45 protein-coding genes (1 of these 45 cut by a window edge) are annotated in these 57,671 nt (G+C 45.9%); 20 read left to right on the top strand and 25 right to left on the bottom strand.

Annotated elements, in window-relative coordinates:
• On the top strand, window positions 1-282 hold the final stretch of the coding sequence (locus QUB64_RS02755; RefSeq protein WP_333266257.1) for a BamA/TamA family outer membrane protein. The gene continues 2,199 nt to the left of window position 1, outside the view; 282 of the gene's 2,481 nt are visible here — the last part of the coding sequence; the start codon falls outside the window, past its left edge; the stop codon is at window positions 280-282.
• Between the two features lie 290 nt (window positions 283-572).
• Here QUB64_RS02755 and QUB64_RS02750 read toward each other — a convergent pair whose 3' ends face one another.
• A complete protein-coding gene (locus tag QUB64_RS02750) occupies window positions 573-710 on the bottom strand; it encodes a hypothetical protein (RefSeq protein WP_333266255.1) in 138 nt (45 codons plus the stop codon).
• Window positions 711-715: 5 nt separating this feature from the next.
• Between QUB64_RS02750 and lpxC the strand changes: the two genes are divergently transcribed.
• On the top strand, window positions 716-1,573 hold the full coding sequence (gene lpxC, locus QUB64_RS02745) for a UDP-3-O-acyl-N-acetylglucosamine deacetylase (protein WP_333266253.1): 858 nt from the start codon (window positions 716-718) through the stop codon (window positions 1,571-1,573).
• Window positions 1,574-1,659: 86 nt separating this feature from the next.
• Window positions 1,660-2,181 carry a 3-hydroxyacyl-ACP dehydratase FabZ gene (fabZ, locus tag QUB64_RS02740; RefSeq protein WP_333266402.1) on the top strand — a complete coding sequence of 174 codons (522 nt, stop codon included), beginning with the start codon at window positions 1,660-1,662 and terminating at the stop codon, window positions 2,179-2,181.
• 170 nt (window positions 2,182-2,351) lie between these two features.
• On the opposite strand, the gene QUB64_RS02735 is transcribed toward fabZ, so the two are convergent.
• Entirely contained in the window at window positions 2,352-2,534 is a 183-nt protein-coding gene (locus QUB64_RS02735) for a hypothetical protein (protein ID WP_333266250.1), read from the bottom strand.
• On the opposite strand from QUB64_RS02735, the gene lpxA reads away from it, so the two are divergent.
• From lpxA to QUB64_RS02715, 4 genes are all read left to right on the top strand, one after another.
• Window positions 2,535-3,329 (top strand): acyl-ACP--UDP-N-acetylglucosamine O-acyltransferase, encoded by a 795-nt coding sequence (gene lpxA / locus QUB64_RS02730; protein WP_333266248.1) that lies wholly within the window; start codon window positions 2,535-2,537, stop codon window positions 3,327-3,329. It abuts the gene before it with no gap.
• 299 nt (window positions 3,330-3,628) lie between these two features.
• Window positions 3,629-3,946: a hypothetical protein gene (locus QUB64_RS02725; protein ID WP_333266247.1), complete on the top strand. Its 318-nt coding sequence runs from the start codon at window positions 3,629-3,631 to the stop codon at window positions 3,944-3,946.
• A gap of 295 nt (window positions 3,947-4,241) precedes the next feature.
• Entirely contained in the window at window positions 4,242-5,414 is a 1,173-nt protein-coding gene (lpxB, locus tag QUB64_RS02720; RefSeq protein WP_333266244.1) for a lipid-A-disaccharide synthase, read from the top strand.
• Between the two features lie 23 nt (window positions 5,415-5,437).
• Window positions 5,438-6,724, top strand: a complete 1,287-nt coding sequence (locus QUB64_RS02715; protein ID WP_333266242.1) for a DNA cytosine methyltransferase — start codon at window positions 5,438-5,440, stop codon at window positions 6,722-6,724.
• A gap of 193 nt (window positions 6,725-6,917) precedes the next feature.
• Here QUB64_RS02715 and QUB64_RS02710 read toward each other — a convergent pair whose 3' ends face one another.
• Window positions 6,918-8,249: an adenylate/guanylate cyclase domain-containing protein gene (locus QUB64_RS02710; RefSeq protein WP_333266240.1), complete on the bottom strand. Its 1,332-nt coding sequence runs from the start codon at window positions 8,247-8,249 to the stop codon at window positions 6,918-6,920.
• A 127-nt stretch (window positions 8,250-8,376) separates the two neighbouring features.
• Between QUB64_RS02710 and QUB64_RS02705 the strand changes: the two genes are divergently transcribed.
• Window positions 8,377-8,580, top strand: coding sequence for a hypothetical protein (locus tag QUB64_RS02705; RefSeq protein WP_333266238.1), 204 nt, complete (start codon window positions 8,377-8,379; stop codon window positions 8,578-8,580).
• 88 nt (window positions 8,581-8,668) lie between these two features.
• Here the strand turns inward: QUB64_RS02705 and QUB64_RS02700 are convergent, their stop codons facing one another.
• From QUB64_RS02700 to QUB64_RS02665, 8 genes are all read right to left on the bottom strand, one after another.
• Window positions 8,669-9,688 (bottom strand): chemotaxis response regulator protein-glutamate methylesterase, encoded by a 1,020-nt coding sequence (locus QUB64_RS02700; protein ID WP_333266236.1) that lies wholly within the window; start codon window positions 9,686-9,688, stop codon window positions 8,669-8,671.
• A 460-nt stretch (window positions 9,689-10,148) separates the two neighbouring features.
• Window positions 10,149-13,154: a hybrid sensor histidine kinase/response regulator gene (locus QUB64_RS02695; protein ID WP_333266234.1), complete on the bottom strand. Its 3,006-nt coding sequence runs from the start codon at window positions 13,152-13,154 to the stop codon at window positions 10,149-10,151.
• A 192-nt stretch (window positions 13,155-13,346) separates the two neighbouring features.
• Complete coding sequence (locus tag QUB64_RS02690; protein WP_333266233.1) at window positions 13,347-14,015, bottom strand: chemotaxis protein CheW; 669 nt, start codon at window positions 14,013-14,015, stop codon at window positions 13,347-13,349.
• Window positions 14,016-14,435: 420 nt separating this feature from the next.
• Complete coding sequence (locus QUB64_RS02685) at window positions 14,436-16,028, bottom strand: HAMP domain-containing methyl-accepting chemotaxis protein (protein WP_333266231.1); 1,593 nt, start codon at window positions 16,026-16,028, stop codon at window positions 14,436-14,438.
• Entirely contained in the window at window positions 16,021-17,655 is a 1,635-nt protein-coding gene (locus QUB64_RS02680) for a methyl-accepting chemotaxis protein (protein WP_333266229.1), read from the bottom strand. The genes QUB64_RS02685 and QUB64_RS02680 overlap by 8 nt, the downstream gene beginning before the upstream one ends.
• 94 nt (window positions 17,656-17,749) lie before the next feature.
• Window positions 17,750-19,504 carry a methyl-accepting chemotaxis protein gene (locus QUB64_RS02675; protein ID WP_333266227.1) on the bottom strand — a complete coding sequence of 585 codons (1,755 nt, stop codon included), beginning with the start codon at window positions 19,502-19,504 and terminating at the stop codon, window positions 17,750-17,752.
• Window positions 19,505-19,533: 29 nt separating this feature from the next.
• Window positions 19,534-20,862, bottom strand: coding sequence for a CheR family methyltransferase (locus QUB64_RS02670; protein WP_333266224.1), 1,329 nt, complete (start codon window positions 20,860-20,862; stop codon window positions 19,534-19,536).
• A gap of 287 nt (window positions 20,863-21,149) precedes the next feature.
• The gene (locus QUB64_RS02665; RefSeq protein ID WP_333266223.1) at window positions 21,150-21,635 is read right to left on the bottom strand and encodes a chemotaxis protein CheW; all 486 of its coding nucleotides are present in this window, start codon (window positions 21,633-21,635) and stop codon (window positions 21,150-21,152) included.
• Between the two features lie 144 nt (window positions 21,636-21,779).
• Here QUB64_RS02665 and QUB64_RS02660 point away from each other — a divergent pair, with 144 nt between their 5' ends.
• From QUB64_RS02660 to QUB64_RS02645, 4 genes are all read left to right on the top strand, one after another.
• On the top strand, window positions 21,780-22,124 hold the full coding sequence (locus tag QUB64_RS02660) for a phospholipid-binding protein (protein ID WP_333266221.1): 345 nt from the start codon (window positions 21,780-21,782) through the stop codon (window positions 22,122-22,124).
• 370 nt (window positions 22,125-22,494) lie between these two features.
• Window positions 22,495-22,866, top strand: coding sequence for a DUF4278 domain-containing protein (locus QUB64_RS02655; protein WP_333266219.1), 372 nt, complete (start codon window positions 22,495-22,497; stop codon window positions 22,864-22,866).
• A gap of 250 nt (window positions 22,867-23,116) precedes the next feature.
• Complete coding sequence (locus QUB64_RS02650) at window positions 23,117-23,767, top strand: RNA ligase family protein (protein WP_333266217.1); 651 nt, start codon at window positions 23,117-23,119, stop codon at window positions 23,765-23,767.
• Complete coding sequence (locus QUB64_RS02645; RefSeq protein WP_333266215.1) at window positions 23,742-23,912, top strand: hypothetical protein; 171 nt, start codon at window positions 23,742-23,744, stop codon at window positions 23,910-23,912. Before QUB64_RS02650 ends, QUB64_RS02645 begins: the two co-directional genes overlap by 26 nt.
• On the opposite strand, the gene QUB64_RS02640 is transcribed toward QUB64_RS02645, so the two are convergent.
• Entirely contained in the window at window positions 23,909-25,471 is a 1,563-nt protein-coding gene (locus QUB64_RS02640; RefSeq protein WP_333266212.1) for a B12-binding domain-containing radical SAM protein, read from the bottom strand. The genes QUB64_RS02645 and QUB64_RS02640 overlap by 4 nt on opposite strands.
• A gap of 579 nt (window positions 25,472-26,050) precedes the next feature.
• On the bottom strand, window positions 26,051-26,281 hold the full coding sequence (locus QUB64_RS02635) for a hypothetical protein (RefSeq protein ID WP_333266210.1): 231 nt from the start codon (window positions 26,279-26,281) through the stop codon (window positions 26,051-26,053).
• 288 nt (window positions 26,282-26,569) lie between these two features.
• On the opposite strand from QUB64_RS02635, the gene QUB64_RS02630 reads away from it, so the two are divergent.
• Complete coding sequence (locus tag QUB64_RS02630; protein ID WP_333266208.1) at window positions 26,570-29,911, top strand: NACHT C-terminal alpha/beta 1 domain-containing protein; 3,342 nt, start codon at window positions 26,570-26,572, stop codon at window positions 29,909-29,911.
• A 286-nt stretch (window positions 29,912-30,197) separates the two neighbouring features.
• On the opposite strand, the gene QUB64_RS02625 is transcribed toward QUB64_RS02630, so the two are convergent.
• From QUB64_RS02625 to QUB64_RS02610, 4 genes are all read right to left on the bottom strand, one after another.
• Window positions 30,198-30,461 carry a type II toxin-antitoxin system RelE family toxin gene (locus QUB64_RS02625; protein WP_333266399.1) on the bottom strand — a complete coding sequence of 88 codons (264 nt, stop codon included), beginning with the start codon at window positions 30,459-30,461 and terminating at the stop codon, window positions 30,198-30,200.
• Between the two features lie 11 nt (window positions 30,462-30,472).
• Entirely contained in the window at window positions 30,473-30,688 is a 216-nt protein-coding gene (locus QUB64_RS02620; protein ID WP_333266206.1) for a hypothetical protein, read from the bottom strand.
• A 111-nt stretch (window positions 30,689-30,799) separates the two neighbouring features.
• Complete coding sequence (locus tag QUB64_RS02615; protein WP_333266204.1) at window positions 30,800-31,981, bottom strand: RtcB family protein; 1,182 nt, start codon at window positions 31,979-31,981, stop codon at window positions 30,800-30,802.
• 175 nt (window positions 31,982-32,156) lie between these two features.
• A complete protein-coding gene (locus tag QUB64_RS02610; protein ID WP_333266202.1) occupies window positions 32,157-32,540 on the bottom strand; it encodes a DUF2358 domain-containing protein in 384 nt (127 codons plus the stop codon).
• Window positions 32,541-32,616: 76 nt separating this feature from the next.
• On the opposite strand from QUB64_RS02610, the gene QUB64_RS02605 reads away from it, so the two are divergent.
• The gene (locus QUB64_RS02605) at window positions 32,617-33,231 is read left to right on the top strand and encodes a glutathione S-transferase N-terminal domain-containing protein (RefSeq protein ID WP_333266200.1); all 615 of its coding nucleotides are present in this window, start codon (window positions 32,617-32,619) and stop codon (window positions 33,229-33,231) included.
• A 259-nt stretch (window positions 33,232-33,490) separates the two neighbouring features.
• On the opposite strand, the gene QUB64_RS02600 is transcribed toward QUB64_RS02605, so the two are convergent.
• From QUB64_RS02600 to QUB64_RS02585, 4 genes are all read right to left on the bottom strand, one after another.
• Window positions 33,491-34,915, bottom strand: a complete 1,425-nt coding sequence (locus QUB64_RS02600) for an NADP-dependent isocitrate dehydrogenase (protein WP_333266198.1) — start codon at window positions 34,913-34,915, stop codon at window positions 33,491-33,493.
• Between the two features lie 399 nt (window positions 34,916-35,314).
• Entirely contained in the window at window positions 35,315-35,929 is a 615-nt protein-coding gene (locus QUB64_RS02595; RefSeq protein ID WP_293347810.1) for a DedA family protein, read from the bottom strand.
• Between the two features lie 336 nt (window positions 35,930-36,265).
• A complete protein-coding gene (gene ahcY, locus QUB64_RS02590) occupies window positions 36,266-37,543 on the bottom strand; it encodes an adenosylhomocysteinase (protein WP_333266194.1) in 1,278 nt (425 codons plus the stop codon).
• A 280-nt stretch (window positions 37,544-37,823) separates the two neighbouring features.
• Window positions 37,824-38,435, bottom strand: a complete 612-nt coding sequence (locus tag QUB64_RS02585) for a DedA family protein (protein WP_333266192.1) — start codon at window positions 38,433-38,435, stop codon at window positions 37,824-37,826.
• A gap of 332 nt (window positions 38,436-38,767) precedes the next feature.
• Here QUB64_RS02585 and QUB64_RS02580 point away from each other — a divergent pair, with 332 nt between their 5' ends.
• On the top strand, window positions 38,768-39,649 hold the full coding sequence (locus tag QUB64_RS02580; RefSeq protein WP_333266190.1) for a mechanosensitive ion channel family protein: 882 nt from the start codon (window positions 38,768-38,770) through the stop codon (window positions 39,647-39,649).
• A 375-nt stretch (window positions 39,650-40,024) separates the two neighbouring features.
• Here the strand turns inward: QUB64_RS02580 and QUB64_RS02575 are convergent, their stop codons facing one another.
• Entirely contained in the window at window positions 40,025-40,723 is a 699-nt protein-coding gene (locus QUB64_RS02575; RefSeq protein ID WP_333266188.1) for a PEP-CTERM sorting domain-containing protein, read from the bottom strand.
• Between the two features lie 613 nt (window positions 40,724-41,336).
• On the bottom strand, window positions 41,337-41,936 hold the full coding sequence (locus QUB64_RS02570; protein ID WP_332946878.1) for a sulfite oxidase-like oxidoreductase: 600 nt from the start codon (window positions 41,934-41,936) through the stop codon (window positions 41,337-41,339).
• 316 nt (window positions 41,937-42,252) lie between these two features.
• Between QUB64_RS02570 and QUB64_RS02565 the strand changes: the two genes are divergently transcribed.
• The gene (locus tag QUB64_RS02565) at window positions 42,253-42,486 is read left to right on the top strand and encodes a hypothetical protein (RefSeq protein ID WP_333266185.1); all 234 of its coding nucleotides are present in this window, start codon (window positions 42,253-42,255) and stop codon (window positions 42,484-42,486) included.
• Between the two features lie 265 nt (window positions 42,487-42,751).
• Here the strand turns inward: QUB64_RS02565 and QUB64_RS02560 are convergent, their stop codons facing one another.
• Together QUB64_RS02560 and QUB64_RS02555 are read right to left on the bottom strand one after the other, a co-directional pair.
• Entirely contained in the window at window positions 42,752-43,447 is a 696-nt protein-coding gene (locus tag QUB64_RS02560) for a potassium channel family protein (RefSeq protein WP_333266396.1), read from the bottom strand.
• A gap of 141 nt (window positions 43,448-43,588) precedes the next feature.
• Entirely contained in the window at window positions 43,589-44,923 is a 1,335-nt protein-coding gene (locus tag QUB64_RS02555; RefSeq protein WP_333266183.1) for a TrkH family potassium uptake protein, read from the bottom strand.
• 33 nt (window positions 44,924-44,956) lie between these two features.
• On the opposite strand from QUB64_RS02555, the gene QUB64_RS02550 reads away from it, so the two are divergent.
• The 4 genes from QUB64_RS02550 (at window position 44,957) to QUB64_RS02535 (ending at window position 57,555) form a co-directional block, all read left to right on the top strand.
• Window positions 44,957-45,172 carry a hypothetical protein gene (locus QUB64_RS02550; protein WP_333266181.1) on the top strand — a complete coding sequence of 72 codons (216 nt, stop codon included), beginning with the start codon at window positions 44,957-44,959 and terminating at the stop codon, window positions 45,170-45,172.
• A gap of 17 nt (window positions 45,173-45,189) precedes the next feature.
• Complete coding sequence (locus QUB64_RS02545) at window positions 45,190-46,143, top strand: methyltransferase domain-containing protein (RefSeq protein ID WP_333266179.1); 954 nt, start codon at window positions 45,190-45,192, stop codon at window positions 46,141-46,143.
• A 443-nt stretch (window positions 46,144-46,586) separates the two neighbouring features.
• On the top strand, window positions 46,587-47,582 hold the full coding sequence (locus QUB64_RS02540; protein WP_333266177.1) for a homogentisate phytyltransferase: 996 nt from the start codon (window positions 46,587-46,589) through the stop codon (window positions 47,580-47,582).
• 178 nt (window positions 47,583-47,760) lie between these two features.
• Entirely contained in the window at window positions 47,761-57,555 is a 9,795-nt protein-coding gene (locus tag QUB64_RS02535) for a tetratricopeptide repeat protein (protein WP_333266175.1), read from the top strand.
• Window positions 57,556-57,671 lie beyond the last annotated feature (116 nt).

Genomic DNA, 57,671 nt, shown 5'->3' with positions numbered 1-57,671 from the left:
GACCTCGGAGCCGGCCGCAGCTTCCTAGAAGGCAGCGTGGAGTACCGTTTCCCGATTATTTCGTTTATCGGCGGAGCGCTATTTTTGGATGCAGGCACCGACTTGGGCACGGGCAAAGATGTCCCCGGCGACCCGGCTGGTGTTCGCAGAAAGCCCGGTAGCGGTTACGGTTACGGCCTCGGCGTGCGGATTCAATCTCCTTTAGGCCCGATCCGGATCGATTACGGTATCAACGACAGCGGCGACAATCAAATTCACTTTGGGATTGGCGAGCGATTTTAATTAATGAAGAGTCATTAGTCATTAGTCATTAGTCATTAGTCATTAGTCATTAGTCATTAGTCATTGGTCAGTAGTCATTAATGAAGAGTCATTAGTCATTAGTCATTAGACCTATTGCAAAAATCGGAAAACGCCCTGAAATCATCTGCGTTTATCGTCGGTTGCATCTGTCTGATATCTGCGGTTGAAGGATCGATCTTTCGACTTATGCAAGAGGTCTATTAATGAAGAGTCATTAGTTAGGAGTAATTGGTAATGGGTAATTGGTAATGGGTAATTAGCACGGTTAACTAACCCGCTACTAATGCCCAATGCTCTGTTTGCCCTGTTTGGCCTGTTTGACCAATGCCCTGTTTGGCCTCTTTGGCCGATGCCCTATGCCCCATGCCCCATGCCCCATGCCCCATGCCCCATTCCCCATGCCCCATGCCCCATGCCCCAAAGTACCTTAAAATCTGAATTTGAACTATCAGGAATTGGTTTGCACAGCGGCGAACAAACTCGCGTCCGAGTCTTGCCTGCTGCGGTTGGAGAAGGCCGCTATTTTGTCAGAATTGACTTGCCCGGTGCTCCGATAATTCCGGCAAAAATTGAGGCGGTTTGTCAGACGGCACTTTCTACTGAACTGGTGGGTGCCGCAGGTGCTCAAATTCGCACTGTAGAGCATTTATTAGGCGCTTTGGCGGGGATGGGAGCGGATAATGCTCGAATTGAGGTTGATGGGCCGGAAGTGCCGCTGCTGGACGGTTCAGCTCAAGTTTGGGTAGAGGCGATCGCCCATACTGGCCTAATTCCTCAAGAATCCCAGGAAGATCAAAGTCCCTCATTCGTCCTGACTGAGCCGATTTGGGTGCGTCACGGGGATGCTTTTGCTGCGGCCCTACCGTCGGCTCAAACTCGGTTTAGTTATGGAATTGATTTTGAGGAACACGCGATCGGCAATCAGTGGTACAGTTGGTCGCCAGAGGTAGAAAGTTTTGCTAGCGCGATCGCCCCAGCCCGCACTTTTGGACTTGCTCGCCAAGTTGACCAATTGCGACAAGCAGGTTTGATCAAAGGTGGTACCCTAGAGAACGCCCTAGTTTGCGATCGATCCGGCTGGCTCAACCCGCCCTTGAGATTTGCCAACGAACCAGTGCGGCATAAAATCCTAGACTTAGTAGGCGATCTCAGTCTGCTGGGAACTTTGCCAAAAGCTCATTACTTGGCTTACAAAGCCAGTCACAACCTGCACGTCCAACTTGGCTTAGCCCTGAACTCCCAAGCTGAGGCGGTACTACAGACAAGTTAGAACAGGTGCGAGCCTATTCACAGTTACAATTCACAAACCTAGACGCGATCCGTCGCGTTTTTACCACACTCAAAAGTTTTCAAGCAATGTCCACCCTGACTGAAGTTAACACCCTCAACACTGCTAATGCCGAATCCGCTCCTATAGAAAACGGTCAGGATTCTCCAGCGGTCAAATCTACTTTTACTCTCGAAGAAATCCAGAAAATATTGCCTCACCGCTATCCTTTTGCACTGGTAGACAGAATTGTTGATTACGTGCCGGGAGTGCGGGCTGTAGGAATTAAAAATGTGACTTTCAACGAACCGCATTTTCAAGGGCATTTTCCCGGAAGACCGATTATGCCTGGAGTCTTAATTGTCGAAGCGATGGCTCAAGTTGGCGGTATGGTTCTCGGTCAGTTACCGGACATCGAGCAAGGATTGTGGATGTTTACCGGAATTGATAAAGTCAAGTTTCGCCGTCAAGTTGTACCGGGGGATCAGTTGTTGATGACTCTAGAATTGCTGTGGGTAAAACGCCGCCGTTTCGGAAAAATGCAGGCAATTGCAGAAGTGGACGGACAAAAAGTTTGTGAAGGAGAATTGACATTTTCGATGGTAGATTAAATTTGGGAATGGGGCATGGGGAATGGGGAATGGGGCATAGGGCATGGGGCATGGGGCATGGGGCATGGCTAATAGCTAACAACTAATAACGGTTTGGCGAAGCAAAATTGCAAATTATCAATTATGAATTACCACTTACCTATTACCTATTACCATCTAAGTAAATCCACCTAATTAAACTGTGTAAAATACGGGTTGCTAAAAAGCTTGCTCTGTATATCTTCTTCCCAATTCCCAATTCCCAATTCCCAATTCCCAATTCCCAATTCCCAATTCCCAATTCCCAATTCCCAATTCCCAATTCCCGATTCCTTCTTCCTTCTTCCTTCTTCCTTCTTCTTAAAAACTGACAAATGCTTACTTTGATTCACCCAACTGCTGTGATTCATCCCCGCGCCGAACTGCACCCGACTGTAGAAGTGGGCGCTTATGCTGTAATTGGGGAAAGAGTGAAAATCGGGCCGGAGACTAAGATTGGCGCTCATGCAATTATCGACGGGCTAACAGAAATAGGTGCTCGCAATCAAATTTTCCCTGGTGCGGCAATTGGTTTGGAACCTCAAGATTTGAAATATGAGGGTTCTCTGACTAGGGTAACAATTGGCGACAACAATGTGATTCGGGAATACGTGACAATTAACCGCGCTACTGGAGCGGGGGAAAGCACCACGCTCGGCAATAATAATATGTTGATGGCTTACGTTCATGTGGGTCACAATTGCGATATTGCCGATCGAGTAATCATCGCCAACGCTGTAGCCCTAGCCGGACACGTCAAAATTGAGTCCCAAGCCAGACTCAGCGGGGTTTTGGGCGTGCACCAGTTTGTCCACATCGGCCGCTTGTCGATGATCGGTGGCTTGAGCAGGATCGATCGAGACGTGCCTCCTTATATGCTAGTCGAGGGGAATCCTTCGAGAGTGCGAGCTATCAACAAAATAGGCCTCGAACGCGCAGGTTTGACCCCAGAAGATTTGCTAGTCTTAAAGAAAACTTTTCGGATTTTATACCATTCTGGCTACACTCTCAATCAAGCTTTGGAACAGTTGGATTTATTGCCAGAAAACCCGCACTTGCTGCACTTGCGGAGATTTGTGCAGCAGTCTATAAGCAAAGGGCGCCGCGGTTTGATTCCTGGCAAAAAGTGAATGATTCTAAATTTGGGTTAGATAAAAGTCGGCGGTTGAAACCGCTACTATACAAACTATGTCCGCGACTCGACGGAGCTCGCCGAACACCGGACGCCGACTCAAGAAATCCAAGTCGGCGGTTGAAACCGCTACTATACAAACCATGTCCGCCGGACGCCGACTCAAGAAATCAAAGCGGTTGAAACCGCTACTATACAAACCATGTCCGCCGGACGCCGACTCAAGAATTAAGGGGTATTAAAGCCAAATTGGATATGACGTACAATTAAAGCTATTAACTAAGCGACTGTTGGGCTATGAATGTGTATACTTCAGTCAAATCTACATCCCCTGAAACAGAACAATATGGCTGCATCAGGTTCTCAGATGTTAGCTGGGAGCAATTTGAAGCGATAGAATCAGCGTTTAAAGATATTGGCGGTGTAAAATTTTTCTATCTCGATCGCATCCTGCAACTTATGACTGTCTCGCCGGAACATGAAATCATCAAAAAAACTCTCTGTATGCCGCTAGAGGCCTATATGAGAGCAAGCGGGATTCGATTTTATGGCAAGGGCGGGCCCACTCTGGGTAACAGAGAGTTGGGAGGTAGAAAAGAACCCGATGATTCCTAGGACATAGGAACCCAGAAAACAGTCCCAGATATTGCTATTGAAGTCGTAATTACTAGCGGGGGCACAGACACTCTAGAATTTTACCTTCATATTGGGCGTTCGGGAAGTTTGGTTTTGGCAAAATAACCAGTTATCTATCTACTGCTTGAGAAATGAAAATTACGAGCAAATTTCCCGGAGTACATTTCTCCCTGAACTCGATTGAGAATTACTGCTACGCTATGCTAATATGCCAGATATATATGATGCTGTGACTGAATTACTAGAACAAATCTCGCCTGTTTAAACTCAGAATATGAAAATTTTTATCAGCACTGGTGAGGTTTCGGGCGATTTGCAAGGGGCGTTGTTAGTTGCAGCCTTAAAACGTCACGCTGTCGCCGCTGGTTTGGAGTTAGAAATAACCGCATTGGGTGGCCCTCGCATGGCCCAAGCTGGTGCTACTATTTTAGGCGATACTGTGGGTATTGGTTCTATGGGCATTATAGAATCAGTGCCCTATATTTGGCCAACGATCCAAGTTCAGCAAAAAGCTAAACAATATCTAAAAAAGTTCCGTCCAGATGCGGTTGTATTGATTGATTATTTGACTCCTAATCTCGGTATTGGTAGCTATATCCGCCGCTGTTTGCCGGATTTGCCTGTGGTTTGGTACATCGCACCTCAAGAATGGGTTTGCTCGATTTCTCCTCGCAATACTGAATTGATTGTCAAGATTGCCGATCGCATTTTGGCAATTTTCCCCGAGGAAGCTAGTTATTATCAGAAAAAAGGAGCTCATGTGAGTTGGGTTGGTCATCCTTTGGTGGATAGAATGCAATCTGCGCCCAGTCGGGAAGTTGCCCGCAAAACTTTGGGAATTGAGCCGGAACAGGTGTCAGTCGCCTTAATTCCCGCTTCTAGAAAGCAAGAACTCAAGTACCTGATGCCGGTTATATTTGAGGCGGCTCGAATTATTCAAGCTAAATTGCCGCAAGTTCATTTCTGGATTCCACTTTCTCAAGCAGCTTTCCGCAGCAAAATCGAGGAAGCGATCGAGAATTACGGTTTGCGGGCTACTTTGTTGGAAAATCAAAATCTGGAAATCTTGGCTGCTGCCGACTTTGCGATCGCGAAATCTGGTACTGTTAATTTGGAATTAGCTTTGCTCGACGTTCCGCAAGTTGTTGCCTACCGCGTCAGTCGGATTACGGCGATTATTGCTCGCCACATCCTGAAATTGTCGATTCCTTTTATCTCTCCGCCGAATTTGGTGGAAATGAAGCCGATCGTCCCAGAGTTGCTGCAAGACGACGCCACGGCGGAAAATATCGTGAATCACGCACTGGAATTGCTGCAAAATGCCGCTCGGCGCCAGCAAACTTTGGCGGGCTATCGGGAAATGCGCGAAAGTGTGGGAGATGTGGGCGTGTGCGATCGCGCGGCTGCGGAAATAATGAAAAATGTTAAATTAAATACAGCTTCTTAAAGCAAATTTAGTATTGAAATGTTATGCTAAGCTATCGGAAAAAGCGACCGATCGCTGTTGATTTATTTGCAGGCGCAGGCGGCATGACGCTGGGATTTGAACAAGCAGGTTTTGATGTGCTTGCCTCAGTCGAAATTGACCCAATTCACTGCGCCACACACGAGTTTAATTTCCCGCTGTGTTCTATATTGTGCAAAGATGTCGCAGAACTCACGGGAGCGGAAATTAGGAAAAAATCTGCGATCGGGCGGCGCGAGATCGACGTAGTAATCAGCGGTTCGCCCTGTCAAGGATTCTCGCTGATGGGGAAGCGCGATGTAGACGACCCGCGAAATTCTTTAATATTTCACTTTCAGCGCTTAGTTTTGGAGCTAAAACCCAAGTTTTTTGTCATGGAAAATGTGCCGGGAATTGTGGCCGGCCCACACAAAGAACTGCTGAATCTTTTAATTAGCTCTTTTCTGGAAGCAGGCTATCAAGTAGAAGAAAACTATCAAGTTCTCAACGCCGCTCATTACGGAGTGCCGCAAGCTCGCAAACGATTGTTTCTGATTGGTTGCAAAAAAGGCTACGATCTGCCGAAATACCCTCAGCCAACTACTTTTCTGCCGAAAAAGAAACTTGCCAAACGCTATAAAAAAGTTAATTTACCTGCTGTCCCGACAGTTTGGGATGCGATTGGAGATTTGCCAGAAGTGGAAAACTACAGCGAGTTGATGTACCGAGATTGGGTAATGGCGGAGTACGGAGATTGCAGGAATGATTACGCAAGTATCATGCGCGGGATCGACGATTTTGATGATGATTATTCCTACAATCGCCAGTACGATCGACAAATCCTCTCTTCTAGCCGGCGCACCAAACATTCTGTCGAATGTATGGAAAGATTTGCAGCAGCAGCCTACGGCGAAAAAGAGCCAATCAGCCGTTTTTACAAGCTGCACCCCGAGGGAGTTTGCAACACTCTCAGAGCTGGAACCGACAGGGCGAGGGGCGCTTATACTTCGCCAAGACCAATTCACCCGATCGCCCCTCGGTGCATTACAGTCAGAGAAGCTGCGCGGCTGCATTCCTATCCTGACTGGTTTAGATTTCACGTCACAAAATGGCACGGTTTTCGCCAAGTCGGAAATTCTGTACCGCCGCTATTGGCGAAAGCTGTAGCTGCGCAGATTATTAGCGCTTTGGGCGTGAAACCAATTAAGCCGAGTTTCAAGCTTCCAAGTGGAGATGATTCATTGCTTAAACTGAATGGGTCGGAAGCAGAACAATATTATGCTTTGAATCCACGCTTTGAATCCACGCTTTGAATCCACGCGAGCGAGACGCTCGCACTGCACTGGGAAAATCCTTATTCCGATGCAAATAGAAACGATATCATATCCTGCAAGCGAGCCTTTACCACACGCGAGCCTCGATCGAGTGCGAGCGGGGACGCTCGCGAGCCTTTACCACACGCGAGGCTCGATCGATCAATCAATATTACCTATTCCCAATTTAGAATTAAAAATCAACTTCCAATCTTCTTTTCAACAAATAAGCAGCCATTTGTCCCTTACCTTTGACACTAATTAAACCTCGTTTTTCAAACTCATACTTGTCTTCTATGAGCAAATAAGTTGCTTCCGTAATCTGAATTCCATCTGGGATACCGTGAGATTCCATTCGGGAAGCGGTATTTACCGTATCGCCCCACAAATCGTAAATAAACTTTTTTGTACCGATGATTCCGGCTACGACTGGCCCGGAATGAATGCCGATGCGGATGCTGAGACTGATGCCGAGCTTTTCTCTGTATGTGCTGATGGCTTCTTGCATATCTAGCGCCATTTCGGCGATCGCATCTCCGTGATCTGCTCTCGGATTTGGCAACCCCGCCACTACCATATAAGAGTCGCCAATTGTCTTAATTTTTTCTAAACCGTGCTTTTCGGCGAGATCGTCGAACTTGGAAAATATATCGTTGAGTAAATGTACTAATTTTTTGGGCGATATTGATGCCGACAACTGGGTGAAGCCAACAATATCCGCAAACATGACACTAACTGCTGCAAATTCGTCGGCGATTACACCTTGTTCTTTTTTTAATCTTTCGGCGATCGCCTCTGGCAATATATTTAGTAGTAACTCCTGGGATTTTTTTTGTTCTATCTCTAATTTTTGTAAATAATCCTGCATGGTTTTATAAGCTAGATTCCTTTCCAACAGGTGCATATAAGCTTTGGAGTGGTAGCGGATTCTAGCTATGAGTTCGACGGGATTGGGCAATTTCACCAAATAATCGTTAGCACCCAAGGAAAATGCTTGCGCTTTGAGTTCGGCCTCTTCTTTACTGGAGAGGACAATCATCGGAATGTCTCGCGTCAGCGAATTCGCTCGAAAAAAGCGCAGCAACTGCAATCCATCTATTTCTGGCATTACTAAATCTTGGAGGATTACTGTTGGCTTCACCTCTAATGCTTTATGAATTGCTTGAGCCGGATCGTTACAGTAATAAAATTTAATATCTTTTTCACTAGCAAGCATTCGGCGCACCGCTTCGCCGATCATTTCCTGATCGTCAATCAGTAAAACTGTCACAGTGTATTCGGTCAAGCTAGATAATTTTTGGCTTTCTGAATTTAAGGGTAAATTTAAGTCAATAGAGTGGCGGCTGCTCTCCAAGTTGATGTTACTGACAATGGCTCTATCTTTGGCGGTAACTGGGTTTTTTCCATTGTTTCCCCGCTCCTCAAACTTCAACGTTACCACGTTGCCGTTGAATTCTGGGATTTCTCGTTGATTTACTGCATAAGTGCGATCGAATTCAATAGCCTGAGAGTGAGTTAAGTTCATAACTTGATCGGGCAACGGCCATTGTCTGGAGAGGATAAAAACTTTTACTTGAAAATTTGGTAAATATCAGTCACGACTCCGGTGTTATTTAAGTACGCTTACCAGGTGATAATACCAGGTTGGCAAAATGTTACCGGCTCATTTTTGCAAAATCTTTACACAGCCTAGCACGCTTGATATGAATGGCAAGGGCTACGATCGCCAATTTTTGGGTCAGCAGCTTCTGGGCTGCGTGTATTTGCCCAGTGCCCGCACCGCAGAAATCCGCGAAACTACGGACTTCTGCAAGATACAAGCACGATCGACAAACTCCCAAAACACCACCCCATAGATAGATGATCCTCAACGAGGGTCTCGCACGTCACCGGCCATTGTGCTTAAGAGCTTAAGCTATATGGCCCAAACCTCTCTCCTAATTTCTACACTAAATATTTGATGCAGGCTGGGGCGATCGCCTCCACTGGCAAAACCTGCACAGCCGCATTCAACTCAGCAGCCGCTTTCGGCATCCCGTAAACTACAGAGGTAGCGCGGTCTTGGGCGATCGTGTGCCAGCCTGCCGAGCGCAAAACTTTGAGTCCTTTAGCGCCGTCTTTGCCCATACCGGTTAACAGCACTGCCACCCCTTTGCCCGGCCAGTATTGGGCGACACTCTGAAAAAAAGTGTCTACTGAAGGGCGGTAAGGATAGTCTAAAGGTTCCTTCGTATACTTAAGTGTTAAGTTTGATTGTAATACTAAGTGGTCGTTAGTGGCGGCAATTACCACCTTACCGACTTCCAAAGGTCGATCGGCAACTGCGACACTCACCGACAAATTCGTTTTCTGACTCAGCCATTCTGCCAAACCAGGAGCAAACTCAGCATCTACGTGTTGGACGATCGCCACAGCCGCCGATAAATTTGCCGGTAAAGCCGACAGCAGAGTTGCCAAAGCTTGGGGCCCGCCAGTCGAAGAGCCGATCGCCAACAGCGGCGGAGTCAGGCATTTAGGAGTGGCGCTGTTAAATATCGAAGTCGAGTTACTTTTGCCAATCAATCTAGCGATTTTAGAAATAGTTTTTAATAACTCCACACCGCCGCTTTGGGAATTGCCCATCAACCCCAAAATCGGCGTATTAATAGCATCCAAAGCTCCATATCCCATAGCTTCAAAAACCCTGCCGGCATTACCTGTTACCGAAGATGTCACCAACAGAATCGCGCAGGGAGATTGCTTCATGATCAGGCGCGTCGCCTCAACACCATCCATCACCGGCATGATCAAATCCATCAAAATCAAATCCGGGGTATTGCGGGCGCACTTGGATACCGCATCGGCCCCGTCGCCAGCTATCCAAGCAATTTCATATTCCGGTACTGTCACCAAAACTCGGCGCAAGGCTTCAGCAGCAATCAGCGTGTCGTTGACGATCGCTATTTTCATGTTGAAATTGGTCATATTTGATTAATTTTAGGTTGCGGGTAGTTACCGGAGTCGGCTGATACAGTTTTTTAGGCTGCGGCATTTTCTTTAAAACAAAACTTGTAGGGTGCATCAGCAAACAGCTTCTCAATTAGCGATCGAATTACGCAGGATGACGCACCCTACTACTTTTACCCGAGTTTCGACCCCCCTCGCATCCCCCTGATAGTCGGGGGACGAAAGAGTGCGAACGGTTCCCCCGCAACGATTCGGGGGGCGCCGGGGGGATCGAAAGCCTAATCGTCTGACGACCGTCTGGGAATACGTTTCAGCTTAATTTTACACGATGAATGGCTCTCGCGCCATGTCCAAAGCTGTATTTCATCGGATTAAAAACTGCAATCAAATAGCACAGGCTGACGCACCATACTACTATTTTATACCACATTTTGGTGGCCTTATTTTTGATTTATAAAATCATACCCATAGTTTTTATTCAAGCCTCGCCGATTAAATCAACAACCGCATTTAATAGCGTATCGTCGTGAAAACTGCTTTTAGTTAAATAATAATCCGCTCCCACTTCCAAACCTCTAATTCTATCTTCCTCCCGGTCTTTGTAAGAAACAATAATTACCGGAATCGACTTTAAACCCGAATGATTTTTAATTTGACTGACCAGCTCAATTCCCGTCATGCGCGGCATATCAACATCGCTAATTACCAAATCAAAATCCCCCGTGCGCAGGGCATTCCAACCGTCCATACCATTAACAGCTATTTCTACTTGATATCCTTGATTTTCTAAAAGTTTTCGCTCTACTTCTCTGACTGTAATCGAATCATCTACTACCAAAACTCGCTTGCGATTTGTTAATTCAGAAGTTTGTGCATTTTGACTAACTTTCTGCAACCGAGTTTCAGTCAGCAGTTTATCAGTCGATCGCACCAAATCTTCAACATCGATAATCAGCACCGGCGAACCGTCTTCCATAAAAGCGGCGGCGCTGATATCCGCTACCTTACCCAAACGCGGATCTAAAGGCCTCACAACTAAATCCCGTTCGCCCAGAAACTTATCTACAGCTAAACCGTAACTGCTAGAGCGATCGCTCACAATGATCACCGGCAGCAAATCCAACTTCTCAGGCGGCGCAGGTAACTGCAACACTTGATAAGCCGTCACCAAACCAATGTTTTGGTTGTCCAGACTAAAATACTGTCGGTTTTCCGCGATCGCAATTTCAGCAGAGTCAACCATCACAATGCGATCGATCCGAGTCAGCGGAAAAGCATAAGGTTCCCCCGAAATTTCCACCAACAGCGTGCGAATTACCGACAGAGTTAGCGGCAACTGCAAATGAAAACTCATACCTTTTCCCGGGACAGAAGCCGCCCGCAGAATGCCACCAACCTCCTGCACCATGCTCTGCACAATATCCAAACCCACACCGCGCCCGGAAATTTCCGTCACTTGACTAGCAGTAGAAAAACCCGGCAAAAACAGAAAATCCATCAGTTCCGGTTCAGTCAATTTCGCCGCCATTTCCGCACTTACCATACCTTTAGTCACAATTTTTTCGCGCAGTTTTTCCGGTTCTATTCCCGAACCATCATCCGAGACAGTAATTGACAGCATTCCGCCCCGGTGTGCAGCTTCCAGCCGGATCGTACCTTCAGCAGATTTCCCCGCAGCTAAACGCGCGTCCGGCATTTCAAGCCCGTGGTCAAGAGCGTTGCGCAAAATGTGCGTTAGCGGTGCTTCTAATTTTTCTAAAATATCTCGATCTACCTGAGTAGATTTACCAATAACTTCAAATTTTACTTGCTTACCCAACTGTCTAGCTAAATCTCTCAGCATTCGCGGAAAAGCTGAAACGCCGTCAGCAAACGGTCGCATATTGCTCGCAATAACTTCTCGGTACAACCGATCGGACAAATTAGCAGAACGGCGGGCAAAAAGTTCTAGTTCGTTTAGGCGATCGGACAAAATGTGGCGGCAATCGTTAGCTTTTTTGCGAGCACTCCCCAGATAATCTTCCGAGCGCTGATCCAGGACAGAATCGCTTAAAGATTCCTGCAATTTCTCCAACAAACTATACAATTGCCCTTGGTTTGCTCTCAGTTTCAACAATGAATCAGCAAACGGTTGCAGCCATTTTGCTTCTACTAAAGATTCGCCCGCCAAACCCATAATCCGGTTTAAATTTTCCGCATTCACTCGCACTACGCGGTCAGCAGTTTTAGGCTTTTGAGCGTTTTCCCTGAGATTGGAACTTGAAGGTCGTCCGGGAGCAAGTTGAGTCGCTCGTTGCTCTACAGTTACTGCTGTAAAATTAGCAGTTTGGGGAAAATTACCGCCATTTTTTGTTAGTTCGGTAGCATTTATTTTAGGTGGTTTTTGCGAATTCTGCGTGGCTTTGGAACTCGTTTCTATTGCAGGATTTTGTGACGAAACAGCGGTTAAAATTGCTGCTTTCTGACTTTTAAATGATTCCGAAATTAGACTTATATCTGCTACAATAATATCTATTTCTCCATCTTGTTCTGCCAGCCAATTTTCGAGGTCTATCGCAGGAATGTCCTGCATATTTACCAGGACATTTATTCCGGCAACCAGACTATCAATTTGACTGGTATTTAAGCTAGCTTTGTGCTTCTGAAGTGCCACAAATGTATCTTCTATCGCCTTGGCAAGTTTGACAACTTCATTGAACTGAACTATTCTAGCAGCACCTTTAATTAAATGAGCGGATTTGACAAGGGATTCCAAGTCTAAGTATTCAGTGGGGTTATTTTTGAGCGATAGTAAAGTTTGGTTTAAGAGTATTGATTGGGCTTCTACTTCTCCCGAAAATAAAGCTAACATGGGCAAATCGGTTTTTACCAGCCGAGTTGCTGGAGTTTCTACCTGCTGCAATTCTGGCAATATTTCTGGAGTAATATCAGAATTTAATTGTGGATATTCTGTTGTTTCTGTGGTAAAATTAAGATGAAGTAGCGGTATTGATTCCAGCGGAGTTTCGCTCTCAAAAATCGCCTCTGGTTCTATTGTTTCTGCTTCATATGGGCTGCCCAAATCTAATTGTTCGTTGTTGATAATTGCTAAGATGGCAGTTTCTAAGCTTTCAATTTGCGATCGATTAACCGGGAGCCAATTTTCGATCTCGGTTTCGGGAATTTGGCTGATTTGGGCCAAAAGGTCGATCGCCCGCAGCATCACATCAATCTTATCAGGTGAGTCTAGCGCGATCGTCCCAGACTGAGCCGCCACAAAGCAATCCTCCATCACATGAGCGATTCGCACAGCAGCATCCAGTCCCACAATCCGCGCCGCGCCCTTAAGCGAGTGAGCCGCCCGCATCAAAGATTCCAATTCAGCAGGAGAATTCGGGTTATTTTCCAATACCAAAATATTCTCATTTAATATTGCTACTTGGGTGTCCGCCTCCATGCGAAATAAATCCATCATGGAGAAATTACTCAGATCTTGATTGCTCATTTTTATTAATCCTTAATTTATTTCAACCGGCGTCCGGCGGGTTTTGTGTGTGTAGGCGCGAATTCCATTCGCCCGGTCTTCTTCAACCGGCGTCCGGCGGGTTTCGCCTGTGTAGACGCGAATTCCATTCGCCCGATTCCATTCGCCAGATTTTCTGTGTGTAAAAACGAATTACATTCGCCAGGTTTTGCATCAGATAATCTTCTTATTTAACGTATAAAATAGCAAATCATCATCCAGATAACAAACACTTTGCCCCTGCCAATTGATCATCCCTTTAGTATAAGTTTCTGGCACTTTAGAAACAGTAGCCGGAACATTTCTGATTTGTTCCGGGAGAATGCGGTGAATGCCGTAAATTTCATCCACTCCAAACACCCAGCGGCTGCCTTCTCTTTCAACAACTACCATCCTCTCGTAAACAACAGGACTAATATTTTGTCGGCTAGCATCTGCTGCTTCCAATCCCAAAAGTGCTTTTAGCGAAATGCACAACTGGATTTCGCCACGAATATTCACCAAACCGATAAGTATATGATTGCTGCGGTGTGGCACAGTGTGGATAACAGATATCTGCGTCACTTCTTTAAACAACGCCGCCGGTAAAGCCAACCATTCGCCGTTAAGCCTAAAAATACCTACAGATACAGTACCCGCAGCCGTGACAGCGTTAGTTACTCCTTGACTCGATCGCAGTAAATTAGTCCACTCTTCGAGATATCCTGCCGGCAATTCCTGTTCCAGCAGACTCCGGCCCGCATCGGAATAGACAGGACAGTTGCGACAGTGAATAAATGTTTTTAATTGAGGACAAGTGCGATCGCCCCCAACTCCGATCCGATTCCAGCAATCATCAGTCATTCGATTTTAGATTCTAGATTTGAGATTTGAGATTTTAGGGTGTGCACTGCGCACCAGTTGAGCTAACTAACCATAGCGTGCGTCACGGGGGCATTGGTGTCAACAACCAGCCTGGAACCCTTTGTATCTCTCGTTTACCACCTCTTAGAAGATCCCCCTCGCATCCCCCTGATAGTCGGGGGACGCAAGAAAATACTCCTGTCCCCCCCGACTATCCGGGGGGCTAGGGTGATCTGGCCTCAGCGGTAAACAGCAGTCTATGAGTACGTTTGACGTGTTTGTTGACACCAATGGTAGTCGTCACATTCAGCCCTCGACAGCACCATACAATAACTATTGTACAAAAAAATAGATTTTAGACTGAGCCTCCCCAAACCTGTTATTCTTCTAAAAAACCGAATCGATCGGGAGCAGACCTATTTACTTTAAAAACGCTAACATTTCGTGGCGTAAACCGAGTGTAGCATCATTAACTTGCCCGATCGCCCCATTGATATCCCGCAGCGCCGACGCAGTTTGCGAAGAAGCCTCACTCAACTGCACCATAGCCTCACTAATTTGCTGAGCACCCTGAGACTGCGCGTCCATCCCCTCATTCACCTCCTCAAAACGCGGAGTTAAAGCCTCCACCCTCTGGATGATCGACTCCAACTGCAAACTAATAGTTTGCACATCTTCCACGCCCCGGCGCACCTCATTAGTAAACTTATCCATTTCCATCACACCAACTCCCACAGCAGACTGCATTTCTTTAACCATATTTTCAATATCCAAAGTAGCCACCGCAGTTTGATCTGCCAGTCGGCGAATTTCCCGAGCCACCACCGCAAAACCCAACCCATACTCACCCGCCTTTTCCGCTTCAATAGCCGCGTTTAGCGAAAGCAAATTAGTTTGATCTGCCACCTTCGTAATCGTCGTGATAATACTGTTAATATTATTAGCCTTTTCGCTAATAACTCCCAACTTACCAGAGATAGCACTGGTAGAATCGGCCAATCTATTCATCGTTGATGCCATGCGGTTAATTTCTTGTTTCCCGCCGCCAGCCGATTGAGCAGCTTGGTGCGACATCTCTGAAACTTCATCCATTGTCCTCGCCAGTTGCATAGAAGTAGCAGCAATTTCTTTAGCAGTAGCTACTACTTCATTAGTCGAGGCAACTTGTTGGTTCATTGTCGCTTCTAATTCCTTGCCAGAAGCAGCAATTTGGTTGGTAGAACCGCTAATTCTGATGCCGGACATATCTATTTGATTTTCGAGAGTTTGGGAAACCGCGCCCGTGAGGAACACTCCAAACAGTCCCGCCGTTAGCGGCCCCAGTATCATGCCCAAAATTACCCAGAACGTGGTTTGAGTAATATCGTTTTTAGACTCCTGTTTAGCTATTTGTGCCGTATTTTCATTGATTTTGAGGTCTTCCAAAATTAATTTAGTAGCTGCTTCAAACGAGGGTCGATTCGCTTTGGCGCGATCGCTCAATTGATTGTAAAACGCGCCAGCCCTTCTAGCAGCATCCAGATCGGGCGACTTGGTATTACCTTGGTTTGTCAGTTCAATCTGCCTTTTAAATGGGTTGAAAATTCCCAAACTCTCAAATTTATTATTTAAATCTAAAAAAGCTTCGTGATTTTTCTTCCAGATCTCCCATTTTGCCTGCAATTCTTTGTACACCTTGTCTTCCTCCGCAGTCCGGGGCGCGGCGTCGTACTCTTTGAAACCGTCATCAATCTGCTCCCAAGCTTTCTTAATTCTCGTTAATTCAGCTCTCCTTTCCTCGGGACTGAGTTCCATATCCAGCAAGGCCCGTTCCGACGACTCAATTTGCGTTTGTCCTTCATTAACTTTCCACAATCCACTAATACTCGGCAGGCTATTATTAGCTAGCGTATTAATATGTCCGCCGAGCCGATAATTGCCACTCCAACCGATAGAAGCCACTGCTAAAACTATCATCGCTAGAAATATAAATGCTGCCTTCAGCCGCTGTTTGAAACTGATATTTTTAAACATTTTCTACATCCATATTGCTTACTTTAAACCGAGAGATTTCTTGACGCAGACCTTGAGATGCCTCATTTAATTGACAGATAGCACCGTTAATTTCGCGCAAAGCGCCCGCCGTTTGCGACGAGGATTGACTCAGATATACCATCACCTCGCTAATTTGCTGAGCGCCTTCCGATTGAGCCTCCATACCCTGATTTACCACTGAAAAACGCGGAGTGATAGCTTGCACCTGCTCGATAATTTCAGTCAGTTGCCAGCTCACACTTTCCACATCCTCAACGCTTTCATTTACTTCTTCAGTAAACTTATTCATTTCCGTCAACCCAGTCGAAACTGCTGCCTGCATTTCTTTGACCATTTTTTCAATATCCAAAGTAGCAACAGCAGTTTGATCGGCGAGGCGCCGAATTTGTCGGGCAACGACAGCAAAACCCATACCATATTTTCCCGCTTTTTCCGCTTCGATCGCAGCATTCAAAGAAAGTAAATTAGTTTGGTCGGCCACTTTAGTTATCGTAATAATAATTTGGTTAATCTTGTGAGCTTTTTCGCTGATATTGGTAAGTTGGCTAGAAATAGAACTCGTGGCAGTTGCTAAGTCCCGCATAGTATTTTCCATCTGGCTTAAATTACGCCGCCCGCGCTCGGCCGCTATGGTTGTAGTTTGGAATGTAGAAGTAATTTCCTCCATAGTTTGCTTCAGTTGCCGAGAAGTAGCAGCAATCTCTTTTGTAGTAACTTCCACATCTATAATCGAAGCTACTTGTTCGGTAAAAGTCGCTTCTATTTGCTTGCCATAGGTGGCAATTTCATAAGAAGAAGCAGTCACTTGAATGCCGGAATTTTGCACTTGCCTGATTAAGGAATTTAGGCTTTGAGTCATGCTTTGGAATCCCGCGAGCAGTTGACCCAATTCCCCCTGATAATTTGCTGAAATATTGGCAGTTAAATTGCCCGCAGACACCTCTTCTGCTACTTTTACTGCTATTCCCAAAGATTCGGCGATGTTCCGGATAATTACCCAAGAAATTAATGCACCAACTCCCACAATCATCAAAGTGCTAGCCGCAGCAAAGTAACTTGAAAAAATCTCAGCTTCCCCCGCTAATTTCTTCCTATCATCCAAGAATTGATTTTCGGTTTCCTTAATTTCTGTAATTTTTCGCCTCAGCTTTGCCGTAATTTCCAGTCCCGTTCCAGCACTTACTATTTTTTCTACCTCCTGTTCTAGACCTGATTTTCTCATTTGAATAGTTTTTTCTAAATAATCTATTTTTTCTCTAATCAGGGTTTCCAGTTCGCCGAGTTTTTCTTGCTGTTTTGGGTTTCTAATATTCTCTTTCAACTCTGCTAGTTGCACGTTAATGCTGGCATTTGCTTCATTGTATGGGTCTAAAAACTTATTTTTTCCCGTGTACAGATAACCGCGCTGACCAGTCTCAGCTTCCACCAGCAGGATATCCAATTCTGCCAATTCTTGCAACAGTTTATAGCTCAAAGTAACGTTATCTAAAGACTTAACCAAAGTCTTGTTAGTGTGCTGTGCTACAAAATTTGCTATAAATATTAACATAAAAATTGTGCCAAATCCCCTCCAGAAAATTTGTTGAATAGTTAATTTTTTCTGCATCTAATTTACATCTCCCTTGCCCGCTAGTAATAACCGATCCGATTTGACATTTAACATTGTTCGATACTGACTAATATTGGGGTAGGAGTAAGTGTCAACTGACTTTGAATCGCGAAATTTCCTGCCGCATCCCTTGAGCTGCTTCGTTTAATTGCGCTATTGAACTATTAATTTCGCGCAAAGCATCAGCAGTTTGGTGGGAAGTTTCTGCCAACTGCGCCATCGTTTCGCTAATTTGGTGAGCTCCTTCCGATTGAGCTTCCATACCTCGATTTACCGAATCGAAGCGGGGAGTGAGAGATTGTACTTGCTCAATAATCTGGGCTAATTGCACGCCGATGTTGCGAATATCTTCCATCGCCCGGCTGACTTCATGGGAGAATTTATCCATTTCCATGACCCCACTAGAAACGGCTGACTGCATCTCTTTAACCATGTTTTCAATATCTAAGGTGGCAACGGCTGTTTGGTCGGCGAGGCGGCGAATTTCTCTGGCTACAACTGCAAAACCCATGCCGTATTCTCCGGCTTTTTCTGCTTCGATCGCCGCATTTAAGGAAAGTAAATTAGTTTGGTCTGCTACTTTAGTTATCGTCGTCACAATGCTGTTGATGTTATGAGCTTTATCGCTAATAATTCCGAGTTTATTCGAGATAGAAATGGTAGCATTTCCCAACTGTTTCATCGTATTTTCCATGCGACCTAACTCTTTTTGACCGGTGCCAGCTTCCCGAGCGGTAGATTCTGACATCTGGGAAACTTCATCCATAGTTTTTACGAGTTTCCCGGCGGTGGTGGCGATTTCTTTGGCAGTAGCTACAACTTCGTTTGTGGAGGCTGCTTGTTGGTTGACTGTGGCTTCTAATTGTTTGCCAGAAGCAGCAATTTGGGTGGCTGATGAAGTGATTTGAATTCCCGATGTTTGCACTTGCTTGATTAATGCCGCCAAACCCAGATTCATGCTGCGGAAGGAGTTCTGCAATTTGCTAATTTCGTCTTTGGTGTCGCTGACATGAACTTCTCCTGTCAAATCGCCGATCGACATTTTCTCTGCTACATCCACAACTCCGGCAATTTTAGCCCCTAACGGTTTGGCGATCGTATTGCTAAAGTACAGTCCAAACAGTACAGCAGTTAAAGGGCCCAGCAGCGTGCCTAAAAGCACCCAGAACCGAGTTTGAGTGATATCCTCTGCGGCTAATTTTGCCGAATCTGCTGCTAATTTGCGATTGTAGTTCAGGAGTTCCAGCATTCCCTCTGTCGCAGCTTGAAACGTAGTTAATTTCTCATTCACAGCTTTTTCGTTCATTCTGTTAAGCACCTCAACTGCTGATGCAGCAGTTGCTAGTTCGGGTGATTTACTTTTACCCTGTTTGAGCAAATCAATTTGGATTTGGCGGGGGTTGACAAGGCCAGCTTTTTCATATTTTTTGTGAATTTCTTGGAATTGTTTGTGAGCATCAGTCCACCTTTGCCACAGCGGTTTAAATTGTTGATAAAGTTTGTCTTCATCCTCGTCGCGCGGGATTTTTTCGTACTCTTTAAAACCTCGATCTATCTGATTCCAAGCATTATTTATTCTGGCGATTTCTCGGCGTCTTTGGTCAGCATTGATTGCTTCGTTGAGCAGCATTCGATCGGAAGACTGTACCTGTGTTTGTCCTTCGTTGATTTTCCACAAAGCCACGGTGCTCGGATAAGCATTGTTGGCGAGGGACTCCAGGTGTGCCGATAGCCGAAAATTGCCACTCGCGCCGACTAAAGCCACAACAAGGACGATCGCCCCCATGAACACAAATGCAGCGATCATGCGTCTTTGCAAAGTCATATGCTTAAAAATGTTGTTCATGCTTAGGTTCTCAGTTATTACTTATTAGGCTATTTTTCCATTCTCTGAATGCGCTGGCGGACGATCGCAGCACCGGTAATATCTCCTCGCTCTTCCTTGAGCAAAGCTAGGTGAATTAGTCCTTCATAGTGATCCGGTTTGAGGTAAGTTGCTTTTTGGAAAGATTGCTCAGCTTGTTGGCGATCGCCCGTTGCTTGGTAAATTTGGCCCAATAAAACGTAAGCGTCAGCATTCGTGCGATTTTGACTGAGGTAAGTTTCGCACAGTTTGGCCGCTTCCTGCAATTGTCCGCGATCGGCCAAACGGCGCGCTGCGTCTAAATCGGGGCTGGCAGACTTAGCAGCCTCTGCTGCCGGGGCGATCGCCCGAATTGGCAAAATCCCCGAAGTCTCGCCCTCTCTCGGATATTTTCGATGGGAAGTAGAGGATTGACTGTTAACACTCGGCAACTTGTCAGTGCCGATATTTTCCCTATTTTCTGAGTGTTTCGACTCCCGAACCAGCGGCGAATAATTGATATTAGTCTGCTCTTTCTTAACTTGCACTTGCGGGCTGTCTGGAATATCTGTTTTGCGGTAAGCAAATGCTAGGGAATGACGCACCGAAACAAATTGAGCAGGGAGTTTATGCCCGCTTTCCGAGTGACCTAAAAACAATATTCCTGTTGTTTTCAACAATCGATTTAAAAGTTGCACAGTCTGAGTTCTGCCTGCCTCATCAAAGTAAATTAACACGTTGCGGCAAAAAATTACATCGTAAGGATTTTTGTTAACTAAAAAATAGCTATCTAGAATATTACCCTGGAGAAAATTAACTTTCCCTCTCACCAACTCGTTCAACTGATAAAGGTCTCCGGCCAGCCCAGTAAAATAGCGCTCGCGAAAATCCAAGTTTTTGGATCGGAAAGAGTTTTTGCCATAAACTCCGCGAGCCGCTTTTTTGAGAGCAACTTTGCTGATGTCTGCTGCATCGATGCTGAAGTTGATCGGATTTAAACCAGCTTCCAGTAGGGCGATCGCGATCGAGTAAGGTTCCTCCCCCGTCGAACAAGGAAGGCTCAACAGGCGCAGGGTTTTGCCGGGATTTTGCGGCAACCATTCCGAAACCGCGTAACGGCTCAAAAAAACAAAAGGTTCGCGATCGCGAAAAAACCAAGTTTCCGGTATCACTACAGTTTCGATTAATTCTTCCAATTCAGGAGGCGATGTTTGCAATTTTGTCAAGTAAATACTGATATCTGTTAAACCGCAATCTTCCATTCGACGATTGACGGCTCTAGTAATTGTATTAGAACCAACAGTCAGGGCATCTAAACCAATTTTTTGTCTGAGTAGAGCTTCAATTGCTACTTGTGTCATTGATTTTAGCTCGTAGATTTGCGTTGATTCAGTTGACAGTTGACAGTTGACAGTTGACAGTTGGCAGTTGAGAGTTGACAGTTGACAGTTGACAGTTGGCAGTTGACAGCTAGCTTTCCCTAATGCGTTAATATCGTAGTTATCAACTTTCGGACGTACTCACAATTACCAATTCCCAATTCCCAATTCCCAATTCCCAATTCCCAATTCCCAATTCCCAATTCCCAATTCCCAATTCCCCATTCCCCATTCCCCATTCCCCATTCCCAATGACTACTGACTAAATCTCAGTCTTCCTGCTGGGGAAGTAGATAAGTTTTTTGGGATTCAGGCAGCAGATGTTCTACCCTGACAAATTGAATCATACCGCGATCGTCTGCAATCATTTCTCCCAAATAAGGAGTGCTGTCAATCTTAATCCCGGGACTAACGAATTCAGTTTCCGGTTTGTCGAGAGTTTCTGTCACCCTTTCCGCCATCAGTCCTAAAATTACCGGGCCGCGCAAACTGTCGCCGTTCCCCTCCGAAGTATAGGGAAACTGGCAATTTACTAAGACAATGCGCGTGCTCAAGTAAGCGCGGGCGGCCGTCCCCTGTAGCATTTGGCACAAATCGATCACCGGGACGAGATGTCCCCGGTAGTTAAACAAACCGGAAATGTATTCCGGCGCGCTGTGCAGTTTTTTCAAGGTGACAGTGGGAACTACTTCGACTACGCGCCTGCTATCCAAGGCGTAGCGATCGTCCCCGACATAAAAAAGTAACATCAACATAGGGATACCTGTAGAGATTTCAGATTTTGCAAGTCTGGCGTAACAACATTTTGAGAACTTTCGCTGAGTTTTGCAACAATTAGGAGTCTTTTGGAATTCTAGAGCTATCTTGGACAAAGTGTATTTTCTGGAGACTCAACTTCTATGGGTTGGTTTAAAAGACTGTTCGGACTCGAAAAGCCTGAAGATCAGGCTCAACCGATGGCAGAAGTAGTACAGCAAGCAGCCGAAGCACAATCCATTGCTCCTGCTAAAGTCGGCCCAGACGGAAATTTTGACGAAAGCGGCCTGGCGAAGCGGGTGGCTTTGGCTTTTGACGGCGATTCAGAAGTTGCTGATATCGATACTGTTTGGGTTGCTCAGCTCAGCGGCACGGTTGTTCTCAAGGGTCAAGTTCCCAGTCAGGAAGTTCTCGACAAGTTGGTGGCGATCGCCTCTGCTGAAGAGGGCGCCACAGACGTGCAAACCGACGAAGTGACAGTCGGGTAATTCCTCGGATCTCGATCCGTTTGGCTCTGAGTACGATCGAATTAGTCAAAGCTCGATTAAACCCGCTGCGGCGGGTTTTTTCCTGCCCTCTCCCGCTCAAAACATTAATTTTTGTAAATAAACGCATTTCAATTAAAAAACAGTATAATTGAATACAGAAACTTAAATAGTTTTAGCAGTCAAAAGCAAATGTGACCGAACCAGGCCCAAAAGCAGGTACAAGTCCCCAACACTCCTGAAAGTCGAGATCAAAATTTTAGACCAAAGTCCCAGCTACCAGATTCATCTGTGAAGTAAATCTAAAATCCAAAATCCAAAATCTCAAATCGACTGACGACCGTTTTTATCTCAATATTAAGGATCGAAAAATATGAAACTCACTTATCGCGGTGCTAACTACGACTACGACATTCCGACAGTGGATATGATCGAAGGCGAAGTCGCAGGCAAATATCGGGGTCAAGAGTGGAACTATCGGTATCCGAGACACATTGCCGTCCCCAAAAAATATGGCGGTATCAACTCTACCACAAAGCGAGATTTTCAAGCCCAGCAGGATGTCACAACAGTTGGCGCCCCTTTCGCCGCGGTTGAATCTGCACCAAGTGCTGCGGATTTGGCACAAGTTCACCGGGCGCATATTTGCAATATTCTCGATCGACGCAAACAAATAGCCGCAGCCAAGGGCGATGAAACGCTGCTGCGCTTGCTAGAAAGAGAGTGGAAGCAGATGGCCTGTTAGAAAATAGCTTCAGAAAACAAAGCCTTTGTCCAGAGGGGGAAATCGAGTTTAGCTCAATTTCCCCCTCTACCCATATCTTGTTAAAATTACGTATAAATGGCGATAAAAATCCCAGTCAATCAACAAAAAAATAGGTTTGTAGTGAGGACTTCAGTCCGCATTCATGAAGGACTAAAGTCCTCACTACAAACAGCTCAATACATAATATAAACTACCATCTTAAATTCAACATCAAAAGGAAGTCAAGACAGTGACAAAAATCCAACTTGCCTATCCCAAAATTCCCGACAGCAAAAACGCTCCATTAGATAAGTGCACAGCCTTTGAAAAGTACGATGGCACTAATCTGCATTGGGTTTGGGAAGAGCAACTTGGGTGGTATGCGTTTGGAACACGTCGCGACAGATTTGATTTAGACGATCGCGGAATGGCAGAATTTAACGCCGCACATCCGGGTTTAGAGGAAGCGCCAGAGATTTTCGCCAGAGACTTCGCGAAATCTCTGGAAGCTCTATTTCAGGCGAACCCAGAATATCACAGCCCAGAAATCACGGTATTTACAGAGTTTTTTGGTGCTAGCTCGTTTGCAGGAATGCACAAACAGGATGAACCCAAAAATTTGGTGCTGTTAGACGTGCAGGGCGATCGAAGTATTGTCGAACCCGAGCAATTCGTGCGAGATTTCAATTCCGTGAACATTGCTAGAGTTGTCTATCGCGGAAAGTTGACAGGCAAATTTATTGATGAAGTGCGCGAGGGTAAATACGGTGTAGGCGAGGGAGTTGTGTGTAAAGGAAAAGATAAGGCTAACAAGGTATGGATGGTCAAAATTAAAACGATGGCTTACATGAAAAAACTGCAACAAGCATTTAAAGATGATTGGGAGACATATTGGGAGTGATATTAGTGCGATCGATCGCTATGTGCTAGGGCAGGTTCGCCAAGATATCCAGCACAAATCCGAAATCTTGTCAACCCGCCCCGCCTCGATCGAGATCGGACGATCGCTAAATCGAACGCGATCGAGGCGGGCGAAACCGATTTAAATAACTAAAACTGGTTCCGGCACTTTTTCCTGTTTTGCTCGATCGATCGTTTCTAACTGTTGCAGCAGTTGCGCTTTCACTTCATGACGGTAATTAAAGAAGTGTTCGCCTAGGCCTAAAACAGTCATGTAATCGTAGAATAGACGCGGTTTAATCAGAGCGATCGCGATCATTTGCCACCAGAAACGAAACCGCGTCGAACGCACAATACCCTGACGCCAACAAACTGCCAAAAATAAGCGCAACTCATTCGAGGTAATTTTAGGCATCCAGCGCCCCCGCCAACCATTCATCATCATAAAATGACGGTAGGTGCGCTTTAGATAAGCCCTTGGTTCGTAAATATTCCAGAAAGCATCAATATATTCACTGACAATTTCTTCCACCGGGCGCGTCGGCACAAAATTCATAATAGCACCTTGATGGAAAGTTCCCAAACCATCCACCAAGCGACCTTCTTGTTGCAAGCGCGTCCACATTTGCGTATTCTGCAACGCATGAAGCAAACTAAACTGACCTTGGGGAATGCCTGTCGCTTCAATAAACTCTTGAATTCGCTGACCCGCACCCGGACGTTCGCCATCAAAGCCGATGATAAATCCCGACATAATTTGCAGTCCGGCTTGGGTAACTTTCTGACAAGATTCAACAAGGGGATGGCGCGTATTTTGATTTTTGTGGATGCCTATTAAGCTAGTTGTATCTGGCGTTTCAATTCCCATAAATACGACAGTCATACCCGCTCTTACCATGAGTTCGACCATTTCATCATCTTCTGCTAAATTTAGCGAAGCTTCCGTTATCAAGATAAACGGATAATTTCGTTCTTCCATCCAAGGAATCAACGATTGTAAAAACACCTTGGCATTGCGTTTATTGCCGATAAAATTATCATCCACAATAAACACATACCTGTGCCAACCCATCTGGTAAAGGACTTCCAATTCCCCTAGCATTTGTTCGGGTGTTTTCGTGCGCGGTTTGCGTCCGTATAAGTTAATAATGTCGCAAAATTCGCATTGAAACGGACATCCCCGCGAAAACTGTACTGTAATTGCTAAATAAGCATCTAAATCGAGTAAATCAAACCTGGGAATTGGGGTTTGAGTGACATCCGGTTTTTCAGCAGAACGGAAAATACCGCTTTCCTCGCCGCGTTCCAATGCTTCTAGAAACATGGGAATAGTGCATTCACCTTCATCGAGAATCAAATAATGCGCGCCAGCTTCTAATGCAACATCGGGTACAGAAGTTGGGAACGGCCCGCCGACGGCTACTTTTTTACCCGACGCGACGCCTTTGTGAATTATTGCTTGGAAATCTGCTTTCTGAACGATCATGGCGGATATAATTATGATGTCGCACCAATCCCAGTCAGCTTCAGTTTCTGTTTGCACGTTGCGGTCTGCAAACCGGATTTCCCAGTCTTGAGGCAGCATAGCAGCAACTGTAATTAATCCTAACGGTGGATTGGTGGAGCGCAAACCAGCTAAATTCAGTGTTTCTTGATAAGACCAAAAAGACTTGGGAAAATGAGGCCAGATTAGTAAAGCTTTCATGTCAAAAAAACCCGCTAGTTTGGATTTGAGATTTCGATTCCAAGTAGCAGCCTGGGAAGGCAAATAGTCGATCGATTATAGTTACCCCATTTCCGAGGTTTTTCCCAGACATAGGTTCTCAAATGGGGAGGAATGCGGGGCAGGGCTGCTTGTCCTGGAACTGATTCGGTGAAAAGAATGCGAAAAATTGCGATTCGGCCGCAGAGACGTGGCGCGATCGCACTTGGAAAGATATAAAATATAAAAATAATCTACTCCCCAGGTGCGGGTTTTATATCATCCAAAAGGAATATTTTTAGATTAAATTTTATTAAGTAGGATGAACTGGCTATAGTTGGCGATCGAAAGTGCGATCGCGCTAAAGTAGGTGAAATTAGTATGTGAAATTAAGTGCGATCGGGTTAGCTGAGAGTTAGCCGACAGTTAGCCGAGAGTCCCACAGTCCGACAGGGGTTTAAACCCCTGTCTCATAGCGAAAGTCGTCGGTCGCCGACTGAGGAGATTTTCGGTCATTTTGAGAGGACTTTTGCTATCAGACGGGGAATTAATTCCGTGGTGGTTTTTGGGGTGAAGTGGATGCTAAGGGCGATCGAGCTTTTTCACACTCTTTTGGGTGCGAATAGCTTTGACGACTAACTCTCTCCCCTGAACTATCATTCCCAGAATCACATCCAGGGCTGGTTTCCCAGATTCTACATCGAGATAGCCCTGCACACCAATGATGACTGCTTGCAGGATGAACGCACTTGCGATGACTCGCTCCACAAACTTTTGAGTAGCTTTTTGTGGTTGATTCTTCTGGATAGACATTGAACTCACCTTGTTTTTGGTTTACAAGGTCAATTGTTTTTTTGGGTTTTTCCCCAAACAACTTCCCCACGCAAACCTCGTAATGCTTGTAGAATGAGGATTAGCAGCTTGGGGGTGCAAGCTGGTTTGGGCAACTCAAAAATTTTTTTAGTACGACTTACGCACGGGTAGCCAGAAACCGGGTTTTTTTACGAAAATCCTCCGCCGTAGTCCGCAGATTAGGTAAAAAACCCGGTTTCTTTGGTCTTGGTGGGTAAGTCCTGTTTAGGTTTTCTTTATCGTTACGGTATGTCAAGAAATAGTGGTTGGGGAGAAGCAGAGCAGAAAAATAGCTTAAACTTCGTAGAAGCTTTACTGTCTCATGCAGATGAAGCACTGGAATTAGACAATGCACTCAAAACCGCTGTTCAGGTTGAGTGGGTTTCTGCTAACCAGTTGCGCGTGACGGGGAAAGAAAAGCAGAAAACAGGGAAGCGAACTGTTGAAGTTGGTACGCGGAAGGAACATTTAGTTGCACTGATTAAAAAAACTGGCAAACCCTTAGAAATTGGCAAGCGACAAGGAAGCCAGCAAGACAAGGAATTGGATGCAATTCAAACAGTCCTTGACTGCTTGAGAGAGTTGGGAGTATTGAAGGAAGATCCCAATCCGAGAAAAAATCAAGGCTACTGGAAATTCACGCTGACGTTGCAACACCAAACAGCATCAAGAGATAAGAATCTGGCTGTAATCAAGCAGAAATGGCAGGACAAAACAGCTTCAAATATACCGGAATCATCACCGATACCCGATAAAAATATTGACTGGCGCGATATCTGCGACAAAGTTGTAGCAACTCAACAACTCCGCCGCCAAGCAACAGCACAACAATATGAATTAAATATTTACGTTCCCTTGGGATTAATGGAACGTCCCAAAACACCAAATCCCATACCAAACCCCACAGGCGAAGAGTCACGCCAGAAAGAACCAGAACCGCAAATCGTCGAAAAGTATAAAGATGATGCTTTTTTCCAGAAAGTTATCACCGAAAATCGCACCGAAAAAGGCAAGCACATCGCGATTATTGGCGAACCCGGTGCGGGGAAAACAACGCTATTAGGAGAATTGGCGGAACGGTTGCCGAAAAGTTCCCCGGATTTTCCGATTTGTATTCGACTGGCAGATTTACGGGAAAGCACCATTGAAGATTATTTACTCGATAATTGGCTGAAAAAAGCGCTGCAATTTATCAATTCTGATGCGGAAAATGTAACGCCAGAAATCAAAAAAGCACTCAAACAACTGTTCTGTCAAGGTAAAGTATGGTTGCTGCTGGATGCCGTGGATGAAATGGCGGCGGCATCCCCCGTGCAGGCGTTGGCAAAAATTCGGGAACAACTGACAGACTGGGTGGGTAAAGCGCGGGTGGTGCTAACTTGCCGTTTGAATGTTTGGGATGCGACGATTAGCAATACCCTGACGAATTTTGAGACTTATAAAACATTAGAATTTGAACCCGATGATGTCGATGAGTTTATTCGCCAGTGGTTTGAGCAAGCGATTCAGGATGAGAAACGGCGCAATTCTGGCAATGAAAGTTTTTGGCAATCCCAGGGAAAACGGTTACAGCAACAGTTAAAAGAAGCGGGAAAAGAGAGAATTCGGGAACTGGTACGCAATCCCCTGCGGTTGTCGATGTTGTGTCAGTCTTGGTGCGTAGCTGAACGGGATTTGCCGTCAACGAAGGCGGCACTTTACGAGCAGTTTACCACTTATTTTTTTGAGTGGAAACAAGAGGAATTTCAGAAAAAGCACCGAGTATTAAAGGAAACGGATAAAAAACAGATTCAACAAGCTTTGGCTAAGTTGGCTTTAGCGGCAATGGAAAGCGCCAATCGGTTTCGGATCGAGCAAGAATTTGCGATCGGGCAGATGGAGGAACAGTGGTTTGATTTAGCGGATGAATTGGGATGGTTGGTTTTAGTTGACAGGGATACTCGCAGGAAAAAGCCTGTTTATTCGTTTTTACATTCTAGTTTTCAGGAATATTTTGCTGCGAGTGCGATCTATCATTGGGACTTTTTCCTGCCAAGTCAACATAAAGATAAACCCGTCGCAGGTAAATATCGCATTTTTGAACCGCAGTGGAAAGAGGTAGTTTTGCTATGGCTAGGGCGCGAGGAGATAGCGCAGTATCAGAAAGAAGAACTTATCAAAACATTGCTAAATTTTGAAGATGGATGTGGCAAGTTTTATTTGCATTTAGCTCGTCTTTTAATTTTCGACTATCTCTATGAGTTTGGCTATCTCAATAAGGTTTCTATTGAAGCCTTTATAGACTGTGAACTTACAAAAAATCTAGATACTTTTCTAAGATTGCCTGCCAAGTATATAAAAACATTGTTAACACTGTACAAGTATGGGCCTGTTGGCAGTCTGAATTTTGATTTGCGAGAATGGTTAAATTCTATGCCTGAAGTGTTCCTTATTGAAGAAGAAGTAAATATGAGACTGGGTGATTTAACGTTCCTTTCCATGCCAGAATCATTCTTGATAGAACGTGAAATGAGTCTCGATCAGGACTATTTAATCATTAACGCACTAAAACAAATCAATAGTACCGATGATATAAATAGCTTGATTCAATATCTTAACATAGAATCTCAACATAATATTTGTATTACTAAGTGTGGTAATAACCTTGAAGAAAATATGATTGTTTTGGAAATTGAATTTAATGAGGAAGCTGAACAAGATAGTGATATTCGTAGAGAAGCTATGCTCAAACTTATAGAAATTAGTCGTAACGACCCTATGCCTGTTGCTGCGGCTGCAAGTCTGGCAATATACACGAGCCAAAACTCACACACACGTCGATTACTTACTTGGCTATTGGGAGAAATTGCTCCTGGCAATTTAACTGTCTTGAATTCCTTAGTTTACTTATTACAGACTAGCCAAGATAAGTTGACTCGTGTGGGGGCTATCGATAGTTTACATAAAGTTATAAAACGGGGGGGTCTGCTCCAGGCGATGGTTGAGAAATTGAAAAATAATTTAACATATCAGGTTTACAAAAACGATTCTGCTCTCTACAATGAATGCTTCAGGATTCTATTATACTATACTCAAACCATATCTTACCCCGACTTTTATCAAGCTTGGCACAAAGACACCCCTACCAACTCCGCAACAGCAAGCCTCAACTTAGCAAACTTACCCCAAATCCTTGCCGCAGCCATTAACAATCAACCCGATTTATGCAGCAAAGTAAAACTAATTTGCATCGACACTCACCAATTCATCGATCCCGAAAACCCCGCCCCAGAAATTTACGATGAGATGCTCAATCAAAATTGTCCAGAGTCGCAAAATGGCTATCCAGATACCATGCAAAAACTCAAACTCTATTGGAATTCCCTGCGCCGCCAAAGCGAAATTCCCCTGTTTTTCATCTGCTACGATTCCACAGCCCTCTCACCCACACCCACAGGAGTTAGCGCTCCATTTCTGAAAGCTTTAAGCAAATTCGATCGCACGATTTGTGTCGTATGCGAAAAAGGGGATATTTCCTTGCCAACTTTTTCACCCAGTCAACCCGATCTAATTGAGGAAATAGTTAAATTTCTCCGCGCGCGCATCAGTTAATCGAGAAGCGTCATAGTCTTTGCGATTGCTTCGCGGGGACGCTCGCAATGACATCCTTCGCTAACTGAACCGTATTGTTCTATATTCTATCATTCCCATATTGCAGTATTTAGGACTTACGCACGAGTGGTGAGAAACCGGGTTTTTTTGCGAAAATACTGCATCTAGACCTTTAATATCGATAAAAACCCGGTTTCTTGGGTATTGATGCGTAATTCCTGAATATCGCTCGCCCCTACTATAAAGAAGAATAAATTACTATCATAGGCAAATATATGGCAAATATTTACGGAAAATAACGATAAAATTCCCGGCGATGTAGAACGCGCATCACTTCTATAACATCTCCGTTAACCTCTATTCCCATACGGTAATCGCCGATGCGGATGCGATAGCGACCACTGTAACCCCTCATGGCTTTAATATTAGGAATCTCCTCCAAAGTGTTGATGGCTTCTAACGTTGTAAAGGCAAGTTCATAGATGCCTTGGTATGATGTCGAACTCTTCAATTGCTTCAAGTCTTTTAGAAAAGCTTCACGGTATTGCACTTCCAAGATAATTACTCCTCAAGATAAGCTAATGCTTCGGCTCTATCTAGCAATGTTGTATTCACAGCTTCATTCATCGCTTTGTTCAGGCAATAATCTTCTACCGCTTCCGCTAAATTCTCCTCTGAAACTTCTCCAGTAGGTAACAGTTGTCGCCATAAATCAATCGGAATTACTACTCCGATCGCCTCGCCGTCTTTGTTGGTAAGATATTCAATATTTATCATGTCTATTTTCCTCAAACCTGAATTTATATCGATTCCTGCCTCTCAGTGTATCCTCTGAAATGCGGTTTTCTGCGAGAGCAATGCTTGCGGGCAAGTGGCAACTTCCCCCCATCACCCCTTAACGCAAACCACCTGCTTCAAAGTTGCCACAACTTCCACCAAATCCGACTGCTGCTGCATCACCTCATCGATCGACTTATAAGCCCCCGGAATTTCATCAATAATATCCTCATCCTTGCGGCACTCAACCCCCTCAGTCTGGCGCACCAAATCATCCAGAGTATATACATTCTTTGCTTTGCTGCGAGACATCAAACGGCCCGCACCGTGACTGCAACTACAGTAACTTTCAACATTTCCCTTGCCTTTCACAATAAAAGACTTCGCCCCCATCGAACCGGGAATAATTCCCAAATCCTCAACTTGCGCGCGCACGGCACCCTTGCGAGTAACGTAGACATCCTCACCAAAATGCACCTCTTTTTCCGCGTAATTGTGGTGGCAATTTACCTGTAACAGCGGTTTAGTAACTTTGCCACCGGCGAGATGCTTTTCGACAATTTTCTTAAACCGATTCATCATGATATCGCGATTAAAACTCGCATAATCCTGCGCCCACTGCAAATCGTGCCAGTAAGCAGCAAACTCTGGCGTACCCGCCACAAAATAAGCTAAATCTTTGTCAGCCAAACTAATTTCTGCCAGTTTAGCTAAATCTTTGGCAGTGTCGATGTGGTGTTGGGCTAGCAGATTGCCGATACCGCGCGAACCAGAGTGCAGCATCAGCCAAACCGAGTTTTCCGTATCAACGCAAACCTCAATAAAATGATTGCCACCGCCGAGGGAACCCAACTGTTTTAAAGCTTTATTATCTTGGTGTTGCACTCCTTGATGCAGTTCCTTGAATTCGCGCCATCCCTGCCAGTTGGTGACAGATTTTTCGACTTCTTTGTTTTCAGCAAATCCGACGGGAATTGCGGCTTCGATATCGAGGCGAATTTGTTTGAGTTTGCCTTCTAATTTGTTGGCGTTAAATGGCATTTTTACTGCCATCATCCCGCAACCAATATCGACGCCCACAGCAGCAGGAATAATTGCTTCTTTTGTGGCAATTACTGAACCGACTAAAGCACCTTTTCCTAAGTGTACGTCGGGCATGAGGGCGACGTGTTTGAATACAAAGGGCAATGAGGCTACATTGGCGGCCATCTTGGTTTCTTGTGCTCCCAGGGCGTGATTTGCCCAGGATAATACTGGTTTTGGGGTGGATATTTCTAATTTTTCGTAGGGCATTTTTGTTTAAATATATTTTGCTCGATACGTTATGTAGTATATTTGTAGCACAAGTATCGGCTAACGTCAACAGCCCGATCGCCAAAAACAACATTTTCAACCAAAAAAGGTGCTGAGTGCGCCCTAAAACCTCAACCCGTACACATCGGACAGACTACAACCTACTGAAAGGCCTTTATTTTTCAGCAAATACGAGTTGTTTGAGTACATCCAACCGCGAACAGTTCCAGTAATCGATGTGGGAAACGATTAAACCGTCGCTGTTAACCTTCAGTTCGCTCCTACCGCTAATTGCCATTTTAGGTTTCCAAGGTAGCGGTGCGATCCAACTCAGAGTCCAGCGAGTGTCTATACTATCTCCAGACTGAGAAATATCGTGCAAATCCATTTGAATTTGTTGAAAAAACGTCCCCATAAACCCGATCATTTTTCGGTAGCGATCGACTCCTGTAAATCGATTCACTGGGTCTTCAAAATAAACATCTTTTGCGTAAATGTTGTAAGTCTGATTTTCCGGGAATCTTTGATAATCGTCTTTGAGAATTTCAATAATGTCCATTTTTCTTAATTAACCGGCACCAAGCCAAAATCTTATTATAATATAATTGTTACCAAAAGCTTTTAACAGCACAACTATGATCGACCTCTACACTTTTACCACACCCAACGGCCGCAAAGTCTCGATCATGCTCGAAGAAATAGGTTTACCCTACAACGTGCACGTCATAGACATCAGCAAAAACGACCAATTTAGCCCAGAATTCATCGCCATCAACCCCAACAGTAAAATACCCGCAATAGTCGATCGCGATAACGGCATCACCGTCTTCGAGTCCGGCGCTATCCTGATCTATCTAGCCGAAAAAGCAGGTCAATTTCTGCCCACAGACAAAGCAGAATACTTTCAAGTGATGGAGTGGCTGATGTTTCAAATGGCCAGCGTCGGGCCAATGTTCGGTCAGCTAAACCACTTCAGACGCTTTGCACCGGAACAAATTCCCTATGCAATTCAACGCTACGAAAAAGAAACTTTGCGACTCTACGGAGTATTAGATTCTCAACTAGCAAAACACGCATACATATGCGGCGACTATTCGATCGCCGATATCGCGACTTATCCGTGGGTGGCTATTTACGAATTTCAAGGATTAACCCTCGACAACCATCCCCACCTCAAACGTTGGGTAGAAACCTTGCAGAAGCGTCCCGCCGTTGAGCGCGGTATGGCTGTTCCAGCTATACAAAAATAGCACTTTTTTGTGGCGGGCTCGCGTGCCCACCCCACAGTAATCTTATGATTTTGGGCGGGCTCGCGTGCCCGCCCAAAATCAACTTTACTCGGGTGCATCTCAGTTTTGCATTTGTAGTAGTGCTGTCCCGCTCGGGTGCTTTACAAAGCACGCGAGATCGGGACAGCACTGTAAAAAAAAATATTTTTGCGAAAATGAGATGCTCCCATTCACTCTTTTTTGAACTGGCTTCTAGCCCGTTCAAAAAAATCCCTACAACCTAATCAGCAAAGTGCTTAATAATCGCCTCAGCAAACTCCGAACACTTGAGTTCCGGCACCGGAGGCTCCATCAACCTTGCCAAATCATAGGTAACTTCACCGTTAGAAATTGCAGCGCCCAAACCCTTCTTAATCAAATCTGCGGCTTCCTGCCATCCCATATATTCTAACATCATCACCCCCGACAAAATCAGGGAACCGGGATTAACTCGATCGAGACCGGCGTGTTTCGGTGCAGTGCCGTGAGTTGCCTCAAAAACAGCACATTCATCACCAATATTCGCACCGGGGCCCATGCCCAATCCGCCCACAATAGCAGCGGCCGCATCTGACAAATAATCACCGTTTAAATTCATAGTCGCCAAAATCGAATATTCGGCTGGTCGAGTTTGAATTTGTTGGAAAATACTATCAGCAATCCGGTCATTGACCATGATTTTTTCTTTCCACTTTCCGCTACCGTGACTTTCCCAAATTGCGGACAAAACATCGGCAACTTCTTTACAAATTACGGCTTGTTTTTCGGGTGTCAAAGCGTCGTAGCCCGGATCTATTTGGCGGGCATTGTCTTCTAAGCTAATCTCGGGATTGTGCTCTTTGTTCCCGAGAATCCAAGATTCTCTTTCTGTTACGCAATCAGCGCGAAATTCGGTGGTTGCCAACTCGTAACCCCAATCTCGGAAACCTCCTTCGGTGTATTTCATGATGTTGCCTTTGTGCACCAAGGTTACTTGCTGCTTGTCTTTTGGCAACCGCAAAGCGTGGGTAATTGCCCGCCGTACTAAACGCTGAGAACCGCTTTTGCTAATTGGTTTAATTCCGATCGCAGAATCGAGGCGTATTTGTTTTTTGCCGTGTTCTGGCGTTGCGGGAATTAACTCATTGTTGAGGTATTCAATTAGTTTGTTACCGATTTCGCTGCCTTGTTTCCATTCAATTCCCAGGTAAATATCTTCTGTATTTTCCCGGTAAATAATTACGTCTAGCAGTTCGGGAGTTTTGTGCAGCGATGGGGTGCCATCATAATATTTGCAGGGCCGCACGCAGGCGTAGAGGTCAAATATTTGGCGCAAGGCTACGTTGAGCGATCGAATTCCGCCACCTACTGGGGTTGTCAGCGGGCCTTTGATGGCGACGCCGTATTCTTTGATGGCGTCTAGGGAATCTTGGGGCAGATACTGGTAGGTACCGTAGACATCGCAGGCTTCGTCGCCTACGTAAATCTTGAACCAGTTAATTTTCCGCTGGCCGCCGTAAGCCTGTTCTACCGCAGCATCCATGACTTTCTGGGATGCCGGCCACAAGTCTACGCCCGTACCGTCGCCGCGTATGAAGGGGATAATTGGGTCGTTGGGGACGATCGGCGAACCGTCTTTGAAAGTAATTTTAGAACCAGTTGTCGGGGCTACAATTTTTTCGTACATATCTTAACAGTGCGGATAGCAATGTTCCCTATTTTGCCACGATTGTCTGTCTAAACCTCAATAAATCCTAATTTTTGTCTAAATTTAAATTTGATGTTTGGGCGATCGGCTGCCCGTCACTGTGATGATATGTGGATAGTAGATGAAAAAAAGTAGCAAATATAGCAGATTTTTGGCTCAAATATGGTCTTCTGTTTATGTTTTGTCGCTAATGTTGAGACATTGTTGAAGCGAGTCAAAATGGCGATTGCTTTTGAACCGCAGATGAACGCAGATTATTTTGAGGATATGGCAACCGCCAAGACAATTAGGAAGTTCTTAATTTCTGAAATATAAGATTTTATTGCTTCTTCTTTCCTCCTTCCTCCTTGCTTCTTTCCTTCTTCCTTCTTCTTGCATTTATTTGCGATATTTTTCCTTCTGCATATTCTTTTTCACAACCCACAAAATAAAGCCGATGACAATAGTCACAGCCACTATTTTGGAAACAGGAGCTAGGTAATCATCTACAAGTGCATAATTTTCACCTAATTTATATCCGGCAAAAGTGAGGAAACTCACCCACAAAATTGTGCCGATTGTTGAGTAGACTAAAAACGGGATTAAAGCCATATTGTTGATGCCAGCAGGCAGGGAAATTAGGGTGCGAACTCCCGGTACCAGGCGACACAAAAATACGGCTTTGTTGCCGTGTCTGTTAAACCATCTATTTGCTTTGTCAATATCGGCGCCTGATACTGTAATCCACTTGCCGTATTTGTCGGCTAAATTCCTCAAGCGTTCTTCGCTCAATATTTTACCCGCATAGTACCAGGGAAGTGCGCCTAAGACTGTGCCGATCGTCCCTGCTGCGATCGCCGGTATCATCTGCATATCGCCCTTGGATGCGGTGAATCCTGCCAGCGGCATAATCAATTCTGAGGGGATCGGCGGGAACAAGTTTTCTAAGAACATCAACAGTGCAATGCCTAGATAGCCCATCGACTGCATTGTGTTAGTTATCCATTCAACCATTTTGATTTAATAATTGGTAATAGGTACAGCAGAAGTCATCAGTCATTAGTCATTAGTCATTAGTCATTAGTCATTAGTCATTTTGCTCGTTCCTAGGCTCTGCCCATTGGTGACAACTTAAGACTGAAAGTCCTGAGAAATCTCGTTTTTACCTGAGTCTAGATCCCCCTAAATCCCCCTTAAAAAGGGGAGTAGGGGTTGACTTTGATCTGATTCCGGTTCCCCCCTTATTAAGGGGGGTTAGGGGGGCTCTAGACTTCGACACAAACAAGAAAGACTGTTGGTTTAACCTTAAGTTGTCAGCAATAGGATTGTTTCTACAACTCTAAACTCTGATTAGGTGCCAGAAGTCCAAGAGTTGGTGTACTCAATTTGATCGGGAGTCAAGGTATCAATGAAAATACCCATTGCTTCCAATTTTAGACGGGCAATTTCTCTGTCAACTTCTACGGGGATTGAATGAATACCCGGCTCTAGTTTGCCTTTGTTTGTGACAAGATGTTCGGCGGCTAAGGCTTGGTTAGCAAAACTCATATCCATGACAGCGCTGGGGTGTCCTTCGGCTGCTGCCAAGTTGATCAAACGGCCTTCGCCCAACACAATAATCGACTTGCCATTATTGAGACGGTATTCTTGAGTGAAAGAACGAACTGTTTTCACGTCGGTGCTTTTTGCGCCGAGGGATTTGAGGTCGATTTCAATGTCGAAGTGACCGGAATTGCAAACCATTGCGCCGTCTTTCATGGTGTCGAAATGTTCGGCACGAATGACGTGTTTGTTGCCGGTAACGGTGATGAAGATATCGCCGACTGTTGCTGCTTCGTCCATCGGCATCACGCGGAAACCGTCCATCACTGCTTCGATCGCCCGGATCGGATCGATTTCGGTGACAATTACGTTGGCGCCCATGCCGCGGGCGCGCAGTGCCGTGCCTTTGCCGCACCAACCGTAGCCTGCAACCACAATATTTTTACCGGCTAACAAGATGTTGGTAGCGCGGATAATGCCGTCTAGAGTAGATTGACCGGTGCCGTAGCGGTTGTCAAAGAAGTGCTTCGTATCTGCGTCGTTGACGTTCATGGCGGGGAAAGTCAGCACGCCATCTTTCAACATAGCGCGCAGGCGCACGATGCCTGTGGTGGTTTCTTCCGTAGTTCCGATCAAGTCGGAAATTTGGTTGGGGCGGTGCTGGATCAGCGCTGCTACCACGTCGCTACCGTCGTCGATGATGATGTTTGGACGGTGGTCGAGGGCTGTGTTAACGTGACGTTCGTAGGTAGCCGCGTCTTCTCCTCTGAGGGCGAAGACGGAAATGCCGTAGTCTTCAACTAGGCAAGCTGCTACGTCATCTTGGGTGCTCAGGGGGTTGCTGGCGATGAGTACAGCGTCTGCACCGCCCATTTTCAGGGCGATCGCCAAATGAGCTGTTTCTGTGGTGACGTGGCAGCAAGCTGAAATACGGATGCCTGCGAAGGGCTTTTCTTTAGCGAAGCGTTCTTGAATTTGACGCAATACCGGCATTTCGCGGCCGGCCCACTCGATACGTTGCTTGCCCAACGGGGCGAGGGATAAGTCTTTGACTTCGTGTTTAATTTTGACGGATGTAGCTACCATGTATGTTATTTCCCAGAAATCATCAAACTTTGTTAGTTTTAGCAGATTATCCCATCGGCGGGCAAGTTTTGCGATTTTAGTCGATCGCGATCGGCGGTGCAGATCTTAAATTTTGATTGTGAGCGATCGATTCAATGGAGTCAGTCGCACCGCTAGACTCAAAAAATGGGAGCATCTCAGTTTTGCAAGAAGCATTTTTTATCTTCCGTGCGAGCTGTCGCGAGCTCGCGTGCTTATACACGCACGCGATCGGGGACAGCACTATAAATGCAAAGCCTACTCAATCTTTTTTGTGAGCGCGGCGTTCTTGAATTATATGAATAATCGAAGGCACAAAAGAAAGTACAATTATTCCGCCAACAATCGGCAGTAAATATTGGTCAACTTTCTCCGGAGGAATCATCTTTCCCAAATAATAACCGAGCAGCGTTAGCCCCACTGTCCAAACAAACCCGCCGATCAGGTTGTAAAACATAAATGTTTTGTATTTCATTGCCGCCACTCCCGCCACTATCGGCGCAAAAGTGCGGACAATTGGCATAAATCTCGCCAGTACCACTGCTTTTTGGCCGTGTTTTTCGTAGAAGTTTTCGGTTTTATCTAAATATTCTTTCTTAAACAGCCAGGAATCTTCCTTGTTAAATAAGCGACGGCCCCAACGGTGTCCGCTTGCATAGCCCACATTATCGCCTGCCACGGCGCAGACAAAACACCCAAAAATTAGCGTCCAAATATTCATAGAGTTTGGCCCAGCAGCCACAATTCCCGCAGCAAACAGCAGGCTGTCTCCCGGCAGAAAAAAACCGAACAGCAATCCGGATTCCGCGAACACAATAGCCCAAATTCCCAAATATCCGAAGGTTTTAATCAGTTGCTGCAAATCAAAATTCATCTTTCTGTTTTTCCGAGGAATGAGCTAAGCAGTACATATATGACATCTATGATATCACAATACTTCGGACAGTATGGGGCATCGAGTACCCCAAACCCAGGCGGGCTTACTTGTGGACTATTTTTTGAAAGTTAAGTAAGAGTCCTAACTTTCAAAAAATTCGTTGAAAATGGCCAGAATCGCGCTGTAAAGCTTACAGGGGCTGTAAAAAACTGTCCGGACTATTGATATCATTGTCTGTTGAATATAGCATAAACGAGGGTCGGGAAAAATCAGAAATTAGCCAGCGTTCGATTATTTCCATAAAAATTTATTTGATTTCAAATTTAACAATGGGCGTCGTAATTCAACAAATCCAAACTAGCTTGTTAAATCTGCTGGGTCAAGCGATCGAGGCAATGCCGTCAATAGCAGCGGCCTTGGCAGTTATTTTGCTAACTCGCACCGCAGCTAGGTTTGTGCGACGAATGAGTTCGGCAGCTTCTCAACTTACTGTCAAAAGTTTGTCTTTGCGATCGCTCACGAGTGCAAACTGCCTATATCCTGACTTGGGCGATCGCCCGTTCGATCGCCTGCGCGATCGCCCGTTCCCGGCTTTGCGTCCGGGAGACATCATCGGCTTGTTAGGATTGAGTTCAGTAGCTGTTAGTTTCGCCTTCCAAGACATCTTCAAAAACTTTTTAGCGGGAATATTGATGCTGCTGCACGAACCGTTTCAATTAGGCGACCAGATAATTGTAGAAGGCTTTGAAGGTACTGTTGAAGAGATTTCGATGCGTTCAACTCAAATTCTGACTTATCAGGGAGAGCGAGTGATTGTGCCGAATGCGATCGTATTTACCAATTCAGTGCGGGTACTCACAGCCATGCCGCACAGGCGAACCGACCTGCCTTTAATTTTAGACTACGATACCGAACCTTCCTTAGCAATTGAAACCTTGGTTCAAGCTATTTCCGAAGTCGAAGGCGTTTTTTCGCAACCAACCCCAGAAGTAGATATTTCAGGTCTTAACGATGGTTATTTGCATCTGATTGTCCGCTATTGGACGCTGCCGGAACAAGCACAGGTGCGACGGACAAAAACCAGGGCTGTGGTGGCGATTAAAGCAGCGTGCGATCGAGCGGACATTAGAATTCCTCAACCCGTACCGGTGAAGTTGTATGACTTACGCTCCTCGAACAACTCTGCGTCAAATTCAGCTAGCGACGCATAATTAAGCTGCTGCGAGAGGGGGAGAGGGCGAGAGTGGGAGAGTGCCAGATGCTCCAAAGGAGCATCTCAATTTTTGCAAAAAGCATTTTTTATTCTAGTGCGAGCTGTCGCGAGAACGCGTATTTTACAAGCAAGCGAGCTCTCTACAGCACTACAAATGCAAAACAGAGATTCTCCCTGCGAAACATCCTCTTTCTTCCCTATTCCTTCTTGCTTCTTCCTTCTTGCTTCTTCCTTCTTGCTTCTTCCTTCTTGCTTCTTCCTTCGGAATTCTTCAATCAAACAAAAGGCGAGCCGATTTCCCATCAGCGCGCCTGCACACAGTATTCTTTTTTTTCAAACGTAATTGAGCAGATCGTTCCGTTTCAAAAAATTATCAAACTGTCTTGCTAGCGCGGCGGCGGCGTGCTGCAACCAATCCGCCCAAACCGAGAGCCAAACCAGTCATGGTAATCGGTTCGGGAACTGCTTCTGCGCTGACGGTGAAGTCTTGGAAGTCTGCCTCGTTGCCGTTACCGCGATCGTCGAAGGAGATTAGCGTGCCTCCATTAAACACAGAACCTGTTCCGTTTGTGTACGATCCGGCAGCTTGGAAGGTGTTCGTTGTTTCTCTGCCGAGTGCGTTCCACAGTGGCAATGCCGCGCCAAACACCGCTTGCTGGCTGCCAGCGAAGTCAGTGTTCAAGGCTGAGGTCGAGTAGACAGTGCCGTTGCCACCACTGTTGAGTCCCAAAGTGTAAACTTGATTTGCCAGGAATGTGAATACTGCCGAGCCAGAACCCAAGACTGTATTGCCCAGAGATCCTTTCCATTCGTTCTCGCGGCCATTGTCTGAGGATTTAGTTTCCGAAAACAGGGTGCTAACTAGAGATTTCGCTGAGCCGTTTACTTCGTAAATTCCCAAAGAGGAAGTGTACATACCGTGAGACTCTTTGAAGTTAAACATGACATCTGTATTTTTGCCGAAGGTGATACCGTTGGTACCAAAGGAGAAGGCTTGGGCTGGAGATCCTGCTCCTAATAAAGCGGTGGCGGCTGCGGTAGCTGTTAGGGCGGATAAGAGTTTAGTATTCATTACCTGATTCCTTTTGTTGGAAGATATTAATAATTTTATTATCTGATACTTTGTGTATTTTTTTTGCACTTTATGTGAATTTTGACATACTCTTTATCAAGCCTTTACAAATCCTTTATAAATGCTGTCGAGGGAATCGGCAACCGGGCGATCGCTCCCTAAAAATACACACCAAAAATCATAAAAATTGTGGCGATAAACCTTGGATTCGCGGTCATGCGAGCGCGAACCGGCCAAACTGATTTGGGTCGGGTTTATCCTAATTTTTGATTTTATTCCAAGTCTAAATCCTTAACAGCAAACACTTACGTATAAACACCGTCACTTCCGCGAAATCTGACAGTTATAAAAGTTTTCTATTAACCAGAAACTGGGAATATTTGTTTTTTGGAACTTGCGTATGGGAGTTAAAGTAGTCGATCGCTCGAGTAAATTACTTACAAACGGAGATCGTTGGGTTGAGGTATTTTGGTTGAACTACGGAGAGCCCGCGCCGTGACAGAACCCAAAGATGCGATCGAGAGCGGCTTTCTGCTTTCACAATTGCTGAGCCGATTGCACCTCCAGAAATACCATATATAGAAGCTCTTGGCAAGCCCTAATCGCGATCGCATTAAAAAAGACCGCTGTAGCGTTCCTCAGCCCAAGGTTCACCCCTGCGGTGGTAGCCGTTGCGTTCCCAAAAACCGAGTTGTTCGGTTTCTGTAAACTCCAGGCCGTTAATCCATTTCGCGCTTTTCCAAGCGTACAAGTGCGGAACTACCAGCCGCATCGGGCCGCCGTGGTCGGGGGATAGGGGTTCGCCGAAGACGGTGTGGGCGAAAAAGTTTTCGGAGCGCAGGAAGTCGTCGATCGCAATATTAGTAGTGTAGCCGCCGTAGCAGTGCTCCAGGACGTGCAGAGCCGATCGATCGACTTCTACGTGGTTCATAAAATCTGTGACTTTGACTCCCGTCCACTGCACGTCAAGTTTTGACCAGCGGGTGACGCAGTGAAAATCGGCAGTAAAGTTACTTTGGGGCATGGCCTGGAAGTCTGACCAAGTGAAGGTTTTTGGTTTGGCCAATCCCCAGACTTTAAATTCCCAACTCTCGATGCTGACGGAGGGTGTATCGCCGTAGGTCAGGACGGGAAAGCCGTTGGCGAGGTATTGACCAGGGGGGACGCGATCGCTGTTTTCTGATTCTGGCTTGCGAAAAAATTTGCCCTGCATTGATTCAAGCTCTACAGTAAATGACTGCAATCCTCAGTATAACTTACAGAGAAGGGCGCATCGCAATTGAGATCCAGGTATTCGGCTGTCATCACTTATGTAGAAAGAAATATCCCCCAACTCTGCCCTATGCCGACCTAATTCTGCCGTTTGAGAGAGCCAAAGCTAAAAATTAAACAAGTCTTGCCCCACCGTATTAATTCCCTAACCTTAAATCTTATCAAAATTAATGGTACATTTCCGAATCTTTGATGTATTGTTACAATATGCTGAGATGCCATATGTAATGTAAAAAAAATTTAATGGGGTAAAAACCATGATCGCAAGTTGCTTGATTCCGTTTACGCTCTGCTTGATTGCTGGGTGGGTGACTGCTGGGACTGACAACAGAACGCTAGACGGGATTCCGGCTCCGATAGCTGCAATTATTGGAGTGTGTTCGTTAATTTGGTTTTTGGCTGTGTGTCCTTGGCCTGTGGAACTCGCTCTAGTCTTGGCGGTGCTGGTTTTAGGCAAAGCTTACCTGCAAAATATCTTGAAAGTCGGCTGAACTTTCGCAAGCTGGCGCTCCTAGATTTGCGGGAGCGCGAGCGTCGTCGGGTGCTTCTACTTTATTGAAAAATTTTCGCTTTTGGCGATTGTTTGGGTTGTGTTCTCAGAGCAAGCCCCAACGGCAAAAGCAACCCTAGCATTGGTAAAATTCAATTTAGATATTTCGGTCAAAAAATTAGAACATCAAGGTGGTCGTTAGAGCGCACATAATATAAGGTGCGCACTGCGCACCCTACATATTGAGTAAGTCAAATGGCGAGCTGTTAAATTGGCAAGCGATTGATATCTTTATTAGAACCAATTACTACCATCACTTCGCCGTTTTTCAAGCGTTCGTTTGGCTGGGGATTGATCTCGAACTTGTCGGCGCGACCGACTGCGAGCAAGTTCAAACCGTACCGGCGCCGGAGATCCAAATCAGCAATGGTTTTACCGTCAAATTTTTCAGGAACGAGCAACTCAACAATGCTGTGATTTGGGTCGAGGTCAAAGCGTTCTAAAATGCTGGGTTGTGTAAGAATGCGGGCTAAAGAGCAGCCCATTTCTCGTTCGGGAAAAACTACATGATCGGCGCCGACTTTTTTCAACAGTTTTAAGTGAGTTTCCGAGGAAGCTTTGGCGATTACGTGAGTTACCCCGCCTTCTTTAAGGTTGAGGGTGGTGGTAATGCTTTCTGCTAGGTAATTGCCGATCGCCACAATCACTGTTTCAAATTCAAATATACCTGCTTCCTGTAGAGCGCTAGGCTCAGTAGAATCTAACTGCACAATGTGAGCAGAAATGCGATCGTTCAAAGCTTGAGTTACTTTTTTTTCGTCGGTGTCAACCCCGAGGACTTCGTAACCCAAGCCGTGCAGAGTCGAACACACAGCTCTGCCGAAACGTCCCAAACCAATAACTGCAAATTGCTTGTTTTCGGCGCGCAAACTGCGAAAAAATTTTAAAGATGAAAGGTTCACGCTCATATTCAGCGCTCAAGGTCTGGATATTCAAATTTTAGCACAGACAGCGCTGCCTCCTTTTGATTTTTGAGTAAATAGTAAAAGTTGATTTGGGTTGTTACCCATTGTTTAGATTATCAGAAACGAGGCAGGATTTTGCTATCCGACTAACAAACTTTCCTCAGCATACTTAAAAGTTCTGGGTTTGGGGTCGCCGAATGCGGCACTCATCAGCAGCAGCACGCCAACCCGACCTATGTACATGGTAGCAATCAAAATTAATTTGCCGATCGCCGAAATTTTGGCTGTAATCCCTGTGGAAAGACCGACTGTGCCAAAAGCTGACACTGCCTCAAACAGCACTTGGATAAATTCTAGTTCGGGATTGGTCAGCTCGATTAAAATTGCCGATGAGAAGGCGACTAACAGCGATCCGAAGACTACGCTAATGGTTTTCAAAATCAGTGCTGCTGGGATTTGACGCTGATAGGACTGCACCTCTTCCTGGCCTTCGAGAACTGCTGCGGTACAGCTAAACAATATTCTAAAAGTTGTGGTTTTGATGCCGCCGCCGGTGCTACCGGGACTGGCGCCGACAAACATCAGCGCGATCGTCATAAATAGTGCGGCTTCGCTCATTTTGCCGATATCTATTGTATTGAATCCTGCCGTGCGGGGAGTAACTGATTGAAACCAAGCTGCCATTACCTTTTGCGGAAAATTGAGCGGTCCGAAAGTTCCTGGATTGTTGTATTCCAGCAGCAAATATGCTATGGTTCCTAAAATTAAAAGGGCAGCAGTTGTACTGGTGACAACTTTAAAGTTGAGGGAAAAAACTGTGCAGATGGGGCTTTTGTTGAAGCGATCGCGCAGCCACAGGTACATTTCCATAATTACTTGATAGCCAATTCCCCCAAATACGATCAAACCGGTGACTGTGAAGTTAATTACAGGCGAATTGACGTAGCGGATTAAATTATCTGAATAGATGCTAAATCCGGCGTTGTTAAAGGAATTAACGCTGTGAAATATAGCAGACCAGAGACCGTCTTTAAATCCGTATTCTGGGACGAAAACCAACATCAGCAAAAACACTCCAGTTAATTCAAACAAAACGGTTGTTGCTAGAATTGACTGCACGAGTTGCACTACGCCCGCTAGTCCGGTTTTGTCCAGTGATTGTTGCAAGGCAATTTTGTCTTTTAGGCCAAAGCGGCGGCCCAATAACAGCAGCAAGAAAGTTGTGGCTGTCATGTAGCCCAAGCCTCCTATTTGCACCAGTAACACGAGGCACAGTTGCCCCCAAAAAGAGTAATATTTTCCGACATCGACTACAGATAAGCCTGTGACGCAGACGGCGGAAGTAGAGGTAAAGAGTGCTGTGATTGGATCGCTCCAAGTTCCATCAATTGTGGAAAATGGCATCATCAGTAGTAGAGCACCTGCGGTAATGACGGCGAGAAAGCCCAAGCAAATGGTTCGCGAGACGGTCATTAGATTTTAGATTTTAGATTGTAGATTTGAGATTTGAGAGGGAATCCACAAATCGATTTGAGATTTGAGACTTCGGCCTTGGCGAGCGTCGAACGATTTGAGATTTGGGATTTTAGAGGGAACCCACAAATCGATCGCCTGGCTGGAAATAAGGATATCTCTGCGAGTGCGAGTGCAGGCGGTCGAGATCGCACTTTCGCCGCCAACTGCGATGACAACAACGGGAAAATCACGGTAGAATTCCTGTAATAACTTGCGATCGTGCGATGACATCAACACTTTACCAGCAAATTCAGCAACTTTACGACGCTTCTAGCGGTTTGTGGGAGCAGGTGTGGGGCGAACATATGCACCACGGTTACTACGGCCCGGATGGCAATTTAAAAAAAGAGCGCCGACAGGCTCAGATTGATTTGATCGAAGAACTGCTCTTCTGGGCCCGAGTGCCGACAGAGAAGGCACTATCTGAACCTTACCGCATTCTGGATGTCGGTTGCGGCATCGGCGGCAGCACGCTGTATTTGACCGAAAAGTTTGGTTCGATCGCCCAAAATAATTTAAAGTCGGATGGTGGGGTCGATCGAGATTTTAGTCGATCGGGCGAACCAAGCAAAACGGGCGATCGGGTGACAGCCACCGGGATTACCCTGAGTCCGGTACAGGCCAACAGAGCGATCGAACGCGCTAAAATGGCTGGACTGGAAAACAATGTCAATTTTTTGGTAGCAGATGCTTTAAATATGCCTTTTCCTGACGAGTCCTTCGACTTAGTTTGGTCACTCGAAAGCGGCGAACATATGCCCGACAAAATTAAGTTTTTGCAGGAATGTTGCCGCGTGCTCAAGCCGGGAGGAACTTTGATTTTGGCAACTTGGTGTCACCGCCCGCTGGGAGAAACGGCGGGAGAATTGACTGATGCAGAGAGAAAGGAATTGGCAGAAATTTACCGGGTTTATGCTTTACCTTATGTGATTGCTTTGCCGGAATATGAGGAGATTGTTCGCAGTTTGCCTTTCACAAGTATTCGCAGCGCTGATTGGTCAAAGGCTGTTGCTCCTTTTTGGGATGTGGTGATCGATTCTGCTTTGACTCCGAGCGCGATTTGGGGTTTGTTGACGAGTGGTTGGACGACTATTCAAGCTGCACTTGCTCTCGGATTGATGAGCCGGGGATATGAGAGCGGATTGATTCGTTTCGGGCTGATTTGTGCTGTAAAATAATGGGGATAGAGCAGAGATTTTTTGAGTTGTGAGTTGAGGGGTAAGGTGTTCTTCGGAGCATTGGTGTTAACTTGAGATTAAAGGTAGTATGAGTCTACTGTTTGATGATTATGCCCGATCCCCCCGGCGCCCCCCTGATAGTCGGGGGGGACTGGAGCGATCGAAGTTCCCCTTTTTTCATGGGGACTGGAGCGATCGAAGTCCCCCGACTATCAGGGGGATGCGAGGGGGATCTAGACTACGCCAAAAGCGAGAATTGTCGTGCTACCCGGATAGTCGGGGAAAGACGAAAACTCTCTCAAAGTGGGTCTTCTTAAGGGGGAGTGAGGGGGATCTAGACTCAGCTACAAGCGGGATTTATCAGGAATTAGAGACGATTATTGACACTAATGGCTCGGGAAATAGCTCTACAGAATGTTTTTTTTGGTGCGTTTGTAGGATTTATGGGAAACGATTCGATTGGTAAATCTTGGATTGATGAAAATGGCTCGGCTCCGCCAAGCTGGGTGAGGGCTTTTTGGGAGTTTTCTCGGCCGCACACGATTATCGGCACTACCTTGAGCGTAATGGCTTTGTATGCGATCGCCCAAAGCACCCGATTATTTGCGAAGCCTATACTTCTGCCCCTAGCTTTTGCTTGGTTGGCTTGCATTTGCGGCAATATTTATATTGTGGGATTGAACCAGTTAGAAGATGTTGAAATTGATAAAATTAATAAGCCGTATTTGCCGATCGCCTCGGGAGCGTTTTCTCGCAAGACTGGGGAATTAATTGTAAGTGTAACGGGAATGATCGCTGTTTTGACGGCTGTTTTGCAAGGCCCGTTTTTGCTGGCTACAGTTGGCGTTAGTTTGGCGATTGGGACTGCTTATTCTCTGCCGCCAATTCGGTTGAAACGGTTTCCTTTTTGGGCGGCGCTGTGCATTTTTACGGTGCGGGGCGCGATCGTCAATTTAGGGCTGTTTCTCCACTTTAATTGGGTTTTGGGTTTGGGAAGGGCGAAAAGCGCTTTTTCGGGCTGGAGTTGGGATAGCGCGTCTTTGGGGATTCCGGCGGAAGTTTGGGTGCTGACGGTTTTTGTGATTGTGTTTACTTTTGCGATCGCCATTTTCAAAGATATCCCTGACATGGAGGGCGATAAGCAATACAATATTACTACGTTTACAATTGAGCTGGGCAAGCGGGCCGTCTTTAATTTGTCTCGCTGGGTGTTGACGGTTTGCTATTTGGGCGCGACTTGGGCGGGAGCAGTCGCATTGTCTAATGTTAATTTAGTATTTTTGGCAGTTTCTCATTTCGTGGCTTTGGGTTTGATGTGGTTTTGGAGTGCTAAGGTTAATTTGGACGAGCCAAAAGAAATTGCTGATTTTTATCAGTTTATCTGGAAGTTGTTTTTCTTAGAATATTTGATTTTTCCCGCAGCTTGTTTGTTAGGGTAGAAGTTCGGCAGCGGATTTTGTAGCGGATGTAGCGGATTTAATGTAGGTCATTTTAGAACCGATTTTGTAATCACTTTAATACATTTAACGATGTTGAGGGAAGAAGGAAGGAAGAGTTAACAGATTAGAATAAGTTGGTAATTACAAGTTAGCGAACTCCCAAACAACAAAGACAACTATGGCTTCTCAGAAAAAATTGCAAAAATCTGCCGTCAAACTAGGTGCTGAAGATTCTTTGAACATAGCTTGGGAATATCACCAAGCGGGGCGTTTGTTAGAAGCTGAAAATTTGTACCGGCAAATCGTAGAAGTGCAGCCGGATTCAGCAAATGTGTTGTGTTTGTTGGGAATAGCGCTTAGACAGCAGGGAAAAGTTGCTGAGGCGATCGACTTTTACGATCGCGCGATCGCCCAAAACCCCGATTTTGTAGAAGCACATTTGAACAAAGCCCATGTTTTGATGGATCTAGGGGAAAGTCACAGGGCGATCGCCAGTTACGAACAAGTCATCAAAATCCAGCCAAATTCGGCACTATCATACAATAATTTGGGCTGGATTAAACAGCAATTGGGCGAAACAGACGCAGCAATTTTATATTACCAAACAGCGCTGCAACTCGACCCTGACCGCATCCAAACTGCGCACAATTTAGCAGGTTTATTCAAACAAAAAAATAAATTAAATGATGCAGTAGCCTGTTATATGCACGCTTTAAAAATAAATCCCAATTTGACCTATTCTCTGATCGGGTTGGGAAGGATTTTGCAGGAGCAAGGTGAATTAGCAGAAGCTTTTAAATGCTACAAGAAAGCTCTAGAAATAGAACCAAACAATCCAGAAGCTCAAAACAATGTCGGAGCATTTTACCACGAACAAGGCAATGCCAAAGCAGCAATCTCCCACTACCGACAAGCATTAAACTTTAAGCCGGACTTCGTGGATGTTATTAACAACCTCGCCCACGCTTTAGTAGATTTAGGAGAATTTCAAGAGGCTTTTGCTTGTCACCTTCGAGCCTTGGAATTGCAGCCAGACAACGCCATCGCACACCTGGAATTAGCCTTGACTTTGCTATTGTTTGGAGATTTTAAGCGCGGTTTTGCTGAATACGAGTGGCGGTGGCGCACGAACCAAGTAGAACCGAGACAATTTCAACAGCCACTTTGGGATGGTGCGGATTTGCATGGGAAAACTATTTTACTTCACGTTGAGCAAGGCTTCGGCGATTCGATTCAGTTTATTCGCTACGCGCCGATTTTGCACAGCCGAGGCGCTAAAGTTATGGTGGCTTGCTATCCAGAATTGATGCGGTTGTTTGCGACAGTTGCCGAGATTGAATGTTTATCAGTCTGTTTTGAAGATTTGCCAGAATTTGACGTTCACGCACCGCTGATGAGTTTACCCAGAATTGTGGGGACAACTCTGGAAACAATCCCGACAAATGTTCCTTATTTAGCTCCGCCTGCTGAGTGCAGTTTTGCGCTGGCTTCTGATGCAAACTTGAAGGTGGGGATTGTTTGGGCGGGAAGTCCAAAACGGCGGAAAGATAATCAGCGTTCTTGCAGTTTAAGCGATTTTATGCAATTCTTGGATGTGCCGGGAATTGCTTTTTATAGTTTACAAAAAAACTTATCGGATAGCGATCGCACTTTGTTGCATCACCACTTGGTGCCGGATTTGAGTCCGCATCTGAACGACTTTGCTGATACGGCTTCTGCTATATCTCAACTGGATTTAGTGATTGCGGTTGATACCTCGGTTGTACATTTGGCTGGTGCTTTGGGTAAACCGGTTTGGGTGCTGCTTTCTTTTGCTCCTGACTGGCGCTGGCTGCTGGAGCGCGAAGACAATCCTTGGTATCCAACTGCAAGGCTTTTTCGCCAAAGTCAGCCGGAAAGTTGGCAAGAATTGTTTGATGATGTACACGCGGCTTTGAGTTTATTTGCGATCGCACATTCTCCTACTTCTTCCGAGGATTTTGCGAAAAATCAGCCACTGGAAATGACAGGCGAAAGCTCGGTTGAGGAGAGTCAACAAATATTTGCGATCGCGAATGCAGCGTTAGGTAATGGCTCCGCAGTCAAGCAATCGCCGGAAATTGAGACATCTGTGGCGATCGCAAATTCGGTTGTTTTAGAGGATTTATTGCGGCAAGCAGAACATTTAATGGAAATAGGCGAGAAGCAAGAGGCGAGATCCCTTTACGAACAAATAATCTCTCTCGCTCCAAATTGCGTGCAAGCGCGGATTAATTTTGGTTTCCTCCACCAAGAAAAGGGCGAGTTAGACGCAGCTATTCCGCATTACCAAGAAGCTTTAGCCCTCGATCCAAATATTCCTCAAACAGCATACAACTTGGCAAAGATTTTTGAGGAACAAGGTCAAGTTGAAGAGGCGATCGCACATTACGAACAAGCTCTTGCCGCTGAACCGGATTTTGTGCCCGCACTGATTAATTTAGCGGTGGCGCTGCAAGAAAAGGGCGAACTTTTAAGAGCGCTCGATCTGTATCGGCGAGCGCTGGAAATTCAACCCCATAGCTGGGAAGCTTACAACAATCTGGCAACAGTGTTGCAAGAACAGGGCAATTTAGAAGAGGCGCTGGAGTATTATCACAAAGCTCTGGAATTGCTGCCGGATTTTGTAGAAGCTATCAATAATTTAGGCAGGACTTTTCTGGAAAAAGGCGCGGTTGAAGATGCGATCGCCTGTTACAGACGCGCGATTCATTTGAATCCAAATCATGCTAGCGCTCACCTGAATTTGTCCTTGGCTTTGCTGTTGGCGGGAGATTTAGAAAATGGTCTCGCTGAATACGAGTGGCGCTGGCACATTAAAGAATTTAAAACAGGTCATTCCTGTTTTTTGACGGCGCCGGGAAATACACTTTCGGCGAGAGAATACCGGCCGCTGTGGGATGGTTCCAATTTGCAGGGAAGGACTGTTTTGCTGCACGCCGAACAAGGTTTAGGCGATTCGCTTCAGTTTATTCGCTACGTTGCGATCGTCAAAAATCAAGGCGGTAGGGTAATTGTTGACTGTTACCCGCAATTGCGCCGTTTGTTTGCCATGGTTGATGGCATTGATTTGCTGATAGTTAGAGGTGAACCGCTACCGGAATTTGACGTGCAAGTGCCGATGTTGAGTTTACCCTATGTTCTCGGTACAAGACTGGAAACAATTCCGGCAACTACTGCTTATTTATCTGGGCCTCGGGATGCTGAATTTGGACTTTTGCCCGATCGCAATTTGAAAGTTGGGATTGTGTGGGCGGGGAATCCCAAACACCGCAAAAACACCCAGCGTTCTTGCGGTTTAAGTCAGTTTCTGCCGCTTTTGGAGGTTTCGGGCGTAACTTTTTACAGCTTGCAGAAAGAGCTGCCAGAGGCCGATCGCGCGCTGTTGAATCAAACGCCGATCGTCGATTTGAGCCCGCATTTTGGCGACTTGGCCGATACTGCTGCTGCGATCGCCAAACTGGATTTAGTAATTACTGTCGATACGGCTGTCGCCCATTTGGCGGGCGCTTTGGGCAAACCAGTCTGGATTTTGCTGGCGTTTTCCCCCGATTGGCGGTGGCTGTTGGAGCGCGAAGACAGTCCTTGGTATCCAAGTGCGCGGCTGTTTCGGCAGCATGAACGGGGGGATTGGGATGGAGTTTTTCAGCGGGTGGCGGAGGCTCTAGGTGCTGTTTCCGCAGCATTTGTGCCGTCGGATTCGGCTGATGCAGAGTTTCGATCCGGCCGAGAGAAGCAGCACCAAAACCAGTTTCGCGCTGCGATCGAATGTTATGAGCGGGCGATCGCGATCGATCCGAATTATGCCGCCGCCCACAGCAATTTGGGTGTTGTCAAACAGCACACCGGGCGGCTCGCAGAGGCGATCGCGCATTACCGACAAGCGCTAGAAATCGACCCGAATTTGGCGGAAACTGCGAGCAATTTGGGCAGCGCCCTCGCGGAAGTAGGGGAGAATGAAGGGGCGATCGCAGAATACGAGCGGGCGCTGTCTTTGAACCCGAATTGCGCGGAAGCCCTGGTTAATTTGGGCGTGCTGCGGGAAGAGCAAGGGGATGTGGCGGAGGCTGTAAGCTGCTACGAGCAAGCGATTCAAGTTAATCCGAATTGCGCTGTGGCTTATTTGAATTTGGGAATTGTGCTGGAGGAACAAGGGGAGGAAGCGGGGGCGAATTACGATCGGGCGATCGCGAATTACTCCCGGGCGATCGATCTCGATCCAAATTATGTGGACGCCTTGCATAACTTAGGATACGCCTCGATCCGACAGGGCCGAGTTGCAGATGCGATCGCCTATTACGATCGAGCTATGGCGCTGCAACCGGATTTAGCAGAAACTGCGATCGCTTTGGGGAGTTCCCTGCAAGAGCAAGAAAAGTTAGATGAGGCTCTAGCCGTTTGCCAGCAAGCGATTCAGAGGTTGCCAGCCCATGCTGGTGCTCGCTGCAATCTGGGAATTGTCCTGCACAAACAGGGCAAAATTCAAGATGCGATCGCCTGTTACCAGCAAGCTTTGAGCCTGAAACCCGATTTTCCCGAAGCTTTGAACAATCTGGGTAAAGCTTTTGAGTCAGCGGGAAACATGGCTGAGGCGATCGATTGTTACCGTAGGGCGATCGAACTCAAACCCGGTTATATCAATCCCCTCAACAGTTTGGCAAAGGTTTTGCACGATCGCGGCCAATTTGCAGGTGCTGTCACCTGCTACAGCCAAGCAGTAACATTCAATGTCACTCACCCCGAATCTCACCTAAACTTAGGTTTAGCTTTGCTGCTGTCGGGAGACTTTCAGCGCGGTTTTTCCGAATACGAATGGCGACTTTTGGTTAAAGAAAAACAGTTCCCAACTTACAACTTTCAACAGCCGATTTGGGATGGGAAAGATTTGGAGGGAAAAACTATTTTGCTTTGCCCGGAACAGGGTTTAGGCGATGCAATTCAGTTGATCCGCTACGCAGATTTAGTTAAGCAAAAAGGCGGACGGGTAATTGTTTGGTGTTTGCCGCACTTGCAGCGCTTGTTTGCACAAGTTTCGGGAATCGACGAGTTAATAATTAATCCAGAAGATGCGCCGGATTTTCAAGTGCGCGCGCAGCTAATGAGTTTGCCGCACCTTCTGGGAACAACTTTAGAAACTATACCGGCTAATGTTCCTTATTTAGCTCCGCCTCCAGGCTGGGAATGTTCTATTCCGAACACTCCTAATTTAAAAGTAGGGATTGTTTGGTCGGGAAATCCCAAACATTCGCAAAATAAAGTGCGATCGTTTCCGCTAGATTTGTTAACCAAGCTGTTAGAGATTCCCGGAGCCGATTTTTACAGTTTGCAAAAGGAAATGACGGCAGAAGCTCGCGCTTGGTTAGAGCAAATGCCCGTCACAGATTTAAGCTCTCATTTGCACGACGTGGCGGATACTGCTGCTGTAATATCGGCTCTGGATTTAGTGATTTCTGTGGATACTTCTGTGGCGCACTTGGCCGGTGCTTTGGGTAAACCAGTGTTTATTTTGCTGTGTTTTGTGCCGGATTGGCGGTGGCTGTTGGAACGCGAAGATAGTCCTTGGTATCCGACGGCGCGCTTGTTTCGCCAGTCAGCAGCGGGGGATTGGGAAGGCGTTTTAGAACGGGCAAGTTTGGCGCTGACAGAAAGAATTTCCCAGCATCAAGAAGCTCAACCGTCAATAGAAATTCAGCCGAATATTGAGTTGGCTAAGAAACAGTTCGATCGCGGAAATCTGCTAAAATTGCAAGGCCGGTTTGCGGAGGCGATCGCCTATTTTAAGAATGCTTTGTTTTTGCAGCCAGATTCGATCGCAGCCGCTACTAATTTGGCAGTGACGCTGCACCAAACAGGCGATTTAGCCGAAGCTGCGACGTATTATCAGCGCGCGATCGAAATTGACCCGAACTGCGCTCAAGGGCAAAATAACTTGGGCATTTTGCTGCAAGATCGGGGAAATATAGCCGAGGCTGTATCTTGTTTTCAAAGGGCGATCGCCCTAAATCCCGTTTATGTCAAAGCTTTGAACAATCTCGGGGCGACTCTCCAGCAGCAGGGTGAGTTGCAAAGTGCGATCGTCTATTTTCACCAAGCACTGTCCGTCAATGCGAATTACGCGCCAGCGCTGGTAAATTTGGGCGCAGCGATGCAAGCAAAATGCGAGATAGCAGAGGCCCAAAGGCTTTACCAGCGTGCAATTGAATCAGAACCGAACAATCCTAAAGGACACTATCAACTGGGAACGTTATGCTTGGCTGCGGGCAAAATAGAACAGGCAATTTCAAGTTTGGAGCGAGCCATATCATTAGATCCCAATTATGTAGAAGCAATCACTAATTTAGGCAGTGCTGTGGAACAATTGGGAGACGCAAATCGCGCCATTTCCTGTTACAATCGAGCTCTGGAAATCGATGCAAGTTGTGTTAAAGCTCACTTCAATTTAGGCTTAGTATTGCTGTTGACTGGTGACTTACCGCGCGGTTTAGCAGAATACGAGTGGCGCTGGGAAACAGAACAGGCGAAAAAATTGCCGCGCTTGAATTTTGACAAGCCTGTTTGGGACGGTTCAGATTTGAACGGGCAAACTATTTTGCTCCGCTGCGAACAAGGTTTGGGCGATGCGATTCAATTTGTGCGCTACGCCGCAATTGTCCAGCAAAAAGGCGGCAAAGTCATTATTTCTTGCTATCAAGAACTGAAGCGTTTATTTAAGCAGATTCTTGGTATCGAACAAGTTGCGGTGCGGGTGGAAGAATTGCCCGATTTCCAAGTGCAAGCACCCCTGATGAGTTTGCCGCACATTCTCGGAACAACTTTAGACAATATACCCGCTAATGTTCCTTATTTAGCGGCGCCGCCGAATTGGCAATTTTCGCTAAATTCCGATGGCAATTTTAAAGTTGGGATTGTCTGGGCGGGAAGTTCGGAACATTTGAAGGATTTTCAGCGATCGAGCGATTTAAGCTATTTCCTGAAATTCTTAGATATTCCCGGTGTCAGTTTTTACAGCCTTCAGAAAGAAGTGTCTGCGGAAGATCGCATTTTGTTAAATCAAACTTCTGCGATCGATTTGAGCGACAATTTGAATGATTTTGCCGATACTGCGGCGGTGATATCGCAACTAGATTTAGTGATTTGCGTGGATACTGCTGTGGCGCACTTAGCCGGTGCTTTGGGGAAACCTGTCTGGATTTTGCTCTCTTTTATGCCCGATTGGCGGTGGATGTTGGAGAGGGAAGACAGCCCTTGGTATCCCACTGCGCGGTTGTTTCGGCAAGAAACAGCGGGTGATTGGGATGGCGTGTGCGATCGCATAAAAACCGTCTTACAAGAGTTAATTCCCACTGAAGCGAAGCCATCATCAAGCCCCTTCACTCCCAAGACAATCGCAGAAATAGACGTGCAGTTTCACATAGCAAAGGCATTACAAAAACAAGGTAACAAAGCAGCAGCAGCCGCGCGTTACGAACAAGTAATCGCCGCCTCGCCCAACCACGCCGAAGCCCACACTTATTTAGGTTATCTCAAACAGGAAAACGGACAAATAGCCGAGGCAGTTTCGCACTACAAGCAAGCCCTAGCCACCAATCCCAACCAGGGCGAAACCAACTTATATTTAGGTTATGCCCTGGAAGAACAAGGAAAAGCGATCGAGGCGATCGACTGCTATACTAAGGCAATTCAACTCTCTCCAGAATCGCCAAATTTGCGTTTGAGACTAGCATTTGCTTTGCTCTTGACTGGCAATTTCCAGCCTGGTTTTGCGGAGTACGAATCGCGCTGGCAAACTCAAGAATTGGAGCAACAATATTGCGATAGCCCGCTTTGGGATGGTTCAGATTTGCAGGGAAAAACCATTTTATTGCACCCTGAACAAGGTTTTGGCGATGCGATTCATTTTATCCGCTACGCACCTTTAGTCAAGCAAAAAGGCGGCCAAGTTATGGTTGCTTGTCATCAATCGCTGAAGCGTTTGTTTGAACAAGTAGCAGGCGTAGATAATGTAGTCACAAACCCGCAGAATTTGCTAGATTTTCAAGTGCAAGCGCCGCTGCTAAGTTTGCCGCGAATTCTGGGAACTACTTTGGAAAATATACCTGCAAATATTCCTTATTTGACTCCGCCACCGGATGGTAAACTTTTTCTAGAATCGAACGATCGCCTAAAAGTCGGTATTGTGTGGGCGGGCGGCCCGCTGCACCGCAAGAATCACGAGCGATCCTGTAAATTGACAGATTTTATGAAGTTTTTAGATGTTCCGGGCGCGAGTTTTTACAGCCTTCAGAAAGATTTGTCGGCGGGCGATTTAACTTTATTAAATCAACATAAAATTCCTGATTTAAGCGAACATTGCATCGATTTTGCCGACACCGCAGCGATTATTTCGCAACTGGATTTAGTAATTTGTGTCGATACTGCGATCGCGCATCTAGCCGGTGCTTTGGGCAAACCTGTCTGGATTTTACTATCTTTTATGCCCGATTGGCGGTGGATGTTGGAGAGGGAAGACAGCCCTTGGTATCCCACTGTACGGCTGTTTAGGCAGTCAAAGGCGGGTGATTGGGATGCCGTGGGCGATCGTCTAAAAGCAGCCCTACAACAGCTAACTACTCGTTCCCAGGCTCTGCCTGGTAACGCAGATCCAGAGGCTCAGCCTCAAAATCCCCCCCCACAAACCCAGCCCAAAATAACAGGAAATACTCGTTACCCGGCTCTGCCTGGTAACGCAGATCCAGAGGCTCAGCCTCAAATACCCCCCCCACAAACCCCGCCCCAAATAACAGGAATCGGCATCAGTTGGCCAGTCAGCATCACCAGCGGCTGGGGAATTTACGGCATGAATTTAACACTGCAACTGCTGCGAAATCCCGCCTGGGAAGTTGCACTTTTAGTACCGCCATCCATCACCTCAGAATCCATCAATCCGCTGCACAAATCCCTGTTATTACCCGCAGTAGAAAAGCAGAAACAATTTCAGGAATTAGTAACCGCAAATTCTGACAAACAGATTAGTTGTAACTTTCCTGTACTGTACGCTTTGGGGAATAACTTAGCATCCTCGGGAGTTGAAAATCAACTTATCAGCCCTTGTCAAGTAGGAGTCATCTTTTTTGAAGACACCCGCATCACCGCAGCCGCCCTAGAAACAGCCAAAAAATATCGCGCCATTGTCGCCGGTTCCCACTGGAATGCGGATGTTTTGAGAAGCTGCGGCTTGACTAACGTGGCGATGGTAAATCAAGGAATTGACCCCGCAATCTTCCATCCTGCACCTAAATCTAACTTATTTGGCGATCGCTTCGTCATCTTCTCCGGCGGCAAACTCGAATATCGCAAAGGCCAAGACATTGTAATCGCCGCTTTCAAACGATTTCGCGCCAAACATCCAGAAGCTTTGTTACTCACAACATGGCACAACTTCTGGCCTCAGTATATGCTGGGAATCGAACAAACCGGAAACGTGGCGGGACTTCCCAATATCAACCGCGATGGAAGTTTAGGAATTTCCCAATGGTTGGTGGCTAACGGTTTACCAATTGACTCTTTTATCGACATCGGTTTAATTCCCAATCACCTCGCCGGACAAATATTGCGAGAAGCCGACTGCGCTGTTTTCACCAACCGCTGCGAAGGCGGCACTAATTTAGTCGCGATGGAAAGTATGGCCTGCGGAATTCCGACTATTTTATCAGCAAATACCGGACATTTAGACTTAATTTACAGCAACATTTGCTATCCTTTATCGCATCAGGGACGAGTTAAACCCACTCCTCATTTTCCCGGTGTAGAAGGTTGGGGAGAGTCTGATGTTGCAGAAGTTGTCGAGGCTTTGGAGCAAGTTTATAATCATCGCGAAGAAGCCAAACGTCGAGGTTTAGCTGCGGCGAATTTTATGCTCGATTGGACTTGGGAAAAGCAGGTTAAGCGCTTTCTTGATGTTATTCATGAGCTTTAGATAATAAGCGAGAAGAAGGACTGAAGTCCTCACTACAAACCAGGTTCGTAGTAAGGACTTTAGTCCTCCTCCAGGTTCGTAGTAAGGACTTTAGTCCTCCTCCAGGTTCGTAGTAA

The organism is Microcoleus sp. Aus8_D2 (genome assembly GCF_036702665.1).
Lineage (GTDB): Bacteria > Cyanobacteriota > Cyanobacteriia > Cyanobacteriales > Microcoleaceae > Microcoleus.
Note: the sequence above shows the minus strand (reverse complement) of the source record. Positions and strands in the feature narration are given on the sequence as shown.

Bases quoted from the DNA above. Each gene is read 5' to 3' on its own strand.
- ahcY (WP_333266194.1), bottom strand. From the start codon at position 37,543: ATGGTAGCTACATCCGTCAAAATTAAACACGAAGTCAAAGACTTATCC.
- lpxC (WP_333266253.1), top strand. From the start codon at position 716: ATGCCCCAAAGTACCTTAAAATCTGAATTTGAACTATCAGGAATTGGT.
- fabZ (WP_333266402.1), top strand. From the start codon at position 1,660: ATGTCCACCCTGACTGAAGTTAACACCCTCAACACTGCTAATGCCGAA.
- QUB64_RS02585 (WP_333266192.1), bottom strand. From the start codon at position 38,435: ATGAATTTTGATTTGCAGCAACTGATTAAAACCTTCGGATATTTGGGA.
- QUB64_RS02725 (WP_333266247.1), top strand. From the start codon at position 3,629: ATGAATGTGTATACTTCAGTCAAATCTACATCCCCTGAAACAGAACAA.
- QUB64_RS02685 (WP_333266231.1), bottom strand. From the start codon at position 16,028: ATGTTTAAAAATATCAGTTTCAAACAGCGGCTGAAGGCAGCATTTATA.
- QUB64_RS02635 (WP_333266210.1), bottom strand. From the start codon at position 26,281: ATGTCTATCCAGAAGAATCAACCACAAAAAGCTACTCAAAAGTTTGTG.
- QUB64_RS02700 (WP_333266236.1), bottom strand. From the start codon at position 9,688: ATGACCAATTTCAACATGAAAATAGCGATCGTCAACGACACGCTGATT.
- QUB64_RS02535 (WP_333266175.1), top strand. From the start codon at position 47,761: ATGGCTTCTCAGAAAAAATTGCAAAAATCTGCCGTCAAACTAGGTGCT.
- QUB64_RS02570 (WP_332946878.1), bottom strand. From the start codon at position 41,936: ATGCAGGGCAAATTTTTTCGCAAGCCAGAATCAGAAAACAGCGATCGC.
- QUB64_RS02645 (WP_333266215.1), top strand. From the start codon at position 23,742: ATGATTGGGAGACATATTGGGAGTGATATTAGTGCGATCGATCGCTAT.
- QUB64_RS02715 (WP_333266242.1), top strand. From the start codon at position 5,438: ATGCTAAGCTATCGGAAAAAGCGACCGATCGCTGTTGATTTATTTGCA.
- QUB64_RS02680 (WP_333266229.1), bottom strand. From the start codon at position 17,655: ATGCAGAAAAAATTAACTATTCAACAAATTTTCTGGAGGGGATTTGGC.
- QUB64_RS02620 (WP_333266206.1), bottom strand. From the start codon at position 30,688: ATGATAAATATTGAATATCTTACCAACAAAGACGGCGAGGCGATCGGA.
- lpxA (WP_333266248.1), top strand. From the start codon at position 2,535: ATGCTTACTTTGATTCACCCAACTGCTGTGATTCATCCCCGCGCCGAA.
- QUB64_RS02640 (WP_333266212.1), bottom strand. From the start codon at position 25,471: ATGAAAGCTTTACTAATCTGGCCTCATTTTCCCAAGTCTTTTTGGTCT.
- QUB64_RS02710 (WP_333266240.1), bottom strand. From the start codon at position 8,249: ATGAACTTAACTCACTCTCAGGCTATTGAATTCGATCGCACTTATGCA.
- QUB64_RS02690 (WP_333266233.1), bottom strand. From the start codon at position 14,015: ATGACTGATGATTGCTGGAATCGGATCGGAGTTGGGGGCGATCGCACT.
- QUB64_RS02670 (WP_333266224.1), bottom strand. From the start codon at position 20,862: ATGACACAAGTAGCAATTGAAGCTCTACTCAGACAAAAAATTGGTTTA.
- QUB64_RS02705 (WP_333266238.1), top strand. From the start codon at position 8,377: ATGTTACCGGCTCATTTTTGCAAAATCTTTACACAGCCTAGCACGCTT.
- QUB64_RS02750 (WP_333266255.1), bottom strand. From the start codon at position 710: ATGGGGCATGGGGAATGGGGCATGGGGCATGGGGCATGGGGCATGGGG.
- QUB64_RS02545 (WP_333266179.1), top strand. From the start codon at position 45,190: ATGACATCAACACTTTACCAGCAAATTCAGCAACTTTACGACGCTTCT.
- QUB64_RS02555 (WP_333266183.1), bottom strand. From the start codon at position 44,923: ATGACCGTCTCGCGAACCATTTGCTTGGGCTTTCTCGCCGTCATTACC.
- QUB64_RS02630 (WP_333266208.1), top strand. From the start codon at position 26,570: ATGTCAAGAAATAGTGGTTGGGGAGAAGCAGAGCAGAAAAATAGCTTA.
- QUB64_RS02675 (WP_333266227.1), bottom strand. From the start codon at position 19,504: ATGAACAACATTTTTAAGCATATGACTTTGCAAAGACGCATGATCGCT.
- QUB64_RS02580 (WP_333266190.1), top strand. From the start codon at position 38,768: ATGGGCGTCGTAATTCAACAAATCCAAACTAGCTTGTTAAATCTGCTG.
- QUB64_RS02615 (WP_333266204.1), bottom strand. From the start codon at position 31,981: ATGCCCTACGAAAAATTAGAAATATCCACCCCAAAACCAGTATTATCC.
- QUB64_RS02600 (WP_333266198.1), bottom strand. From the start codon at position 34,915: ATGTACGAAAAAATTGTAGCCCCGACAACTGGTTCTAAAATTACTTTC.
- QUB64_RS02595 (WP_293347810.1), bottom strand. From the start codon at position 35,929: ATGGTTGAATGGATAACTAACACAATGCAGTCGATGGGCTATCTAGGC.
- QUB64_RS02655 (WP_333266219.1), top strand. From the start codon at position 22,495: ATGAAACTCACTTATCGCGGTGCTAACTACGACTACGACATTCCGACA.
- QUB64_RS02605 (WP_333266200.1), top strand. From the start codon at position 32,617: ATGATCGACCTCTACACTTTTACCACACCCAACGGCCGCAAAGTCTCG.
- lpxB (WP_333266244.1), top strand. From the start codon at position 4,242: ATGAAAATTTTTATCAGCACTGGTGAGGTTTCGGGCGATTTGCAAGGG.
- QUB64_RS02575 (WP_333266188.1), bottom strand. From the start codon at position 40,723: ATGAATACTAAACTCTTATCCGCCCTAACAGCTACCGCAGCCGCCACC.
- QUB64_RS02695 (WP_333266234.1), bottom strand. From the start codon at position 13,154: ATGAGCAATCAAGATCTGAGTAATTTCTCCATGATGGATTTATTTCGC.
- QUB64_RS02610 (WP_333266202.1), bottom strand. From the start codon at position 32,540: ATGGACATTATTGAAATTCTCAAAGACGATTATCAAAGATTCCCGGAA.
- QUB64_RS02665 (WP_333266223.1), bottom strand. From the start codon at position 21,635: ATGTTGATGTTACTTTTTTATGTCGGGGACGATCGCTACGCCTTGGAT.
- QUB64_RS02565 (WP_333266185.1), top strand. From the start codon at position 42,253: ATGATCGCAAGTTGCTTGATTCCGTTTACGCTCTGCTTGATTGCTGGG.
- QUB64_RS02540 (WP_333266177.1), top strand. From the start codon at position 46,587: ATGGGAAACGATTCGATTGGTAAATCTTGGATTGATGAAAATGGCTCG.
- QUB64_RS02660 (WP_333266221.1), top strand. From the start codon at position 21,780: ATGGGTTGGTTTAAAAGACTGTTCGGACTCGAAAAGCCTGAAGATCAG.